Here is a 54,042-nt window from a genome sequence, read left to right as displayed (position 1 = left end):
TGGTGCTTGGAGCCCTTCTTCCCTCTGTCCGTCGGATTCTTTCCGGTTTCGGGCCCCCCTTTTGAGCCCGCACGCTGGCGGAGTCGAAGGAGACACGACTCCAGTCGATGCGTCCTCTCATGCCCAGCTCGTCGAGCAGTTTCTGCTGCAGCTTGCGAAAGACGCCCGCCTTGGCCCACTGGTTGAGTCGGCGCCAGCAGGTGATGCCGCTCACCCCGAAGACTTCTGCCGGCAGGTCCTCCCACCCGATGCCCGTCCTGAGCACGAAGAGGATGCCTCGCAGGGCCGCTCGGTCATCTGCGTACGGGCGGCCTCCCTTGCGGTGACGACACCTCCGCGGCAGCAGGGGCTCGACCCGCTGCCACAGCGCTTCTGAAACCAACTCGCGCCTCATGCCCCGAAGATGCGCATCGGCTCCATCAGTCGCAGGCCCACCCTGGCCGTGGCGGGGTTATGAAAGGAAGTCTTAGGGTTTTGCTTCCGCCTTGATGCGGCTTCGATTCCCGCCGCCTCCACTGAGCCTCGTGGCGCCAGTGCCTGGAGGTCAGTGCCAACGGCGCTCAGGCTCCGAAGGCCTGCGTGAGGCGCGCAATGGCTCCGGGCAGGCCGCGCACGCGGAGCTTGCGCCCGCGCTCATCGAAGGCCTCGGAGAGCACCGTCGTGTGCTCGTACACCTCGCTGATGCGCGACTGGGAGGCGTAGGGGATCACCAGGTCCGCATCGACCATGGAGGCCGCGAAGGTGTGCAGGATGCGCTCGCGCAGGAGCCCCACGTCCTCCGGCCGGTGCGCGGAGAGCAGCATCGCCTCCGGGTGGCGCGAGCGCAGCGCCTCGTGTGCCGCCGCATCCAGCCGGTCCACCTTGTTGAAGAGCAGCTGGCTCGGGACGGCGTCCGCTCCGATCTCCCGCAGCACCGTGCGGGTGACCTCCAGCTGGGTGTTCCAGGTGGGGTCGGACGCATCCACCACGTACAGCAGCAGCGAGGCCTCGAGCGCCTCGTCGAGCGTGGAGCGGAAGGAGGCGACGAGATCATGCGGCAGCTTCTGGATGAAGCCCACCGTGTCCGAGACGAGCACGCGCGGACGGCTCTCTGGCTGCAGGGCCCGCACCGTGGTGTCGAGGGTGGCGAAGAGCTGGTCGGCCACCAGCACCTCACTGCCGGTCAGGGCGCGCATCAGCGAGGACTTGCCTGCGTTGGTGTAGCCGACCAGCGCCACGCGCAGCTGGTCGCGGCGCGCGTAGCGGCGCTGGTCCTGGTCCTTCTGGATGGCGGCGAGCCCCGCGCGCAGCTCGGCGAGGCGGTCGCGAATCTTTCGGCGGTCGAGCTCCACGGCGGAGTCCCCGGCGCCGCGGCCCTGCTGCCGCTCCCTTCCTCCGGTGGACTCGCGCAGGCGGGGCGCGAGGTAGTTAAGCCGGGCGATCTCCACCTGCATGCGCGCCTCGTGGCTGCGCGCGTGCCGGTGGAAGATGTCTACGATGACGCCTGTGCGATCCAGCACCTGCGCCCCGGTGGCCTTCTCCAGGTTGCGCAGCTGGCTCGGGGAGAGCTCGTGGTCCACGACTACAATCGTGGGGCGCTGCGCCACCTCGCCCGGGGCGTCCGCCGCGGGCGGTGCGGCCTCCTCGTCTCCGGGCTCCTCGAGTGCCGCGTCCGCGGACTCCCAGCGCTCGCGCGCCTTCGATGTCCGCTCCTGCGCGCCGGATGCGACGACGCCGCTGCCGCCGGTGAGCTGCGCCAGCTCCTTGAGCTTGCCGGTGCCCAGCACCGTCCCGGAAGCCAGCCCCTCGCGGCGCTGGCTCACGGTGGCCACCGCGTCGTAGCCCAGGGTCTTTACCAGCCGGGCGAGCTCCGCGAGGTCTGCAGCGTGCTCCGCGTCCGAGACGCCGGGGAGTTGCACGCCGACGAGGACGGCAAGAGGACGGGCAGGGTGGGTCTTCAGCATGCAACTGCTCATACCATGCCGTTCCGCGTCAACGTGGAGGCGTCCGCCTCTAGCGAGCCCTCGCCTGCCCCACCGCTTGCGCGGGCACAGCCCACCCGTCCGTGGCTATCTAAACGGTGTCATGGATGATGGCGCACCCGAATCTCCGCTTTCGCTTCTCTGCCGCGGCTGCGGCCTGTGCTGCGATGGCAGCCTCTTCAGCCATGTCGGGCTAGAGCCCGAGGAAGTCGGCCAGCTCCACGCACTGGGAATTCCCACGCGGACCCTTCGCAGCGGTACGGAGGTGCTTCCGCAGAGGTGCTCCGCGCTCAAGGGCCGCGACTGTGGGATCTACGCAGCCCGTCCGGCGAGCTGCGCTGCGTATCAATGCGTGCTCGCTGCATCTCTCCTCGAGGACCGGGTCACCCTGGAGGAGGCACAGGCCGTCGTGAAGAAGGCGCAGCGCCTGATTGCTGACGGTCACGCCCGAAGGTTTCTGCGACAGCAGTTCCGCGGCCGCAAAGGGCTCGACTGATCCTGACCCGCATGTGCCCCCAGTGTGACCCTCCAGCGCGGAATCAGACGGGACGAGACGGGATGGAGCGGGAGAACGAGCCGACGAGAGCTCAAGGCGTTAGCCGGTAACAGCGCGACCTGCATAGGGTTTTGCTCTCGCCTTGCTGTGGGTTCGACACCCGCCGCCTCTATCGGGAGAGGTCTACCGATAGTCCAGGGGTGTCAACGTGGGCGGAGACTTGCTCCCGATCAGATCTCCACACGGCAGGTCCGTGCGCAGGCCCTAGGGGTCCACTGCTGACCAGTCAGTACCGGGGCCACTACTGACTGGTCAGTAGCGGCGCGCCCCCCGGTTCGCGAGGGGAGCCTGCCGCGCAAGTGCCTGTGTTTACAGGAAAGCACTCGTTGGCCCGCCCTGTGCTCTAGGCCCTCTCACGGCCGACGCAGCAATCGGCCGGGGGGAGGCACCCCGCCTCCCCGAGGGGGAACCCACGATGTTCACGCTGTTCCAGACGAAGCCGAAGTCAGTCGCCAACCCCGTGCAGGCCACCTTCCCGCAGGACATGACGCTCGACCAGGTGCGCGCCGCCATGATCCAGCTCATGGGCGAGGAGAGCATCAACCACCACCGCATGGGCCAGCTGTACAACTACGTGGTGGACAAGAAGCTGGCAGAGCTGGCCGGCTTCAAGGATGCCCGCGACTGGGTCCGCCAGAAGCTGGGCGACATCTCCCAGCCGACCTTGACCACCTACGGCGCGGTGGCCGGCAAGTTCAGCGAGGAGATCGCCGTCCGCTTCGGCGTCACGTGCCTGTCGCTGCTGCTCACCTACAAGGAGCTGGCGGGTATCAAGGTGGACCACGCCACGCCGGGCCCGACGCTCATCGACGTGCCAGACGCCAAGGGGGGGTGACGTCCAAGCCCTTCTCCGCGTGCAGCGTGGCGGAGATGCGCCGGGCGCTGCAGGCCAAGCGCAAGCCCACCTCCAGCAAGCCCTTGCCCCCGGAGGCCGTGGCGCGTGTCGATCAGATCACCCAGGTGGTGATGAGCTGCTTCCAGAAGGGCGATCCGGTGCGGGTGCAGCTGCGCAACCACCAGGGTGAGGCGGTGGTGGATGTGAAGGGCATTCCGCTGGAGAAGTGGGACACGCTGGTGGAGACGCTGAAGGCGGAGAAGGACAAGGAGCCCCAGGCGTAAACCCTGCGGCTTGAACGGCGGCGCCGCGCTCCCGAGGCCCAGGAGCGCGGCGCCGCTTTTTTTCTGCGGGCCGCGGCCGGCGGGGGAAGATTCTGATGCAGAGAATCCACGGAAGCGGTGCGACTACGCGCGGGCGAAGGCACTCCTGCCGCATCACGGCGGGACGTTGCGGAGCGCCTTAGAAGTGCCCCCACCGACTTCCATGTCCCTGGGATCTCCCCCGAGCCTTGCCGCCGCGGCCAGCGCCTCGGGCGCATTCATTCGCGGAACAAGGGTTGGATCATCGCCCCTGTCCCAGGCTGAGTACAGGCGGTTGATCTGTGTGGCGTAGGAGACCTGGAGCTGGCTGCGGTTCCTCTGGACCTTGCCCTGCCCCACCGGCCGGAGTACGGCCTCGCAGAACGGCTTCGCGAAGAGCGCAAAGCGGACGATTTGCTCAACGGTCTCGAGGCCTGTGTTCAGCGAAGCGAGCTCGGCACGGACCTGGAGGTAGAGCCCGGGGTACTCGCTCGGATCAAGGTAGCCGTCGGCCTCCTGTACCGGTATCGGGTCGGAGACGACAACCAGCGCCGACAGGTACGGGCGCTGATCCCCGACGAGCATTGCCTGGTGGACCCAGGGAAGCCCCTCGAGCATCTCCTCGATACGGACCGGGTAGATGTTGCAGCCCTCGGGCGTGTTGAAGACGTCCCGCTTCCGCCCGTGCAGCCGCAGCCAGCCGTCGGGTGCGAGCGCTCCAAGATCCCCTGTCTTGAAGAAGCCCTCTTCGGTGTACGCCGCCTGCGTCAGCACCTCTTGTCCCAGGTAGCCCGGCATCTGCGCTGGCGAGCGCACGAGCACCTCCCCATCCGCCGCGATCCGCAACTCCACGTCCCCGGCCACGCGGCCGGTATGCCCTTCACGCCACTGGCCCCTCGGGGTGATGGAGACGAGTGAGAGCTCACTCGAGGCGTAGTACTCGATCACGTCGACCCCCGAGCTGGCGATCGGGCGCAGCATCGCGGGGTCCGGCTTGGCCCCGCCCACCAGCAGCACGCGGGCGCTTGGGCCCAGCGGCGGTCCCACGGGATCCCGGTGGTACTGCGCCATCAACGAGCGCAGAACGCGCGGCGCCATCACCAGATACGTCGGCTGGAACCGCCGGAGCTCCTCAATCGGCATCGCGGTGTCGAGCCGCGTGGGGATGCAGAGCTCCGCCGCGACGAGCATTCCCGTGCAGAGCGCGTGGACCCCCATGCTGTGCAAGAGCGCCGGGGCCATGAGGAATCGCTGCGGAGGGGCCTCGTCCGCGCGGAGATCCAGGCTGCGCTGGCGCGCATCCCGGAGCCAGGTGCGATGTTGGCGTGGCACGAGCTTCGGCTCGCCCGTGGAGCCCGACGTCGGCAGGATGAGGAAGACGTCCTCTCCTTGGATCGGCTCTGCGCACTCGCGGAGGAAGCACAGCGAGGACTCGAGGGACTCCTCGGGCGGAGCGTCCAGGCACTCCCCTGGCCCTGCGTGCCCAGGGATGCCGAACGCAAGCGGGCGAAGGCCAGCGCCAGAGACCGCTGGCACCGCCTCGGCGGCGCAGAACGCGCGAGAAGCCCCCACCCGTCGAGCGATCTGAGAGAGGTAGCTGGCCGAGAAGAGCGGAGAGAGGGGGATGGGCTGAACCCCCGAGAACGCACATGCCAGGTAGAAGAGGATGTTCCGGCGCGTCTCATCCGAGTAGCTCACCACGCGCTCGCGCCGGTGAAGGCCGAGCTGGCGAAGGCGCCCGATGCTGGACGCGACGCGCCGGGCCACTTCACCGTAGCTCAGCCGCTCCTCGCCCGCGGCCGTCAGCACGCGCAGGAAGATTCGCTCGGGGAAACGCTCGGCGGCCCTGAGAAAGAGCTCGCAGACGGTCTCTGCCATGAGTCCTCCCGCGCGGTCTCAGGGCAGCCGGAGCGCTGCTTTCATCGCATTGAACCAGTCGTGGCGCAGTGCCATGTACGCAGTCGTCCCTTGCAGGATCCGGGCGCGATCGGTGGCGCTCCAGGCGTCGGACTCGAGGATCTCCAGCCACTCCTTGGCGTGGTCCTCGTCTGCCTCGACGTGCACGGTGAAGATCTCCATGGCCTGCGCATCGAACCGCCGCCGCCTCAGCGCGGAGACCAGCCGCACGCACACCCTATGGAATGCCGCCTCCATGGCGAAGAAGACGCCGAGCGCCCAGGTGGGGTGGGCGTTCGCCACGAGCGCGCTGCGGAAGTTGAGCAACGTGAGCGAGGAGATCAACAGCTCTGGATCGCTCCTCCGCCCAGCCTGGTAGGTCGAGATTCCGCGCACCTCGTCGTAGCTCATGCCGAGCTGCGCGAAGAACCGGGCGCGCATCCGCTCATGCGTCTGCCCCGAGACCTCGTCGCTGACGTTCCCGAGGATCATCCCGCGCGTGGCCCCGGTCGTCCGCTGCGCGAGCGCGAGCAGGTTGCTGGTGAAGCCCTGAGTGCTCGCGAGCCAGTTCTTCGCATAGAGGACCAGCCCGGCTTCAGTCGGCAGCTCGCAGATGGCGTCGAGGAAGGGGTGGTCCACCTGCTCGGCGCGAGCGATCAGCGCCTCGAGCGCCGCGCGCATTCGCGGCTGGTCGATCTCCGCCGGGGCGTCGCCCTTGGGCAGGCTGCCGCGGACCAGCGCCTGGCTCAGCACCGCCCACACCGCGGAGGCGATCGGATGCACCGGCACACCGAAGGCATTGGAGACGTTGAGGTAGTGCAGCAACCGCTCGGCCCGCTCGAGCGCCTCGGGAGTCCGGCGCTCGAAGGCCTCCACCGCCAGGGCGGAGGCCTGGCGCGCTGCCTCCTGAAGGGGCTCGGGGGATTGTGTTCCTTCCCAGGGGAGCGTGGCCTGTAGCTGCTCCAGGGATTGAATATCCAAAGCTCTCGATGCGCTCATGATCACTCCTGGGGGAACCTGGCCTGAATGATGGCTTTGGGCCGCATCAGCTCTTGAAACAGGTGCATGCCCTGATGCGGGCTGAAGAGATCAGCATGGCTCGTCGGGAGGTTCTGGAGAACCTTGTAGGCGTTGAGCCTCTGGGCTCCGTGGCGGAACGCGGCCTGATCCTGGGTGAAGATCGAGATCACGAGCGCTCGCCGGGTAGGAGCCTGCCGGACGGACTGGTTGGCGAGCTCGAAGGGATCCTCGCCGTCGTCATAGTAGCGGATCCCGAGTGCGGGATAGGGCATCTCCTCCGTGATGAGCGGAGAGAGGTCCGTGCAACGCGCGATGAGCAGCTCCCGATCGTAGAGGATCTGCGAGCCCGCCGCCCCGCGCTCGGCGATCTGCCGCGCGTGCTCATCCAGCACTCCCAGCTCGGTCCGCTCGTCCGCCGCCTCCCCGCGGTGAAGCCGCGACGCGCTCTCGATCAACAGCCGCTCGAGATCGCCCGCGAAGCCGCGCGGCGCGTAGACCCGCTTGGTCGAGTCGCAGCGGTTGCCTCGATCCATCGTCATGCCCGCGATGAGGTCCCTCGCGGCGGCGGCGAGATCCGCATCGGGGAGGATGATCGCGCCCGAGCGCCCACTCCAATAGGGGATCGCCTTGTGGTTCGGGCGGAACGCCAGCGGGCCGTAGATGGCCTGGACGGTCGCGTCCTCTCCAAAGACGACGGACTGCTCCGTGCTGGAGACCAGCCGCTGCATGGCCGCGCGATCTTCCTCGCTGGAGCTGTCGAGGTAGAGGAGGTTCGGTCCTCCCTTGAGCCCCTGCTCGAGGAGCGCCCGCACGAAGAGGAAGGCGCTCAGCGGCTCGGCGTTGCTGGGCTTGGCGATGACCCGCGCGCCAGCCAGGACGGCGTGGGCCAGGGCCCATGGGGCCAGCGTCACCTCGTCCCCGGCGAGCACGAGCATGGAGGTGAGTCCGCCGCAGTACGTCACCCCGCCCATGGTGAGCTCGCCGCCGGACCAGCGCCCTACCCGGTCCAGGTACGCGTCAATCCTCCCGAGCCACTCGTTGAAGCGCGCCACCGACGCGCGCACGTAGCGCAGCGGGCTGCCCGTCGCCGCGGAGATCTCCCGCATCTGGGCGGCGGTGATCCATAGGCCCTCCCGCCCGATCGCGCGGAGCAAGGGGACCGGATCGCGGGGCTCAGGTGAGGGGGCGCTGTGCGCGCACTTGAGGGCGAAGCCCACGTCGCTGGGAGCTGTTCGAGGGATCGCCCATGCGCCGGCCTTCCGTGAGCCTTCCGCGGCCACGAACCGCCCATTGAGGATGTTCGAGATCAAGATCTCTCCCGGGGATCGGAGTCAACCTGCCGCACAGCCCTGCCGGATGCGCTCGCGATCCAGAACGCGTGCCATGCCGCGAAACTTCGGAGTGGGCGCGCCGCAGGGGCACGGGCGAGCGTCGAAGGTCACCTCATCTCCCACGAGGTAACGGACGTACCGGCTGCCTTGGTGGAGGCCGGTAACGCAGACCAGCCCCCGCTCCCCATCCGCGACGTGACGGCCGGTCGCTGGATCGATCACCTCGATGAAGACCAGCCCCGGACGGAGGTGCAGGCCGTCATTGTGCTCGCACTCCGCGGCGATCAAGCCCACCTCGGCGGCTCCATAGAATTCAAAGAGGATCGTCTTCCCTGCGCGCGCAAGCTCATTGGCCTCCCAGACCCGTTGCTTCAGCCGATGCTCGGGATTGTCGCGGGGAGCCCCCGTGGTGAGGATCACCCGGATGCGGCTGCCGATGTAGTTCTCCTGATCGAGATCGAGCAGATCCGAGAGGGTGATGCCCTTGGCGACTGCCCCCTTGGGGAGACTGGGCGGCAGGCACAGGAAGTTGAAGCCGCCCACCTCGCGCAGCCCCGAGGTGAGTTGGTGGAGCACCTGCTCGGGGGTTGTCGCCGAGAAGTGCCGGTTCTCGACAGTGAAGCCGTGACTGTTCCAGCAGTCCTCGGTGAACTTGCCCGCGATGTGGCCCGGGTTGAAGGCGTTGAAGCACCGGGTCATCCACTCACGAGGGATGTGCGTCGCCACGCGAGGGAAGGCCGCCGCGTGCAGCCTCCAGTCCTGCGCCGTGTAATAGACGGCCTTGGGCTTCCCCGTGGACCCTGAGGTCGTGAACTTCTTCGCGAGCCGCGAGTCCGGCGGCAAGGCGTTCAGCCCGTCGCGGCCGCGGAGGCCAGCGGGATAATGATCTGGGAGCAGGTGGAGATCGCCGATGCTCGCTTCGTCAGGCCCCATCCGTGGCAGCTTCTCGAAGTCTTCGAGCGAGGAGATACGCCCATCCTGGAGGCCCGCACGCTTCCAGCGCTCGCGGTGGAAGGTGCACGCGTTGAAGGTGTCCTGGATGAAGGCGCGAAGCAGCGGGAAGATCCGCTCGTTCGTGAGGCCAGGATCCGTGACGTCAAGCTCGGTGTCCCCGAAGCGCTGGGTGCGGTTCAATATCCCGGCCTCCGAAATTCTTGGAATCCGAGTAATACGCTATTTCCACCAAGAGATCCACTGAGGCCAAGAAGCTGCGCCCTCACCGCGAGGAAGAAGCCGGTGAGCAGCGGAGCGGAGCAGGGACCGATCCGAAGCGTGGTGACGTGTCCCAGCAACTCCTGGATGACCTCAGTGAGGTGGACCCCAATGGCTGGGGCAGTCTCATGGATTCTTCAGGGGACCGGAGGTGGGGGGATGCTTACGGCCGGGAGGCATGAAGGGCATGTAGCAGGTCCCCTTGTACATCTGGCCGCCGAGCTCCTGGCACTTCTCCATCTCCCACGCCGCCTCCGCCCAGCACGCTCCGTTGAGGGCGACCAGCCACTTGCGCGGGCAACGACCCTTCCCATCGGGCCGCACCTGCTCTGGCTCCGGCTCGGGTAGGGTGTCCTCGCTCATCCCCTCCGCCATGGAACCAGAGGGCGGCTTGTCCTGGACTGCGACCGTTGCGGCATCACCGAGTCCCGCTGTCCCTGCATCCGGGGAGTCCGGCTTCACGGGCTCCGCGCGTGCCACGGAGGGCCGTTCTGGGGGCAGCTCATACGAAGCGCTCCTCCCCTCCCACACCGCCAGGGCCAGCCCCGCCGCTGCCGCCGGCACCCAGAGCCACGCGTGTCTCCGAGGCGTTCGAGTCCGAATGAGCGGACGCAGAGAGGGCTCCAGGATGAGGTTGTTCCGCAGCGTGCGCGGCAGCCGCACCCCCTTCAGGTGGAGACAATCTTGAGGAAGCGCGGCGTAGCAATCGCGGCGACGGAGATCGCTGGAGCCTGAGGCCCGTGTTTTCTGAGGATCGTTTCCACTCCAGGGTGACGCTGCGCGGGCCTTCGGCCTACGTGACATGGCGTGGACGTGGGCTGATCCGCGCTGGTAGCGTCACTGGTCCGCCCTGGAGGAACGCATGCGGTGGCACTACCTAGCGGCAGGAATCCTTTCAGCGCTGGCGCTGACCGGCTGTCCCTCGGAGTTTGGCAAGGTCTGCGGGCATGGCCAGCAACACTCGCAGGCGTGTCTTGAGTGCGGAGGGCCGCCCTAGGTGCGGACGGACGGTTTGCGCAAGCGGGTGGCCACCCTCGTAGGGCTGCTGTTGCCAGTGCCGGTGCTGGTGCTGCTGTGGGGGTTGCTGCGGCCAGAGGTACCTACGGACATGCCACCCGGGGCACACGTCAGCCCTCTGCTCACCCATGACCAGCGCATGCGTTTGATGACATATGGGCGGCACTGCGAATCGAGCAAAGAGTGTGAATCGCCGCTGGGCTGCTTGTTTGATGGCCGGTACCCGCGCTCCACTTGCGCGGACAGCGAGTGCCTGACGGATAAACAATGTCTAGAAGGCGCTGTCTGCAGACGCCTTGCCACCTTGGGAGGTGGACCGCAGGTTCGTCGCTGCGTCCCCGTGGGTCCACGCCAGGAAGGTGAAGGCTGCGTCGCCCTTCCGCGCGACAAACGGAACGCCTGCGCGGCCCAATGGCTGTGCGGTGGCCGAGAGAACACCTGGTGCGCCCGGCCTTGCCAGCTGGGTAAACCCCAAGGTTGTACCGAGGGCTTCTTCTGCGCAGACACCATTCCCCAGCCTCTGTGCCTACCCACCTGTGCCAACGGGCAATGCCCCGCGGGGCAGCAGTGCATCCCGTTCGCGGAGGGCGCCTCGGTATGCGCGCAGGTGTATGGCCCCCAGTGCCAGCAGAGCTCTTGCCCTGATGGCCGCAAGTGCCATGTGGAGTACGAGCCCGCGTACCCGGGCAAGGTGTGGATGGAATGTATCGAGGAGTGTGGCGACGGCCTCCCGGCCTGCGGTGCAGGCAAGGCCTGTGACGGCTGGCATTGCCTGCCGTCCTGTAATCCCAACGGCCCGCCCGATGCTTGTGGCGAGGGCTATCATTGCAGCCGCAGCTTGGAGCAAGGTCCTTTCACATGCCAGCCGCTGTACTGGGATTGGACCATGGGAATCTGACTCATGGATTCTTCAGGGGACCGGAGGTGGGGGGACGCTTACGGCCGGGAGGGATGAAGGGCACGTAGCAGGTCCCCTTGAACATCTGGCCGCCGTGCTCCTGGCATTGCTCCGGCTCCCACGAGGTTTCTTCCCAGCACGCTCCGTTGAGGACAACCAGCCACCTGCCAGGGCAACGTCCCTTCTCATCGGGTCGTATTTGCCCTGGCTGCGGCTCGGGCAGAGTGTCCTCGATCATCCCCTCCGCCGTGGAGCCCGAGGGCGGCTTGTCCTGGACTGCGACCGTTGCGGCATCACCGAGTCCCGCTGTCCCTGCATCCGGGGAGTCCGGCTTCACGGGCTCCGCGCGTGCCACGGAGGGCGGCTCTGGGGGCTGCTCATACGAAGCGCTCCTCCCCTCCCACACGGCCAGGGCCAGCCCCGCCGCTGCCGTCGGCAGCCAGAGCCACGCGTGTCTCCGAGGCGCTCGAGTCCCGAGGGGCCGCTGGGAAGGCCTCACCGGTGAGACAGGCTCCAACTCCTGCGCCAGCTGCGCCGCCGTGCCGCGCTGCTCAGGGTGCACCGAGAGCAGTCGCAGAATGAGCGGACGCAGAGAGGGCTCCAGGATGAGGTTGTTCCGCAGCGTGCGCGGCAGCCGCACTCCCTTCAGGCGCCAGGTGCCGTGCTCATCCCGGAACGGCTCCCACAGCTCGGGGTACTCGCCCGTCAGCAGCCGGCACGCCGTGACTCCCAGCGAGTACAGGTCATCGGCCGCGGAGGGGCGGTAGAGCGCGCTGGTATCTCCGTGGAATTGAATCTCGAAGAGCCAGGACTCCGGAGAGCGGTACAGCGGTGTGCCCGGAAATCCCATCGCAGGCGTGAGCGCGGCCGCACCTGGGTACAGGCCGGTGCCGAAGTCCATCAGCATCACTCGCTCATCCTCGCGGCGGACCAGCACATTGTCCCCCTTGAGGTCTCGGTGCACCGCCCCTTGTGCATGGAGCACCGCCAGCGCCTGCGCCAGTTGCGCCAGCCACTGCCTCACCCGCGCGGGAGCTGGCGGATGATGCCGGGCCTGTTCATACAACGGCTCGCCCTCCACCCAATCCATGACGAGGAAAGGGTGGAGCGTGCCGGAAGCGGACTGCCAGCTGCCATGATCCACCAGGCGAGGAATGCTGGGGTGCTCGCTTCGGGAGAGCAGCACCACCTCACGGGCGAAGCGAGGGTCATCCGGGTGCAGTGCCAGCTTCAGGGCCACCGGGGAGGAGTGCTCGTTGTGCCTGAGCACGGCTCGGTAGACGGCGCCGTGGGCTCCTTGGCCCGCCAAGGCCTGCACGCGCCAAGCCCCCACCCTGGTGCCCGGAGGCAACAGCGCGGGATGGAGGGCGAGGGAGGACAGGCTGTCCATGGCGTACCTGGGGAAGAGGGAGGCACCAGTGCGGTCTCCCCTGCGTAGCCTACCTCAGGCGTAGGGATACCCGCGATACGGCCCGGACTCCTATCTGAGACAGAAAGGCGCCGGAGCATCGTTGTCCAGCACCTCCACCGAGATGTCCAGCGAGGGCCTACAGCCGTGCAGCTGCTGGTCGCACTGGTAGGGCTCGGGGCGCTGACAGTCGGCCGTCTCCGAGCACCCCTGAATCCAGTACTGCGGCGCCTCCGGGTCCATGACACGCATCAACACCGAGCCCCGCTGGCGGCAGCCATGGGGCGGTGGCTCCGGGATGGCGCAGGCTCCACCGGGCCAGGGGCCCGCCGCATTGCGCAAGCAGACCCCGCCTCCACAGTCCGCATCGGTCTTGCACTCGATGCCCAGCGGCACCCCACAGTCCCCGTCGGCCACGGGCGGCGTGAACACCGGTGGAAGAGAAGGGCACATCAGCGGCGTGGAGACGATGTGCCAACCGGCGGCCAGCGGGGCCCCGGTGGGCGAGTCCTCGGCCGAGAGCGGCTGGGGCGCGCGGATCAGGCTGGTCTGATGCTCGCTGCCCAGGAAGGGCTCTGACTCGTCCTTGCGCCCGTTGTGGTTCTCATCCCGGTAGGCAGCGAAGCGCGCGATGCCATAGCGCGCGCCAGAAGGGGCGGTGGCCAGCAGCCCATCCCCCGGCTCGTCGAACAGATTCACCTCGAAGGCCCGGAAGTACTCCGCGCCATGCGCCGTCCCCGGCTGTTCGGCCAGCACGCTCATGCCCGCCGCGCCGCCGGGGTTCCAGAACAGCGCGAGGGTGACCTGGGGCTGCTTCTCGTTCACGGAGGAAGAGGTGCTCACCACCTTGCCCTCCACCGTGTAGAGCGGCGGGCCCGAGTACAGCCCATCGACGAGCGAGTCCCCACACGCCACCGCCGTGCCCGCGAGCACCCCGACGAGCGCCCGGAGCCACGGGGAGCTGTCCCCGCGCTTCCCCTTCACCAGCGCCATACGAGTCCTCCCGAGCCCCACCAGGTCAGGGGGGACGCCAGCTCCTGGCCCCGCGCCACGCCGTCCTGGCTCGTGGTGTGTCCGAAGAGTCCCGTCACCGGCCCTCCCTCCAGCCGCAGGGCCGCGCCCCCGCCCAGGTGCCGCTCCACGGCCAGGATGCTGCCAATGGCCACGCCCAGGGCCCGCCGGTCCTCGACGGCCCGCTGCGTGTCGAAGGTCTGCCGGTGGAGCACGCTCTCGGCGAACAGCCCGAAGGCCACGCTCGCCCAGCTCAAGTCCACGAAGCGCTGGAGGCTCACCCCCAGGCCGAGCTCGTCATGGCGATGCCGCAGCCCCCCATCCAACGCCGCGCCCTGCGAGGTGGCGCCGCGCAGCCGCAGCCCGAGCGAGCCCCAGTCGAAGTCCAGCCCGTAGCCCACGCTCAGCTGCGGCGAGGCCCTCTCGCCCAGGAGCATGGCCCCCCGGGCCCCGCCAAGCAGGGAGACGCTCTGGACGAAGCGCTTGTCGCCGCCGCGCCGGCGCACGAGCCTGTCGTAGCGCACCGTCTCGAAGGGCAGCGCGGCCAGCTCCACCAGCGCCCCCGCGGCGAGCGTCACCTGGTATTCGCGGTACTCGTCCCGCTCGCGCTGCTGCACGAAGTACTGGCCCGCGGGCAGGGACAGCTCGCGCAGCTGGCGCTCGGGCGCCACCTCCGCCACCACCGCCCCACCCCGCCGCCCATCCCTGAGCAGGTAGAGCGCCGGAGCCCCCAGCCGCAACCGGCCCAGCCGTCCCTGGGCATCCTGGAGGTTCGACAGCACCAGATCGCCCCGCCCCTTCACGTCCCAGGAGTAGGTGGGGTGCTGCAACGCCACCGTCTGGCCGCTCGAGCGCAGCGTCTGGGTATAGGCGTAGCTGTAAGCCTCCGTCAGCGTCACCTTGCCGTCGTCATCCTGGTCGGCCGCTCCGCGCAGCGCGTTCACCAGGTGGTGGGTGAAGAACGAGCCGCGCAGCTCATCGGACTCCTGGCTCGACTCACCCGCGGCGCTCGAGGTGAGGATGGCGAGGCCCTCGCTGGTGAGCTCGTCCCAGAGGGAGATGCGAAAGGACTCGGCGGCGGTGACGCCCTTGACGCGGGTGACAGCGCCCGAGCGGCATGCGTCCAGCACGAGCAGCCGCACCCCCGCGGGCGAGCCCTCCACGAGCGTCTTGAGCTCCTCGAAGGGCAGCTCCGTGCCCCCGAGGTGGAGCGCCGTCGCATCGGCATGCCCCGAGTAGAAGACCACGAGCGCGGTGGGGTGGCCCTCCCCCGCCTGAGCGCGGATGGTGGCGTTGATCTCCTGGAGCGTGCGCCGCACCGAGGCCGCGTCCTCCCCGAGCACCAGCACCGTGCGCTGAGAGGAGACGCGCCCCTGCTGGCGCAGCACCTCGGCGAAGGCCCGCGCATCCGACTCCGCGTACAGCAGGCCCACCTCGCCGCGAGCCCCCTGATCATGGCCAATGGCCACCAGCCAGGTGCGCTCGGGGAGCGCCCGGGCCGTGAGGGGCAGCAGGAGCAGCGCGAGCAGCAGCCCCCCGGAGAGCGGGAGCGAGGCCCTCATGGGCCCTTCCTCAGGACGAAGGGCGTCAGCGTGCACGGCTCGGGACACACGGGCCGGGCCTCTGGCCCCGTGGAGGTGCAGGCAGGCGGCCCCACCGCGAGCGGACAGTGGACCAGGTAGAGCGTCTCGCGGCCCGGCTGGGCGTCGAGTGCCACCGCGCCGGGCAGCTCGATGCCGTGGCCCGCCGCCATGCGCGTCTGGACGCCGGAGTCCAGGGGCCACGCGGTGTACAGCGCCCCCGAGGCCTCCACCCCGAGGACCTTCACGTACCCTTCCGAGCCCAGGTCCACCGTGAAGCGCAGCCGATCACCCGGCGCGAACGGCTCCCCGCTCAGCACCTCCTCGGCGTGGTCTCCCCGGAGCCGGAACACATGCAGCGTGGGCGAGCCCTTGAGGCGCGTGCCCGGCGCCGCCGGCTCCTCACCGGGACGCACCAGCAGCAGGACAATGGCCGCGGCGGCCACCGCCGTCAGGGGAAGGCTCAGGCGGCGCAGCAGGCCCCACAGGCGCTCGGGGAGCGGCGCGGGCTTGTCGAGCCCGCTGCGGATGCGCCCCAACATCACCCGGGCGTCCACGCCGTCGAGGGCGTCGAAGCCCGCCCGGCGCTCGGCCATGCGTGCCTGACATCCGGCGCAGCCCGCCACGTGCTCGGTGGTGCGCTGAGCCAGCTCGCGCGAAAGCTCGCCCGCGTGGAGGCGGTCGAGCGTGAGCTCAGACGGGCACCCGGGGCCACCGGCGCGAAGGGAGAGAAAATCAGGAGGGCTCATGAGTCGGTCCCCGCGCCCGGAGCAGCCGTGCTCCGGGGCTCAATCTGTTCTTGGGCCCAGGCCTGGAAGCGCTCGAGCAGGTTGCCCACCGTGCGCTTGGACACCCCGAGCAGCTCGGCGGCCTCCTCGTGCGACATGCCATCGAGGAACACGTACACGGCGGCGGCGGCCTGGCGCTCGTCGGCGGTCACCAGCAGCCTGCGCAGCAGCACCAGATCCTCGGGCCGGGTGGGATCACTCCGGGAGGACTCGTCCGCCAGGGGCCCGACGTGGGCCTGGTGGAGCTCGGCGCGGCGAGAGCGGTCGCGGATGAGGTTGAGGCAGTAGTTGGTGGTGATTTGATACAGCCAGGTCGTCAGCTGGCTCTGCTCCCGGAAGCCGCCGACGGAGCGGAAGACGCGGATGAAGATCTCCTGCGTGGCCTCCTCGGCGTCCCCGGGGTTGCCCAGCAGGCGCAAGGCGCGCCGGTAGACCCGAGGGCCGTGCCGCTCGAAGAGCTGAGCGATGTGTCGCGAATCGGAGCTGCTCACCATGTGCAAGGATATCCCCATCATGGTCGATTCGGACCGGCTCATGGCTCCCCCCACCCTTTGGACCCGTGGCGCATTTTTTCGGGCAACGCGCCGCCACCGGGCGGAGGTCCGCCCGGCGCGGGTCTGGACACGTGGCTCAGGGGCCGTTGGCGCAGACGTTGTGCTGCGCGTCGAAATGCTGACCCGGGGGGCAGAAGCAGTGGTAGTTCGAGTCGTTGCCCAGGGCGCACGTGGAGCCACCGGCGCACTGCAGGGGCGGGGTGCCGAACTCACACACGTAGGGGCTGGAGTTCCCGCAGTACACGTCATCCCAGTAGCCGGTGGTGTACATACGAGCGCAGTTCTGCCAGCCGTCCTCGACGCCGTCCATGTCGTTGGGCTCACCCGAGTTCCAGTTGAAGTAGCTGGCGGCGTAGCCCTCGGGGGTCTGCCAGCCCGCGGACGTGGACGACTGCCCGCTGGCCTGATTAATGCCGATGTACGTCAGGTCGGTGATGATGGAGGTGATGGCGGCATTGGCCCCGGAGTTGGCGGGGGTCGCGAGCCGGCCGCCCATGGCCGTGCAGTCCGCCTTGGCATCCGCCCACGTCTTGCCGCTCGAGTAGAGGTGGTACAGCAGGCCGCCGTAGGTGGTGTGGTTGGCGGGCACCGGAGCGCACTGGTCGGGCAGCAGCGCCGCCTGCTGCACCTGGAGATCGGAGACAGAGCCCGTGTTCGCCTCGTCCGTGGCGACGCCACAGCCCCCGAAGAGGAGCGCCGCGAGACCCAGCAGCATCGGACGAGACACAGCAGACAACGTGCGGACATTGCGCATGACAGACACTCCTTGCGGTAGGGGTAGGGCCGCTCCCCGGAGGAAAGGGGATGCCGGGAGCCGCCGTGCCCGCCTCTCACCGGGGTGAGCTGAGCGGGAGCACGTCTATTCAGACCCGCGAGGGGAAAATCCGGGCAACGGGTATTTTCCTTCGAATTTTCCCCGAACCGCCCTACGCCGGAGTGCCTCAGGCCGCGGTGATGAAGGCGTCGTGCACGGCGGTCAGCCCGGCCACGGCCTGCTCCTCCTTGACCACGCAGCTGATGTTCATCTCGGACGCGCCCTGGCTGATCATCTCGACGTTCACCCCGGCGGTCCCGAGCGTGGAGAACATCTTGCCGGCGGTGCCGGTGGAGAACTTCATCCCCTCGCCGACAATGGCGAGGATCGCACGCCCGGGCGTCACCTCGACCGCGCCGAACTGCTCGAGCGCCGCGCGGACCCTCTCCGGATCCTCGAGCCGCTCGACGGTGCACGAGATGCTGACCTCGCTGGTCGAGACGAGATCGACCACCACGCCGTGCTCCGCCAGGGTGCCGAACACGCGCGCCAGGAAGCCGTAGGCGTGGTACATGCGGTTGGAGGTGATGGTGAGCACGGTGATGCCCCGCTTCACCGTCGCCGCGGTGACGCGGTTGGCCCGCTCGGCCGGCAGCGCGGCAATCACCGTGCCCTCGGCGTCGGGCCGGAAGCTGTTCTTGATCCGGATCGGCACGTTGGCCGAGACGACGCGCTCCATGGTGAACGGGTGGAGCACCTCGGAGCCGAAGTAGGTCAGCTCGGCGGCCTCGGCGGGCGAGATGCTCGAGAGCACGCGCGCGCTCGGCACCTTGCGCGGATCGGCGGTGAAGATGCCGTCGACCTCCTTCCACACCTGCAGCTCGTCGACCTGAGCGCGGCCGAGGCCCGCAGCGATCATCGCGGTGGTGAAGTCGGTGTAGCCGCGGCCCACGGCGCCGAGCAGCCCGCCGGGCACCATGCCGAAGAAGCCGGTGACCACCGGCACCTCGCCAGCGCGCGGCCGGCACCGCTCGCCCAGCAGGCCTTGCAGCCGGCGGAAGAAGGCCGGGTTCACGCTCGCCTCGTCGTCGGGGACGGCGTGCGCCAGATCAGTGAACACGGCCTTGAGGCCCCGGTCATTCAGCACCGCGGTGAGGATGCGCGCCGAGAGCTTCTCGCCCACCGCGAGCACGTTGTCCTGGGAGCGCGGCGACAGCTCGCGGATGACGGAGATCGCGTCGAGGAAGCTCTTCAGCCGGGCGAGCTCGTCGATGACGAACTGCTTCGCCTCGTCTCGGACGGCGCCTTCGCGGACGCTGTCGCCGAGCGCCTTGAGGTGGTTCTGCTCCATCAGCTCGAGCTCGCGAGCGAAGGCAGCGCCCTTGCGCGCGGCGTCCGAGGCGGCGAGCAGCAGGCTGGTGGTGCCCTCGCTCTTGGTGGTGCCGCTCATGGCCGAGACCACGGCGATGACCGGCTGCCTGGCCAGCGTACGCTCGATGATTCCGGCGACGTTCTTCATCCGCTCGCCATTGCCAACGCTGGTGCCGCCGAACTTCTGAACGATGATCCCCATGCTCGAGCCGTGCCCTTCCTTGTGGGAGTCCCTCTACACCAACGGCCAGGGTAGGGGGAGTACGGGGAAAGTTTCCAATGGCTCGGGAGGAAAGGAGGATTTCTTCCATTCCGAGCCAACGTTTCCAGTCGAAAGTCGAGCGCCACTTCCCGTCAACGGGAAGTGAGCGCCGGTTCCCGTCAACGGGAAGTGAGCGCCACTTCTCGTCAACGGGAAGTCATGAGTTCTCCAGAACCTGTCGGACAGCCCTACAGGTTCGCGCCATGCGCCATCCGCCGAGGCGCATCCTCCTGGGTAGATCGCGAGCAACGTCAGATGCATCGGGGGCAGGCCACGTGCCGTGCAGCAGCGGGACTGGCATGAGGTGCAGCGGCACCCTTCAGCAGGGGACTTCTCGCAGCGAATCCACATAAAGTGCGGGAGAGCCACGGAACTGGGGCAGTCTCAGTGACGAGCGTCCAGGCGTCAGCGTCGGGCGCGAGGCCGCCCCCGCAGGGGGGCCGGAGGCGAAGCACGGGCGTCACCCGGCGGCTCCTCCCCTTGCCCTTGGCAGCCCTCTAACCTGATCCCCTCCTCGCAAGAAGGGGGTGGCACATGAACCTGTGGCGTCTTCTGTGGGAGGCCGAAGCACTCTTCCCCGGGTTGCTCGTCGCCAGCGCCGGAGGAGCGGCCCTCGAAGGGCTTGCCGCATGAGGAGCCCGGGAGCGCGCCGGTCCTCGCGGTTCCTTGCGGCTGTCTGCCTCTTGCTGCTGGCTGTCTTCATCGCGCCAGGGGCGCACGCGTCTGACGAGACGGGCCAGGTGCGGACCGTTGTGGGGGCGGGTATTTCTCAGGGTACCGCGCTGGGTAGCGCGTGGGCGCCGCGCACCTCGTACAGCGTGAGCCTGTGGGGCCTGTCGGAAGCAGGCCAGGGCGTGGGGGCGCGCTTGAGCTTGCTGCCCCCGGCCACCTCCGCCGGGGCATGGGAGCTGTCCACCGACGCGGTGGCGCGCTTCACGGGGGAGGGGCCGCTGTACTTCAAGGTCCTCGGTGGAGCGGCGCTTACCCCCCGCTCCTTGTGGCCTCCCCGGCTGCGCGCTGGCGGCGAATCCGGAGTGCACGCAATCCGTGGCGGCATCGGGCTGGAGGTGGGCCTTTCGGGCGTGTACGCGTTCCCGCCCTCCAGGCTCTCGCAAGGCGAAGGGGTGCTCTCCCTCGGGGTGGGTATCCTCTTCGGCTTCGGCACACCGTCCCGCACGCCTGCCCTCGCCCCGCCTCAGCGCCAATGGGCGCAGCAGTCCGCCCAGAGTCCACAAGGCGCCTTGCCGCCACGTGGCCCAGGCCCCTCCTCCGCGGCGGAGGCGAGGACGGCGGGGCGTGCGCCCGCTGCTTCGGAGGTGGCGCTCACCCCCTTCGGAGAGCGGGACGTGATTCAGCAGATTCTGCTGCTCCAGACACCCGGGGCCGTCCAGTCCTGGTGGAACTCGGGCCCCTGGGAGGACATACAGCACTGGAGCCACCCGCTGTCCGAGTGGGAACTCAAATACGCCGAGGACATGAGTGCGGAGACGGTGCCCGAGGCCCTCCGCATGTGGCCGCTGGTGACGCCCGAGCGCCTCACCCCCGAGCAGCTCGAGGACATGGAGCGACGCCTGGGCACGGGAGCCGCCGCCGCCGAGGGGTATGCCCACTGGGAGAACCGGCGGCGCATCGTCAAGCACTACTTCATGACTCACCCAGCCACCCTTCAGCAGTTGCTGGGGCTGTATGGGTTGGCGAGGGATGTCAACCCACTGCACTTCGCGCTGGAGCGCGGGTGGCAGATGGGCAGTGGCCAGGAGATGTTCACCGAGCAGGGGGTGTCCCAGCTCGGCGCGGCCCAGGAGTTCTTCAAGGCGCTGGCGGTGGGAGTGGCCGCTGGCAAGTTGATGACCGCCACGCGGCCCGTGCCCGGGTGGGGTGTTCCGGAGCCTGTGGAGCCGGTAGGCCCTGGCAGGGTAGAGACTCCACCCGCTCCGCCGAGAGCCGTGGAGCGTGCTCCAGAGCCCGCTCCGGCGCCCGCACCGCCCCCTCCGGGACAGCTCGAGCCCTCTCCGGAACTGGTCCAAGCGCTCACGGGCAAGAACCCAACGCCCCAGGTGCCCGTCGGCCCGCGTCTGCGTCAGGACGTCATCGTCAAGCCGGAGGTACCCAGATTGTTGCCACTGGAACGACCCATTAGCCCCAGCCCCAGGCAAAATGCGCAAATCCAGAGGGACATCAAATATCTGCGGGACGAGCTAGGCGCTGAGAACATTCGAGTGAACCAGCAGCAGCTCAACCAGGAGAACAAGGCGCGCGTGGGAATCAATCGGCCGGATCTGCAATTCGACTACAACGGCCAGCGCTATCATGTGGAGTACGATTCACCTACTTCGGGCCGTGGCCCTGGCCACCAGTCGCGCCTCACCGCCAACGACCCGGAAGCCATCATCATCCGGATCATCATCCCCGAGGAATGAGGCGGGCCTGAATGACGCAAGAGATGAAGGGACTGCTGCTGGAGGACCGTTGGGCGCCTGTCACCTCAGAGATGGGCTTTCTGGAGCTGGGGGCAGAGCAGGCGGCGCAAGCCTTCGCCACGTGGCAGAGAGGGCTGCCGACGTCCCGTGACAGCACCATCGAGGTGATCCCCGTCTCGGGCACCTTCGAGCAAGCCCTCTCCCGCCTGCTGCCCCTGACCAGTGGGGAGAGGCAGCGGCGGTACCTGTTCATCCCGACGCGCAGCGCCTGGACAGCCTACGTCAACAGCGTGTGGACCGGGACGGATGCCGCCAGCCCCATGGGCACCATGGCCCGGAGGTTGAGCATCCGGTGCCTGCGGGTGGTCGCCGTGCCCCACACGCTACGCGGGGATAAAGGCCGCTATGGTGGGGTGATGCTGGATGTGTTCGGCCCGGACCAGCCGGAGAAGATCCTCAACTATGTGCGCAGCATTTATGCCGCGAATGATGGAGGACGCTGGGTCTTCGGTCACTCCGGTGAGCCCTTCCCCTTCGAGCAGGTGGAGCAGTACCAAGCACGCCGGGTGAGGGACCGGTTCACCTTTGAGATGCTCAAGGACTACCTGCGCCACCTGGGGCTGGCTCCCTTCGAGGAGGACTTCTACCTGCCTCCGGGCTCCCGCGCGTGGCTCATCCAGAAGACAGGCCCCTTCACCACCGTCGGGCGGGAGTACACGCTGGAGGAGGCCCGCGCCGCCCGCGTGTTGTGACGCACCCCAGGCGGAGGACGGTCTGGTTCCCGTCAACGGAAAGTGAGCGCAGGCTTCGACAAGCGCAGCCCGGACGAAGTAGTGAGGAGTCATGACGACCCTTCACCAAGCCTTCGCCCAGCTCCACGTTCCCGGAGACCCACTGATCCTCTTCAACGCCTGGGACCCGGGCAGCGCCGCCGCGGTCGCGCGCGCGGGCGCCAGGGCGATTGCCACCGGCAGCTTTTCGGTCGCCGCGGCTCACGGGTTTGCCGACGGGGAGGCGCTGCCGCTCGAGCTCGCACTGGCCAATGCCACGCGCATCGTGAAGGCGGTCGAGCTGCCGGTGACGATCGACTTCGAGGGCGGCTATGCGGCCGATCCTGCGGGCTGCGCGGCCCACCATGCACAGCTGGCGGCGACCGGGGCGGTGGGCTGCAACTTCGAGGACCGTGTCATCGGCGGCGAGGGGCTGCACGAGACGGCGGCCCAGGCCGCCCGCATCGCCGCGGTGCGCAAGTCGGTGGGTGCTGGCTTCTTCATCAACGCGCGCACCGACATCTTCCTTCAGAACAAGCCTGACACCCATGACGAGGCCAAGGCCAAGGCCGCCATTGCCCGGGCCATCACTTATGCCGAGGCCGGAGCGAGCGGCTTCTTCATTCCGGGGTTGAGGGATCTCGCGCTGATCCAGCGCATCTGCCGCGAGTCACCGCTGCCGGTGAACGTTCTGGCATTCCCCGGGGGTCCTTCCACAGTGGACTTCGCGCGCGCGGGTGTTGCCCGGATCAGCCACGGCCCCCATCCCTACCGGCTCATGTTGAAGGCGCTCGAGGATGCGGCGCGCACGGCGCACCTGCGTTCCTGAGAAGCCATGCCGTCCACTTGAAGGCCGAGGCCCCCTCGAAGCGTGGCCTCTCCTGCCCCGACGCATTGCGTTGCCCCGAGGTGGCGCCTCGTCTATGTGGGGGCCATGGCCTCCCCTGCTCTGCACCAACTCCTCGAAGGCAAGCGCATTGGGCTCGTGCTGTCGGCGGGCTTCTTCGGTTTCTACGGGCACACCGGCTTCCTCAAGGGGCTGACGGCCGCGGGGATCCAACCGGCTGCCTATGCGGGCACCTCCGCGGGAGGCATGGTGGCGGCGTTCGCCGCGTCGGGCATGCCGCTGCGCACGCTGGAGGAGCTGCTGCTGAAGCAGACGCGGAAGAACTTCTGGGATCCGGATCCGATCGGCGCGGTGAGGGAGGTACGGCGCGGCCACGGCTTCACGGGCCTGCTCAAGGGCGCGCTCTTCCGCAGGCTGCTGGAGGATCACCTGCCGGTGCGCACCTTCGAGGAGCTGCCGCACCCGCTGCTGCTGGTGGCGGCGAACCTCACCGAGGGCACGCACGAGGTGTTCACCTCGGGAGAGCTGGCGCCGCGCGTCCACGCCACGTGCGCGTACCCGGGCCTGTTCCGCTCGGTGCCCATCGACAGCAGCTACTACTGGGACGGCGGGCTGGTGGACAAGGCACCGGCGCTGGCGCTGAGCGAGAGCGCGCTCGGCAAGGAGCTGGATGCGATCCTGGTGCACTACCTGCCCAGCCGCACGCGCAAGGTGCTGGGCGGGCCGCTCGTCTATGCGCAGGGGCTGGCCACGGCCTCCGCGGCGCTGCGGCATGATCACTTCCGCCTGCAGCTCACCATCCTGGAGTCCCGGAAGGTGCCCGTGTACGTCGTCACCTCGAACCTGCCGCCGGTGACGCCCACCACGCTGGAGCGCGGCTTCGACGCGCTCGATCAGGCGCGGCTCTCGGCGGAGCGCGCGCTGGCACGCCCCCCCCAGCCCTTCGAGGAGGGGTGACCCCCCTCACCTGCCTCACCGGACGAGGGAGCGAAGCCGTTGGGCCGCCTCGGCCCCCACCGCTGGCACCCGCGCGCCATCCAGCAATCCGGCCTGCACCAGCACGGAGGCCTGATCCCAGTACAGGTGCTCGAAGTCGACCTTCCCCTCCTTGAAGCCGACGACCACCACCATGACCACCTCCACCTTGCGGCCGGTGGGCGCAACTCCGGGGAGGATCCAATCCATCTGGATGCTATGGGTGAACGAGAGCACCATCTCGTCCACCAGCGAGGTGGCGCCCAGGGTCCGGGACAGAGGAGTGACTCGAATGTCCGGAGGGAGCTGCGACAGGAACGTCTTGGCGTAGAAGGTCCGGGCCTGCTCGCGTCCTTCGCCGCCCACGAGCGTGGGGGCAAAGAGGATGTGAGGGCTCTCCGTCATCGTCTCGAGCGCCTGGTCGGCGTTGCGGGCTCTGAACTCGGCGGCCATGTGCTGGCCGAAGACATCGGCGTGGTGCTTCTGCTGGGCTTCAGGAGAGGTGGGCTCGCTCATGGGCTCTTGGCATCCGGCAGAGGGTGGGAAAGAGAGGGCAGCATAGGAGGCTCACGGCCCCGGCACGCTGGGAATTCTTCGCACTGGCTCCACCGGCCGGCTGTAGTCGACGCCCTCCATGGCGAACCCGTGAATCCGCAGGAACTCGTTGTAGAAGGCCTCCCGGTCCCCGAGCCGCGGCAGGTTCTCCGTCGTCACCTGCTCCCACCGGCGCGCCACCTCCTCCTGTACGTCGCCGCGCAGCTCCAGATCATCCAGGCGGATGCGCCCCTCCTCGTCCACCGCCACCGGCGAAGCCCCATAGAGCCGCTCCGAGAACAGCCGGTACGCCTGCTCGATGGGCCCTTCGTGGAGCCCCTTCTCCTTCATCACCCGGAACAAGAGGATGGTGTAGAGCGAGCTCATCGGCAGCACGGCGCTGGACTGGGTGACCAGGGCCTTCATCACCGCGATGTACGCCCTGCCCTCCAGGCGGCGCAGGCGCGCGTCGAGGATCTTCGCCGTGGCCTCGAGGTGATCCTTCGCCTTGCCAATCGTGCCGCCCCGGTAGGTGGGCTTCAGGCGCTCGCCGCCGAGATAGGAGTAGGCCACGGTCACCGCGCCCCGCTCGAGCACGTCCGCCTCCTCCAAGGCCTTCATCCACAGCTCCCAGTCCTCGCCCCCCATCACCGCCACCGTCTGGCGGATGCCGTCCTCGGTGGCCGGCTCGATCGTCATCCGGCTCACCTCGCCCGTCTTGAAGTCCACCGCCTTCTCCGTGAAGGGCGGCCCCACTGTCTTCAGCGTGGAGGTGTAGACCTGCCCCGTCACCGGATCGGTCCGCCGGGGCGACGCCAGGCTGTAGACGACCAGCTCCACCTTGCCCAGCTTCTCGCGGATCAGCTCGACGGTCTGCCGCTTCACCTGCTCGGAGTAGGCATCCCCCACGAGGGTGTACGCGGAGAGCCCCGCGGCCTGGGCCGCCTCCTCGAACGCCGCGGCCTTGTACCAGCCGGCCGTCCCGAGCCGTCCCGGCTGCCCAGGCCGCTCGTGGCAGATGCCCACCGTGCTCGCCCTGGCGCCGAAGGCGGCCGTGATGCGCGAGGCCAGCCCCAGGCCGCTGGAGCAGCCAATGACGAGCACCCGCGAGGGCTTGGAGAGGGCGGGCTTGCCCCGGACGTACTGGACTTGCTCCTCCACGTTGCGGACGCAGCCCTCGGGGTGGCTGGTGGCGCAGAGGCTCCCGCGGATGACTGGCTCCACGATCATGGTTCTTCTCACACGGGTTGCGGCGAGCGCGGCCTAGGGGCGCTCGCCCATGGATTGAAGCAGCACCTCACGGCTCCGGATCAGCTTCCCTGTCGCTGTCCGTGGCAGGGCCTGGGAGATGAAGAAGCGCTTGGGAATCTTGTAATTGGCCAGCCTCTCCTTGCACCACTGCAGCAGCTCTCCCGCCTTGAGCCCCGCCTTGGAGCCGACGTAGGCCTCGATACCGTCCCCCTGGAGGACGACCACCTCGTCCACGCCCTCCCGCCCTCTCAGGGCCGTCTCGATCTCGGCCAGATCGACCTTGAGCCCGCCGATGATGGCCAGCGAGTCAGAGCGCCCCAGGATCGTCACCACCTGGCTCGCCTCATCCAGCACGGCCCGATCCCGAGTCCGCAGCCAACCCTCCTGGAAGCCCGCCGGATCATCCGCCTGCAGGTAGGGAGACTGCCCCAGGTGGACGAAGAGCTCCCCCTCGCGCAGCTCGAGCCGGATGCCCGGAGCCGCCTTCCCGGCCGCGGGGAAACACTGGCCGCTCAGGTCCACCGCGATGATGCCCACCTCGGACATCCCATAGGCCTCGCCAATCCCTACCCCGTACCTGTGCTGGAACTGCTGGTGCACCTCCGCGCGCAGCTTCTCCCCTCCGGAGATGGCCAGCCGCAGGTGCTTCAAGGGGCCGCCTTCGCGGGCTGTCGCCAGCAGCTCGTAGTGGAACGGCGCCCCCATGAGCACGGTGATCTCCGCCTCGGCGAGCGCCCTCAGCAGGTCCGAGGCCTGAACCCTCTGCGGGAAGACGATGGTGGCCCCGACATAAAAGGAGTGCAGCAGGCCGGCCGCCACTCCCAGCGAGTGCGTGATCGAGCTCAGCAACAGGAGGCGGTCCGTGGCCTGGATGGTGCCCTCCAGCGCGTCCCAGCGCTTCACCTCGGCCAACAGGGACTCGCCCGTCCGCCCGATGATCTTCGGCCGGCCGGTGGAGCCCGAGGTGAACTGGACCAGGCTGTGCTCCGTCTTGGCGGCGAGGCCCTGAGCGTGGGCCTCCACGATGACGTCCCGCTGCTCCTTGAAGGAGGCGAGCAGCCCCCCCATCTCCCGGGCCTGGATGGAATACTCGGGCTGGCACAGCTTCTTGTACTCGGCGACCTCCGCGGGCTTGAGCCGGTAGTCGAAGAGGAAGACCTGGGCTCCACTGCGCCAGAGCGCCAGCAGCAGGTGGATATAGGTGAAGCTGGGCGGCACCTGCAGCGCGACCGTGCTCCCCGGGCGGATGCCTTCGGCCCGCAGGCGCTCCACCCACTCCTGAACCCCGCTCCTCAGCTCCCGGTAGGTGTGGCGGCTCTGGGCCTGGAGACAGACGGCGTCATCCCGGCCCTTCTCCAGGAGGGTGTCGATCCAGGCGCTCTCGGGACGGGTAGCGGCGAGCATGCGGCGCTACTTCTCCTGCTCGGCGGAGGGCTTCGCTTCCGCCTTGGGACCGAACCCCTCGAGCCGGGTGACGAAGGTGCAGGCCGAGCCGCCCTCCCGCAGGCATTGTTTGACTTCATGCTCGACTGGCTTCAGGCCGAGGCCCTCGAACCAGCCCTCACGCATCGCCAGGCACGGGCACTTGTAGTCGGCCAGGGTGCCCGCGCGCTGCAGCATCTGCAGCGCGAAGTTCCGCACGACGTTGAGCTCGAACGAGCCAGGCCCCGTCAGGTCGACTTTGAACTCGATCATCTCGGGCGGCCACATGAGCTTGGAGCACATGGTGAAAGCGGAGACCGCCTCGGCCAGCTCCATCTCCTGGACGGGCCGGCCCAGGCTCTTGGCGTAGCCGCGCGCCACGCGGCTCGCCACGAACTTCAGCGCCTCCCGGTTGATCTCATTGGCCGCATCGAAGCCAAACCGCTTGGCCACCTCTTGGTACCACCGCCCATCGTGCATCCACCACCACTGGTAGATCTGGTTCAGGCTGGGCTCAGGCTTCGTCGTCATGAAGGCTCCTCCGCTCAAGAATACTTGCGGAATATCAAGCTGGCGTTGTGGCCGCCAAACGCAAAGGAGTTGGACAGGGCGGTACGCACCGGCATCTTCCGGGCGGACCCTGGCACATAGTCGAGATCGCACTCCGGATCCGGATTCTCGAGGTTGATGGTGGGAGGCACCATGTCACGGTGCACGCTCAGCACGGAGATGATGGCCTCCACGGCGCCCGCGGCGCCCAGCATGTGGCCTGTCATCGACTTGGTGGAGCTGATCGCGAGCTTGCGCGCGTGCTCTCCGAAGGCCGTCTTGATGCCCCGGGTCTCGCTGATGTCTCCCAGCTTCGTCGAGGTGCCGTGGGTGTTGATGTAGTCGATGTCCTCCGGCTGGAAGCCTCCATCGTCCAGCGCCCGCTTCATGCACTTGGCGGCGCCCATGCCCTGAGGGGAGGGCATGGTCACGTGGTAGCCGTCCGTGTTCGTCCCATACCCGGCGAGCTCCGCGTAGATCCTCGCGTTGCGCGCGAGCGCATGGTCCAGGGACTCCAGCACGAGCACTCCCGCCCCCTCGGCCAGGACGAAGCCCGTCCTGTCGCGGTCGAACGGGCGGCTGGCCCGGGTGGGCTCCTCGTTGCGGGTGGACAGCGCCCGCATCGCCGCGAAGCCGGCCACGCCGAGCGGGAAGAGGGGGGCCTCCGTCCCGCCGCAGAGCATCACATCCGTCTCATCGTGCTGGATGGACCGGTACGCCTCGCCAATGGAGTTGGCTCCGGCGGAGCACGCCGTGGCGAAGGCCATGACCGGCCCTCGGGCGCCCGTGCGCATCGCCACCGTGGCCGGGGCGATGTTGATGAGCATCATCGGGACGTAATACGGGTTGAGCTCGCGCACGCCACCGCGCTGCAGACAGAGGGCTTGCGCCTCCACCATGGCCTGGCCGCCCGTCCCCGAGCCGATGACGACGCCCATGCGCTCGCTCTCCGGCTCCTTCGCCGGTGAGAGCTTCGCATCCGCGAGCGCCCGGTGGCTGGCCACCACCGCGAACTGCGTGAAGCGCTCCATCAGGCGCGACTCCTTGCGCTCGATGAACTCATCCGGGCTGAAGTCCTTCACCACGCCGCCAATGTGTATGGCCAGATCCTGGACCTTGTACGGCTCGAAGGCCGAGATGCCAGAGCGGCCCGCGGTGAGGTTGCTCCAGAACGTCTCGATCTGCTGGCCCAGGGACGACACCACGCCCAGGCCCGTGACGACCACTCTTCGCTTCATGGTTCGGCTCCTCGTGCTCAGGCGGTGGCTGCGACTGCGGGGCGCGTGGGCGGGCGGGCTCGGGCCAGGAACTCCTGGCAGCGCGCTCGCAGCTCGCGCTTCTTGACCTTGCCTGTCACTCCCACTGGCAACTCGCCCTTGTGGACCTGGATCACCTTCGCCAGCGGCAGCAGCTTGCGCTGGCTCAACGTCCCATTCACGCGGCGCAACCACTCCGCGGGATCAACGGCGTCCTCCGTCCTCATCTGAAGGAAGGCGTAGGCCTCGGTGCGCGCCTTGTCCTCCGAGGGCACACCAATCACCGTGCAGTCGACGAGCTCCGGATGGGCCGCCATCAGCAGCTCCTCCACCTGCAGGCTGTACACCATGCCGGCCTCGGTCTGGATGGCGTCGGTGAGCCGGTCCACGTGGTAGAACCAGCCCTCCTCATCGCGGTAGACCAGATCGCCCGTCAGCCAGTAGCCGGCCAGGTGCGAGCGCCACGTCAGCAGCGAGTCATTCCAGTAGCCCGAGGTGATCGTCGGAGACTTCACCCCCAGCCGCCCCACCTGCAAGGGGGGCAGCGGCTGCCCCTCCTCGGAGAGCACGACGGCCTCGACGAACTTGAAGGGCTGCCCCACGCACCGGCCGAAGCGCGCCGTCTCCGTGCGGTGGACATTGTAGAAGAGCGAGTGTCCCATCTCCGAGGAGCCCAGGCCGTCCGTGAAGGCCGAGCCGGGCACCAGCCTCGTGCCTTCGCGGTCCACCGTGGGGTGGCTGCCTACCGCCAGCAGCTTGCGGATGTAGCTCTCGTGGGCCGCGTCGCCGCTGTTCCACCACATCCGCATGGAGCTGAGATCATACGCGCTCAGCTCCTTCTCGCTCAGATCGGCGAACGTCTTCGAGAAGCCAGCCACCAGGCTGGGCTTGAACGTCTCGATCTCCCGCAGCACGGCGTCCGCGTGCTGGGTCGACATCAGCTTGATGGGAATCCCATGCAGCAGGGCGAACATGCACATGGTGATGGCGGAGTTGTGCGAGCCCGGCAGCGACGAGAGGATGCGCTCGCTGCCATAGGGCACCGGCATGCCGAGCCGGTAGCGCACGGCGTGGAAGAAGTTCCCGTGCTGCATCAACACGGCCTTGGGAACGCCGGTGGTGCCCGAGGAGTGGGTAATGAGGACGGGATCCTTCTCGGTGTGCACATAGGGGTAGCCGCGGGGCGGCTCGCCTCCCTCGTGCGCTGGCAGGGGGTGGATGCTCCGGAGGAAGAAGCCGTCCTTCTCCACCAGGGGGCGGATGGCGTCGTAGCGCTCCCCGTCCGTGACGAAGCCTGTCACCCCGATGCGCCGCACGTAGTCGGCGACAATCTCGGGAGGGAGAGAGCCGTTGATCAGCACGGCGATGGCGCCGAGCCCGGTCAGCGCCACGTAGCTGGCCAGCAGATCCACCGCCGAGTGGGTGAAGACGGCAACGGGATCCCGGGGCCGCACGCCCAGGCGGGAGTACCAGCCGGCGTACCAGTCCGAGACGCGCTTCAGCTCGAGCAAGCTGAACTGCTCGTACGTGTCACCCCAGGGGCTGTGCCAGGGGCGATCCGTCCAGACAATGGGCTGATCCACCACCCGGTCGGGCGAGGTGGCGATCCGGTGGAAGAAGTTCCCGGCCCCCAGGGTGGGGTCCGCCACGAGCTCCGCGCGGTGCTTGCCCGAGATCAGCGTTGATGCACTCCGTTGCCTGACCGTCATGGTGACACGATCCTAGTTCCCTGGCTCTTGGGAGCTGAGCGCCAGGCGGGCCTGGGGCTCCAGGGTAGTAGCCAGGACACAGCCGGCCCCGACGAGGAAGCACAAGCCCGCCGCGGCGCCGAGCAGGCCGGCCGAGCCGTGCTGGAGGGTCAGCCCTCCCAGCGTGGCCCCCAGGCTGATCCCGACGAACGAGGCCGGGCTGGCCCAGGACACGGCGGCGGCGGGAGCCGTGGGAGCCAGCTCCACCAGGCGGCTGAACTGCATGGAGTAGAAGGCCCAGGCGCCGCCGCCCCAGAGCACCACCAGCAGCAGCACCAGCGCGGTGGAGACCGGCGACGGGGGCCACAGGAAGAGCACCGAGATGCCGATCAACGCCAGCCCGGCCAGCACCAGCCCGCCCAGCATGACGCGCGTGCTGCTCAGGCGCCCACCGGCCCAGCCTGCCAGAGCGTTGCCTGCCATCCCCGCCACCCCGTAGGTGGCGAACACGGAGCTGCTCGCGGTGGGCCCCAGGGTGGTGATCTGCGCGAGCACCGGCCGCAGGAAGGTGAGCAGGACGAAGATGCCGCAGAGCGAGGCGGCATTCGAGACCAGGACGAGCAGAACCTTGCGATTCTTGAGCACGGAGAGCTGCTGGCCCAGCGTCGCCTTGGAGGTGGAGGGCATGCTGGGGATGAACACGAAGACCCCAATCAGCGCCAGGAGAGAGACGCCAGCGGCACCGGCAAAGGCCACCCGCCAGCCGTAGTCCCCCGCCACCCAGAGCCCCACCGGAGCGCCCACCACCAGCGCGGCGCTCTGGCCCGCGGTGGCAATGGCAATGGCTCGCGTCTGCATGCCCTTGGGAGCCAACCCTCCCGCCGCGGCCGTGCGGATGGGCCCCAGCACGGCGCCCGCCAGCGCGGCGAGCACGCGCGTCAGGGCGAACCCCGCCGCCCCGGGAATGAGCGCGACGAGCAGGTTGGTGAGCACCAGGGCCGAGATGCTGATGATGAGCAGCGTGCGCCGGTTGGCCTGGCGGAACATCACGACGAGCACGGGGGCCGCCACCGCCGAGATGGCCGCATAGAGCGTCAGCATCTGCCCGGCCGTGGTGAGCTGAATCTGCAGCTCCTTGGCCAGGCTCGGCAGCAGGGCCGGCAACATGTACAGGTCAGCCCCGAGGGTGAACCCCGCGATGGCCATGACCACCACTCCCCACCAGCGGTGGGAATGACTGTCGGCCTTGGGTTGGCTGCTAGGTGCTTCGTTCGACATCCTCATCCCTCCTCAAGAGTGCTCATAAGCCAGACATAGCGTTATCAGATCCCTGAGCGCGCTCCAGTTTCGCGGGAACGCTGGCAGGCCGGCAACCGCGGTGGCCTCCTGGAGCGCCTCCAGCTTCGCCCCGCCGTGCGGAGCCGGCGCTCGGCGCAAGAGCAGTCCCACCGCGACATCCCCCTCCAGCCCACCGCCCTCCTGGCCCTGCAGCTCGCGGACGCGCGCTGTCCGGGGGTTGAGCTGGAGCTCCAGGCCCAGCAGCAGCACCTGGTGGAGGCTCTCGTCCTCGAGCAGGAGATCCGCCATCTCCAGCATGCTCGGGCCCAGCTCGCCACCCGCGACACACGACAGGGGTCCGGTGATGCCGAACTCGCGGGTGACATAGCCCAGGATGGAGGTGGGGACGGACTGATAGAACAACAAAGGATTGTGCACGTTCCCCTTCGCCACGTTCTGGCTGGCGACATCCGCCGTGGTCGTGTCCCCCAGGCCGCTGCCCAGCACGATGGCCGTGCCAGCTCCTTCTTCGGGACTCCATGAACCCAGGCACTGCTTCACCACGGCATAGACGAGGGGGTTGAACTGCGACTCGATGAACCCAGGCACGGGAGGAGGCCGCCGGACCTCGCGCGCACCCGCCGGCCCCGCTGACAGCCAGCTCCGCAGCTCCCCGGCCGTGGAGCCCCACGGGCCCACGCACCCCGTGGAGGCGACCCATCTCGAGCTGCGCGGCGCGGTCGCGTTCATGCGTTCCCCAGCACAAGGGCCGTGTTCACGCCGCCGAAGGCCGCATTGATGCTCATTACATGCTGGAGCCTCGCGGCTCGCGGCTCATTCGGTACGTAGTCCAGATCGCACCCCGGGTCGGGCTGGGTGTAGCCCGCGGTTGGCGGAATGCACCCGTCCTGGAGCGCGATCAGCGAGATGACCGCCTCCAAGGCCCCAGAGGCCTCCAGGGTGTGTCCCGTCATCGTCTTGGTGGAGCTCACTGGGACGTGGCGGGCCTGCTCGCCAAGCGCCTGCTTGAGGGCATTCGTCTCGGCCGCGTCGTTGAGCTTCGTGCCTGTTCCGTGGGCGTTGACGTAGCCCAGCTCCGCGGGGCTCAGCGCCGCGCGCTTCAAGGCCTTGCGGATGGCATTGGCCAGGCCGGTGCCCTCCGGGTGTGGCTGACACACATGAAAGGCATCACTGGCCATGCCCCAACCGGCGACCCGTGCCAGCGGCCGGGCTCCTCGCCTCAGGGCCCGCTCCTTCTCCTCGAGGACGAGCACCGCGGCGCCATCGCCGAGCAGCAGCCCGCTCCGGTCCGCCGAGAACGCCCGCAGCCGCCCATCCCTGGCGAAGGCCCTGCCCGAGTCGAACTTGGCGAAGAACTCCTCATCCACCAGATAGCACCCGCCCGCGAGGACCAGCTCCTCCCGGCCCGTCGCGATCAGCTCGCTGCCATGGAGGATCGCGTTGCTGGCGGCCACGCACCCGTTGGTGAAGGCGATGCGCCGGCCCTGCACCTGGAGCTCCCGGCCAATGGCCTCGGGGTGGAACGCCGCGACGCTCTCGGCCAGCGTGTCCTCGCTGGCCTGTGGCTCCTCCTGGCGCTGCCGTGCCTGCCAGAACCTGTGGAGCCCCGTGAAGTCTCCCTGCGTCCCCATCAACACGGACCCGCTCAGCGGTCCCGACAGGCCCGCCATTCCCAGCGCCGTGCGGGCGCACTCCAGGAAGACATCCCTCTGGCGCGGGGCGCAGCCCGACTCCGCCGCCACGGCGGAGCGGTAGGGGCGGGCGTCGAACCTCGACACGGGGCGAAAGCCTGGGATCCCCGCGAAGACATTCTTGCGCAGGGCCTCCGCGCCAAAGCCAAACGCGCTCAGCACCCCAAAGCCTGTGATGACGACTTCGCGCCCCATCCCGCTGCTCCTCTAGCCGGCCCTGGACAGCCGCCCCTCGATGTACCGGTGGATGCTATTGATGGAGGTGAACTGGCTGATGTCACTGTCCTCGGGCGCCAGCTGGATGCCGTACTCCTGCTCGAGGCCATGCAGGAACCAGATGAGCGACATCGAGTCCAACGCGATCTCCGCGTCGAAGTCGAGATCGCCCGAGACCGTCGCATAGAGCTTCCGCTCCAGCAGCAGCCGCTTGATGTCCTCCCGCGTGATCACTCGAGCCTAGCCTCCGGCAGCGGCTTTCTTGCCCGACTCCTGCTTCTTGAGCACCGCCTGGGCGAACTGGCCCAGGTTGTACCGCGCGATCGTCTCGAACTCCGCGTCCGAGAACTTCACGCCGAACTCATGCTCCACATGAACGGAGAGCTCCACGAACTCGAGCGACTCCAGGTTCAGCCCGTCCGGCCCGAGCGACGACGCCCCCGAGGCGGTGTCGGGGATGGAGAGGTTCATCTTCTCCTTGAGAGTCTTCAGGACGAAACCAATCACTTGCTCTTCCATGCGCCAATCCTCCGGGGCTTCCAACAGGTTGAGACTCACGAGGCGACGTACAGAACCTCTCCGACCAGCGCCGGCTTGTCGGAGCCCTGCACCTGCAGCTCGCCTCCCAGCTTGTAGAGCACATCCTTGCCATGCCGGCGGCTGAAGATGAGCCGCGCCTTGAGCCGGACCTGCGACCCGGCCGGGATGGGCGCGGTGAACCGCAGCCGGTCAATTCCATAATTGATCCCCGCCCGCGCATCCGTGAGCTGGAGGATCTCCGAGAGGAGCATGGGGAACAGGGACAGGCTCAGGTAGCCATGCGCCACCGTGGTGCCGAAGGGGCTGTCCGCCGCCCGCTTCGGGTCCACATGGATCCACTGCCGGTCGCCCGTCGCCTCCGCGAAGGCGTTGATCATCTTCTGATCGACGGTGTGCCACTCGCTGGTGCCGAGCTCGCGCTCCCCCACCGCCACCAACTCCTCCAGCGTGAGCTGTATCACCGTGCGCCTCCGTCATTCGCCCGCCTGAAGCGGGGATACCTGCTTAAAACATCAATCCACACTAAACATGTTTTTTCTGTAAATCAACACTGCCTCAACGCACGGCGGCGACCGCGGCGCGCTGCTCCCGGGGGAGCTCCGCGAGCTCCTGCCCCAGCTCGAAGGCCTCATGCAGCAGGTTCATGGCCCGGTCCGCCTGCCGCTCGTGCACCAGGCAGCTCACCCGGAGCTCGCTCGCGGTGACGGCCACGGGGACAATGCCCTCCCGGCCCAGCGCCCGCACCGCCATCGCGCAGACCTGAGGATCCGAGCGGATGCCGATGCCCACCAGCGAGACCTTGGCCAGACTGCCCTCGATCAGGAGCTGCCGCGCCTTCACCTCGGTCCCCAGCTGCTCCAGCCGCGGCTGTGCGCGGGCCAGCTCTCCGCTGGGCATGCAGAAGGTGACGCTCGCCCGCTCTGGCTCGTGGGGCGGCACCGAGTGCGACACCATGTCCCCGCTCACGCCCAGCTCGGCCAGCAGCTCCAGCACGTCCCCCAGCAACTCGGGCCGGTTCTCGGCGGCGACGAGCTGGACTTGAGTCTGGCGCCGCTCACAGGCGAGCCCCGTCACCCGCCGGGACTCCATTCCCTTCTTCTTGTCGAGGACCCACGTCCCTGGCCTGCCAGAGAACGTGCTGAGGACATGCAGGGGGACCTTGTATCGCATAGCGAGCTCCACACTCCTGGGTTGCAAGACCTTGGCGCCGAGCGCGGCCAGCTCCAGCATCTCCTCGTATCCGAGGGATTCGATCTGGCGGGCAGCCGGGCAGGTGTTGGGATCGGCGGTGAAGACACCATCCACGTCCGTGTAGATCTCGCACGCGTCAGCGCCCAGCGCCGCGGCCAGCGCCACCGCCGTCGTGTCCGAGCCTCCACGCCCCAGCGTGGTGATGTTGTTCTGGGCGTCCACGCCCTGGAAGCCCGCCACGACGGGGATCACCCCCTGGGCAAGCGCCTCCAGGAGCGCCTCGTGCTCGATGGAGTGGATACGGGCCTTGGTGAAGGCATCATCGGTGAGGATGCGGACCTGGTGGCCGAGGAAGGATCTCCCCTGCCCGCCGTGCTGGTGGATGGACAGCGCCGCCAGCGCCGCGGACACCTGCTCTCCCGTCGCCGCGATGACGTCCAGCTCCCGGGTGTCCGGCACGGGCAGCACCTGGTGCGCCAGCGCCAGCAGCCGGTTCGTCTCTCCGCTCATCGCGCTCACCACCAGCAGCACCTCATTGCCCGCCTGCTGGCTCTCGAGCGCCATCCGCGCCACGTGGCTGATGCGCTCCAGGTTCGCCACGGACGTGCCGCCAAACTTCATGACGACCCGTGGGCGGCGCGAGGCGGAGGCAGCCTCCAGGCCGGAGGCCCCCTTCTGCGTGATGTCGTTCACGGGAGCGTTCATGGCGAGAAGGCCGCTTCAGCGCGTCAGTCGTTGGCCACGCGCAGCGCCAGCCGGCCGGGCTGCTGCCCTGGATCGGTGAAGGGACTTCGGGAGGGCGGCAGGCCGCTGTCCTCCAGGACGGCCTGCTGCAACCGGTTGAGGATGGCGGCGGCGTTCTCCCGCTGGAAGACATTGCGCCCGACACAGAGCCCGGAGGCTCCGTAGAGCGCCACCGAGCGTGCCAGCTCCAGCAGCTCCTCGTCCTCGCACTTCTCGCCGCCCGCGAAGAACACCGCGGTGTGCTCCTGCACCCCGTCCAGCAGCGCCGGGATGAGCGAGAGCTCCTCGGGCGCGCCCAGCTTGAGGGCATCCGTCCCCAGCTCGACGCTGGCGCGCACCAGGTGCCGCAGCCGGCGCAGGCTCTGCTCCGGCTGGCTGCTCTTGACCTTGTCATAGAGCATGGTCAGCACCGGCAGGCCGAAGCGATCCGCCTCGTCCGCCACGGCACCGAGCAGCCTCAGGTTGTGAGCGTCGTTCTTCCCGTCGAAGTTGATCTGCAGGGAGATGGCATCCACGCCCAGCCGGACGGCGCGCTCCACCGACGTCAGCAGCTCCTTGCTGTCCGGCGCCGGCGCCAACGTGGTCATCCCGTTGACGTGGAGCATGATGCCCTGGCCCCGCAGCAGCCCCCGGGCGCCCAGCCGCTCCACCATGCCCTTGTGGGCGATGACGCCCGTGATGCCGGGGTGGAGGATCCACGACTCGATCCGGCTGAGGCTGTCCAGCCCCGGGATGGGGCCCATGGTGAGCCCGTGATCGATGGGGACGATGAGCCCCCGGCCCGACTGCCGGTTCAGGAAGCGCGACCAGCGGATCTTCTTCGCAACGCTGTTCATGACGGAGTCCTCCCTGCTCAGCTCTCCATGATGTGTTCGTCGACCTTGATGCCAACGTGCCGCCCGGGCTGGGCCAGATGGCCCAGCACCTTGTCGCCGGGCCGCAGCTCCGTGATGTTCAGCGGCTTGGCATCCGCCGAGAAGATCCGGACGTGCCAGTCGTCCTGCATGATCGTGTTGATCCGCTCGCCGCTGGCGAACTCCGCCTCGATGAGGCGAAGCGGGCGGACCTCGGTCTTCATCCGGCCCACGCCCCCCCGCCGCGCGGCGCCCGTGCGATCGACGATCATCACCGGCGAGCCGGCGCGCAGCTCGCTCATGTAGTCGGTGCGATCGTTGAAGTTATAGACGTAGCTGTGCACGGCCCCCGCGTTCACCCGGAAGGGGCGCAGCTCCATGTAGGGCAGGAAGAAGACCTCGGCGCAGCACAGCAGCCCGCCCTGCGAGGTCGATCCCACCAGGATGCCCTCGGTCTCGGAGAAGATCGTGGTGGTGTCGATGCAGCTGCGGTAGCCCATCCCCATGGGCGCCGTGCGGATGATCGTCGCGGTGTCCAGCTTCACCGCCGTGCGCCCGAGCCGCTCCAGCCGTCCCAGGAAGTCATCCATCACCGGGTGAGCGTTGGGCGAGAACATGATCCCGTCCGCGCCCACCTCCATCACCCCCAGCGTGACCAGGGCATCATCCACGTCCGTGGGGTTGTCGAGCTCCTTCAGCAGCACGGTGTGCGTGGCTTGCAGCGAGGCGATCACCAGCTCCAGGGGGATGTTGGTCGGATCCCGGAAGCGGATCATCAGGAAGGCATGCTGCCGCCCATCCTGGATGGCGCGGTGCAGGCTGTCGGCGTCATCCACGTACGCCCGGAAGCAGGTGCGCAGCCCTTGCGCCGCGGCCTGGGCCAGGACCTGCGCCTCGGCGCTGGCCACCACCAGCCCCTCCCTCACCTGAGGCGCCAGCTCCTTGAGCAGCTCCAGCTCCGCGGCCGTGTTGGCGTGGAGCACCCGCGTCATCCGCGAGGGGACGGCGCGCACCAGGGCCTGGAAGTTGTCCGGGTACAGCACGATGCCCGCGTAGGCCGACTGGAGCACCCGCTGGAGCATCCCCTGCGCCTCATCGGGCCGGGACAGGCCTTGCGTGTTGAACCAGACCACCCGGGCAGAGGCCTCCTGCACCCGGTTCCGATCACCACCGGCACGCTCGAGCTGGATGCGCTCCCGCTTGAGCATGGGAACTTCATCCGGAAGCGGAGACGCACGCGTACTCATGTCAGGTTCTCTCCCAGCTGGGGCTGTGTTGGGAAAAGGACCTTACTCCTAAAGTCGCAAAACAGGCAATAGCCCCAAGACGGGCAAGAGGTTTTTTTTGTGCTTATGCAGTATTGTCTACTTAACAGTAAAGGGCGTATAAAGCCCCTATCCCCACATGCACAGGTAGGACATGGACACCGTCTTGAGCCACCTGGTTGACGCCCCCCTCTCCGCCGAGGAGTTCGTCCTGGCGCTCCAGGCCCAGGCGGCGCAGTCTCGCGCGGTGAACCACCCGCTGCTGCTCGCGCTCGCGCAGCGGGAGTTCTCGCGGCCGGATGAGGCCCTCAAGGACTTCTTCAGCCAGTACTTCTTCTACAGCTACCGCTTCACCCAGTACCTGTGCGCGGTCATCTCCCGGCTGGAGTCACCGCAGCACCGGGCCGTGCTCGCGGGCAACCTGGCGGAGGAGACGGGGCATGTGGATCCGGAGCACGAGGCGGCCCTGCGAGGCGTGGGCATCGATCCGGAGCTGGTCCGCCACCCCCACCCGGTGCTGTTCCGCCGGTTCCTGGAGGCCATCGGGCTGAACGTGCCGCACCTGCTGAGCCAGGCGCCGGATGTGGCGACGGTGGCCTGGGTCGAGACGTTCCAGGATCTCTGCCGCAGCCCGGAGCAGTCGCAGGGCGTCGGAGCGCTCGGCATCGCGACGGAGGCCGTCGTCCGCTTCATGTACGCCCACCTGCTCACGGCCATTCACCACGCCTGGCCCCAGCTCTCGCTGCGTGACCGCGTCTTCTTCGATCTGCACGCCGCGGTGGATGATGATCACGCCGAGGTGCTGAGGGGGATCGCGGTGAGCCTGGCCCAGTCGCCCTCGGGACGCATGGGGCTGGCGGTGGGTATGCTCCGGGCGCTTGACGCACGCGCGAACTTCTTCGATCACATGTTGAATCGGCTACGCCAGCACGACACGGCCGCACCAGCGGTAGGACTCGATGGACTCGGGAAGGACAGGAAGCATGGCTGAGGCGAAGGACTTGGAACGGGGCTCCGGCTCCGGCTCGTTCACGGATGTGGCGAGCAACCGCAACTCGCTCACGGTCGTCCCCTCGCGCGCGCCAGATGCTTCGTGCCTGCACCGTGACATCGTGGGCTCGTCCCAGGCGCTGGCGTTCTCAGCGCAGCGCGGTCACCCGGTGTTCCCCATCAAGGTGCCCAGCAAGTCGGTGAGCATGAGCATTGGCGAGCTGGCGCCCGGAGCGGCGACGTCGAACCACCGGCATGGCTACGAGGCCCTGATGTACGTCATCCGGGGCCAGGGCTACTCGATCATCGAGGGGCAGCGGTTCGACTGGAAGGAGGGGGATGCCCTCTATACGCCGCCCTGGTGCTGGCATCAGCACTTCGCACAGGAGGGGCACGCCGTGCAGTACATCACCACGACCAACATGCCGCTCCTGTCCTCCATGGGCCAGACTGTCATCCGCGAGGAAGAGGGCTGATTACAGCTGGGCGGCCAGGCCCTGGTTCTCCTCGGCCATCAGCTCGGCGAGGGCGGTCTTGAGCTTGTCCTTGGCGCGGATCTCCAGCTGACGGGCGCGCTCGCGCGAGAAGCCGAAGTGCTCGCCCAGCTCGCTCAGCGTCATCTCCGAGTCGCCCATGATGCGCTGCTCGATGATGAAGCGCTCGCGCGGATCCAGCCGCTGCATCGCCCGGCGGACGCGGGCGCGGGTCATGTCGGCCTCCTGGCGATCAGCCACCTCATCCGCCTGGGAGATGGTCTCGGACTCGACGAAGTCCATGTGCGTGGAGTCCCCGTCCTCGCTGATGGGCGCGTCCAGGGACAAGTCCCGGCCGCCCATGCGCTGCTCCATCTCGCGCACGTCCGAGGCCTTCACATTCAGCTTGCGGGCAATCTCCTCCGCGTCGACGATGTTGCCCTCGCCGCCAAGCTTCTCCAGCTCACGGCGGGTGCGCGCCAGGGCGAAGAACAGCTTGCGCTGGGCCTGGGTCGTGCCGAGCTTCACCAGCGACCAGGACTTGAGGATGTAGTTCTGGATGTACGCGCGGATCCACCACACCGCGTAGGAGATGAGGCGGATGCCCTTGTCCGGATCGAACTTCTGCACGGCCTTCATCAGCCCGATGTTGGCCTCCTGGATGAGATCACTCACCCGGATGCCGTAGGAGCGGTACTCGTAGGAGACCTTCACGGCGAAGCGCAGGTTGGCCGTCACCAGCTGGTGCCCGGCCTGGTAGTCGCCCTGGCGGAAGCGCCGCGCCAGCTCCTGCTCCTGAGGCTGGGTGAGCAGCGGGTACTTGCTGATCTCGGAGAGGTAGGTGGAGAGCGAATCAGGAGAGGACAGGGAGTTGGAGGCCAGCATGGTGTTCCTCGGGGGCAAGGACGGAAGGGGCAACTGCTTCGTGACCGCGTGCCCATTGCCTTAAGCAAGGGGGAAGCCAACGCCCGAGTGGTGCTAAGTTCTAGGAATTACAGCCACTTGCCAGATCACGGGGGCATGATTAGGCCAGAAAGAGGGTAACTTTTTCAGGCTCGCCCCCTAGCCCTTGTTGCACGAATTCCGGTGGGGTGATGTCGGAGGATCAGCGCAAGGCTGAAATCCGAGCTGCTCCGGACACCCCCTTGGGTGGCTTCCCCGTCGCGGCTCACCCGGCGTCGATCCAGGCCAGCGCCAGCTCCTTCTCACCCGGCTCGAGGTAGACGACGGTGCCATCGGTGGCGACGGCCAGATCATCCACCGGCGCGTAGGCACCGCGAGCGCCGTCGGGCAGCGCCACCACCTGCCCAGGGCGGCGCAGGGTGCGCTCCACACGGACGTGCCCATTCGAATCGGTGGCGGCGATCACCAGCTCGATCCACTTGCCCATCGGCTGAGCCGAGATGCGGACCTTCTCGGGAACGACGAGGCTCTCCCCTCCCAGCCGCATGAGCTGCCCGCCCGGGACGTGCTCCTTCAAGGCCAGCAGTTGCTCCTTCGAGAGCTCCACGCCGCGCTGCGGGGGCAGGAGCTTGCCCCCAGCCAGCTCGGCGACGGCCCGGCGCTGCCCCTCCCTCGTGGTGACGTATATCACCCCATTCTCGAGGGAAATCGCTCCCAGCGGGCCGTCGCGAGGAATGTCGATCTTGTGCTGGAGCTCGCCACTGGGCCGATAGATGCGGAGCTGATGCAGGGAGCTGTCGATGACGAGCAGCTCGCCCTGGGGGGTGAAGCTCAAGCCATCGACCTGGCCGGCCTCGAAGGAGCCCGGCGCACCGTCGCGAGCGAGCACCAGCACCCGGCCACGGACTCGATCATAAAGCGCAGCCACACCCTTGGGGCCAACGGCCAGGTGATCGGGCCCCAGGGCTTGCTCATCCACGGAAGCAGGCTGGAAGCCCACGTCTACGCCATACTTGAGCGAGCGCCGGACCACGCCCGGGGCCGACACTTTGGCGGCAGCAGAGGAAGCAGCCGAGGCCGCTGCCGGCGCACTGGAAGACGAAGCGACCGCCGGGACCGCCGCCGAGGCATTGGAGGAAGCGGAAGCGGAGGCCGGGACCACTGCCGCGGACGTACTGGAGGCAGGGGACGTGGACGCCACGGCGGCGGGCTGCTCGAGGCCCGGGTAGCGAACGGGCTGATAGCCATTGAGATAGGACCAGCTCGGGGTGGCCATCCGCACCCGCGAGGCACTTCCGGAGGCCTCATAGATGATGGGCTTACCCTCCGAGGTGGTGCCCGCGAAGAGGACCACGTGCTTGCCCGGCTTGTTGAGCGCGTCACCGGGGCGCAGCTCGTCCAGGGAGATGGGCTGGGTCAGGCTCCCCAGGCTCGAGGTGGAGGGGCGCTGCTTGAGCTGCCACACCTGCGAGATGAAGCCCGAGCAGTCCACTCCCGCGACGCAAGACAGGATCCCATCGCTGCTGTGGCTGCCCGCGCCCTGGCCCTCGGAGATGCGCCGGTCGAACTCGGCGAGGCCCATCGAGCCTCCCCAGGCATAGGGGACGCCGGTCTGCTTTCCGAGCGGGTGATCACTCTTGTATGTCCCCTCGCAAGTCCCCTTCTGGTTGGCGGCGCGCATCTCCCAGGCGTGCTCGGCGTACTGGGCGGCCTTGGCCATCACGTCATCGCGGCGCAGGGCCTGCGCAGCCACGGGTGAAGGAGCCATCCACCCCATGAGCAGAAGCAGGGGCAGCGACGCATGACGGCAGAGACGGATCTTCAATGAGGGCACGACTCTTCTCCTGGTGAGGGTGAGCGAGCGTGCGGGGCTGCAAGAATCGCCGCGCCCTCCCTTCAGGGAGACCGTCACCTCAAAGGAGCGTGAAACCGCGGGGCTGGCCGCGGCGCGCCACCCGTGCCGACGATCTCCCACTCCGAGCTCACGCTTCTAGGTTGAACGCGGCTGCTTCCAGTCTCAACGCGCCTGTCACAAGCGCCTTGGGATGAAAGTGCGGATCCGGTGGTGTTTAGCTGCGGATTCCGCAGCCCCACTGCGGATTCCGCACAGCACAGGAGCGATTTCGCCCAAGAGCGCCCTTGAGACCCGGAAAGGGCGTGTCCCACGACGTGACGTCCCCCATGGCACGCGCGTTGCTCAACATCCCTGGCCTCGATTCGCCACACCCCGACCGAAGGTGACGACATGAGTACCCTGCTCCCATGTGCCAATGATCTCGCGAAGAACCCTCCGGTGGACATCTACCAAGTCTTGATGAATTGGTGGGCCAAAGACTTGGGGAAGGACAACCCCGGTGTGGAGAAGAACTGGGCCAACCAGTGCAAGCTCGAAGGGGGTGAAAAGGCGGCGACGTTCTCCGTCGAGGCCACCTGCGACATGGCGGCCATGTGCATCGTGATGGCCGCCGCGGGAGTCACCCGGATCGAAGCCATGAAGGGTGCCATCCGTGCCGCCGTGAAGAAGGAAATAAAAAACCAGGTGTTCGCGGACAACGCTACCGGCGACCAGGTCTATCTTTTCAAAGAGAAGAAGAACGCCAAGGAATTCGCAAAGCTTTTTGAGAGGTGGTGCGGGCTGGAGGGCAACGGCGTCGTTCAACTCAAGTTCAAAGCCAAATACGACTGGCACACCTTCGCCGTGGAGCGGGTATGGGACAAAGACAAGGATAAGATCCCCCTGTTCCTCGTCTATCAAGCCTACCAGAACGTCTACCGCCTGACGGATTTCCTGGGCTGGGGAAACAACAAAGAGCAGGCGGACCACCTGGCGCTGGTGTGGAAGTACATGAAGGAGAAGGATCAATCGGAATTCAAGGGTATGGATGGCTTCATCGAGCCCATCCTTGAAAGAACGGTGGCCACGGCGAAGACCATCGGCAGCGGGAAGCCGCTCGATGTGGTGAGCCTGACCAAGTATGTGCTCGACCCGCTGACCAACATGCTGGCTGGGGGGGTCAGCAACAAAGACTATGTCCTCATGACGGCCTCGGGCGCGACAGACAATACACTGAGTACGGACACCATGGCCGTGTTGATGTGTGACCACGTCTCTCCCGGCGAATACAAGAAGAACTACTTGGCGCTCCGCGAGCTCCCCAAGGAGCTGACCATGTATCCGGAGTGTGATTGAGGCCTCAGGGCCGGCCGGGTAGTCCCTCCGTTTCAACTGAACGAGCCGTTTGACGAGAAGGTGTCGACATGGACTTTGCATCGCTCCAACAATCTCTCACTCCCACCGGGTCTACTGTCGCGATCTCGACCGACACGCTGCCGCGGCCATTCTCAGACTTCCTTGAGAGCTACTATTTCAAGCAAGGCAAGCAACTCGTCATCAGCAACGCCCAGCTGAACGCGGACTCCCAGCGCGGCGTGCTCACCCTCACCGGGCGCGCGAACATGCTGAGCGCCGCCAACCTGGCGGTGACGGCGAGCTTCTCGCTGGACTCAGCGGGCAACGTCCAGGCCGTACTCCAGTACTCGCTGCTCGACATGAGCGGCTCGGCGAGCAACTGGAAGTTCTCGAACCTCCTGCCCGAGCTGCCCAAAGAGATGAGCCCGCAAGCTCGCTCCTACGCAATGGCAACAGGGCGGACCTCGCTGCAGGCGCGCCAGCTGGGCCTCGCCATCGCCGACACGCCGGCGCTGCTTGACCAGCTCTCCTTCCTCAGCGCCTCCCTCGTGGTGACGACTGGCGCCTATACCGACCCTGACACCCAGGTCCATTTCGATGGGGGGGGCATCCACTTCCTCGGCCAGCTCCGGCCCGCGAGCCTGCTCGGTCCGCTCGGAGCCGCGATGGAGCCTATGCGCGCGGTCACTGTCTTCGGTGAGATTTGCGTGCTCAAGGACGCGACCCAGCTCGTGCTCCCCAACCTGCTGCGCGACCCGGCCGCGCAGACGGTCTATCCCTGGGAGCTCCAGCCCACGCTCCCTGGCGTCCACCTGCAGGCGGCGCTCGGCCTGAACACCAAGCTCGGAAAGCTGGAGCTGCGGGATACCGCGCTGCGCATCTTCAGCCCCCTGTCAGAAGAGTGGCTGTCCGACGAGGACCCACTCCGGCCGCTCGTCGCGGTCACCGGCCGCTTCAGCATCCCCAGCGCGAACATCGAGCTCGACGCGATTGTCCGGATGACGCGCGGGGGCGCGACGGCGAATGCGCCCACGGACGTGTTGATCGAGACCCGGTGCCAGGGGCTGTCCATTGGGAACCTGGCGCACATGGCCGATCTCGTCGGCTCCAGCGATTCGATCTCGGCGCTGCCCAAGTCTCTCGCGCGCGTCGTTCAGGGCCTGGACAAGCTCGCGCTCACGGACATCGCGCTGATGGTCTCCGCCGGTACCAGCGGCATGAACCTCTCCTGGGCGAGCTTTACGATCGGCGCTCCGGGCTGCCGCTGGCCAGTGTGGAAGGACGCGCTCGTGGCCGAGAACCTCGGGCTTCGGGTCAATGTCATCGACCCGCTCGGAGTGACCGGGAATCGCATGACGGACGCGACCATCTGGGGGACGACCCTCGTCGAGGGCGTGCCGATCGAGATTGTCGCATCGACGGACGGCGATGAGTTCTCCCTGTCTGGCACGCTGTTGAGCAAGCAGACGCTCCCGCTGACGAGCCTGATGAAGACCTGGTCGCCCAAGCTGGTGGCCCCCGCGAACCTGACGATCAACCAGCTCCAGATTTCGATTCAGGCGGGCAAGTCGGTCCGGCTGAGCGGCGCGCTGGCGCAGGCGCCGGAGGCCTGGAAGATCCGCGTTGGGCCGGGCCAGTTGGCCATCGAGAACGTCCTGTTCGATCTCACGGTGCCGGCGGCCGGAGATGCCACGGGCCGCTTCCGCGGCGACATCGCGTTCAGCAAGGACGTGATGCTGTCCATGGAGTACACGCTGCCGGGGGCCTTCGCGATCCGCGCCAACTGCGACAAGGTGTCGCTGCGGGGGCTGGCCTCCACGCTGAGCAACCAGAAGCTCTGGCTGCCGGAGGGGTTCGACATCACCTTGCTCGACTCGAGCATCCTGCTCACCGGGAGCAGCGGGCCCCAGGGCTCGCTGGTGTTCCAGCTCGCCACCCAGGTTGAGGGGATGGGCCTCTTCGCCTTCGAGGCGCGTGAGCTCAGCGCGGGCTCGTGGGGGTTCGCCGCGGGCGTGGATCTCGGCGCGAGCAAGCCGTCCGCGCTGCCCGGCCTGTCGGGGCTGGCCGCCTTCGAGCGCATGCTGCACCTGCAGAAGCTCATGCTGGTCGTCTCCACCTACGACAACGCCCAGTTCCAGTTCCCTGACACGGCGCAGTTCCAGAACCCGCGGCTGGGCTCGGGGAAGGTCACGCTTCCGGGCAAGGGAGGGCTGGTCGCCGGGCTCAACCTGTTCGCGGAGTGGAACCTCGACAGCTCGGACAAGGTCCAGAACATGCTGTCCAAGCTGTTGGGGACCTCCTCGACGCTGGGCGTGACGCTGCAGCTCTCCGAGACGGAGAGCCGGCTGTTCTTCCGGTACGACTCCAAGCTCATGGGCCAGCCGATGTCCGGCACGTGTGGCGTGGTGGCGATAGGCGCGCTCGGCTCGGCTCCGCAGCTGAGCTGGTTCCTGGCGGGCACCATGACGTTGAAGATCCAGGGGCAGCCGCAGACCTTCGACATCACGATGGCGATCGTCCCGGGCGGGGCCTTCCTGGCGGGGACCATGAAGGGCTCGACGAGCGTCAACTGCGGGCCCTTCAAGCTGAGCAACCTGGCGCTGGAGATCGGCGTGGACTGGGGTGGCATCCCCAGCCTGGGCATCGCCGCGACGATCGACGTCAAGAACTTCGAGTCTTCGCTGGCGGTGTTCTTCGACTCGGCCGATCCCTCGCGCAGCCTGGTGGCGGGCTCCATCAGCAGCCTGAACGCCAAGGATGTGATGGACACGCTGGTGGGCGGCAACCTCAAGACGCCCATCGACGACGTGCTCAAGGGGATCGCCATCAAGGGCACACACGACTTCACGCTCTCGGGCTCGGGGGCGGATGATGTCACCAGCGCGCTCGATGGCCTGGACTTCGCCAAGGTCTCCACCGCGTTCGCGGGGGCGAAGCTCACCATCCCATCCTCGGCGTCACAGCTGCTCCTGGTGGTGAACAAGAAGGGCGCGGTGTGGCACCTGACCGATCTCACCACCATGCGGCACTACGAGCTCAAGAAGAGCGGCGACAAGATCAAGGGCTCGATCGCGCCGCAGTTCTACTTCGCGCCGCAGAAGACGTTCATTGGCACGATCTCCTACCCGCAGGCCTACTACCTGAATGCCGCCATCTCGTTCGCGGGCTTCGATGCCTCGGCCACCGTCGACATTGCTCAGAGCAAGGGGTTCTCCGTCGACGCGCAGATGGACAAGATCTCCATCGTCGACGAGAAGCTGTTCTCGATCTCGGCGCTGCAGGGCGGCGGTGGGCCGAAGATCTCCATCTCGACGTTCGCCCAGCCGGACAACCCGGTGGCGCAGTTCCGGCAGCCGCACTTCTACATCAACGGCGCCATGACGATTCTCGGCGTCAAGCAGGGCCTCTACGCCACGGTGTCGACGCAGGGGATCGACTTCGAGCTCGTGGGGAACCTCGTGCCGGGCGTGAAGTTCGATCTGGACGCGCGCTTCGGCAAGAGCGGCATTGGCGCCAACGGGACGGTCAAGGTGGGCGTCGGCACGATTGATCTCGGCGCGCTGGGCAAGGCGAAGATCAACACCGAGCTCGAGGTCGCGGTGGATGTCGACATCAACAACGAGGCTCGGGACGTCACCCTCACCCCGGGCCCGTCCTACTCCGTCAATACGACGGTGCTGTCCAACGAGATCCTCTCGCTCGTGTTCCAGCCTGATGGAAACCTGGTGCTCTACGACATCACCGGCACGAGTCAGCAGGTGGCGTGGGCATCCAACACCAACGGCCGGGGCGGCACCCGGCTGGCCTTCCAGGGCGACGGGAACCTGGTGATCTACACCAGCGCGAACAAGCCGATCTGGGCCAGCAACACCAACGGGCAGAGCATCGCGAGGCTCACGCTGCAGAAAGACGGCAACCTCGTCATCTACGACAACGCGGGCCACGCGAAGTGGGCGAGCGGCACGAACAAGGCGAGCGGGCCCTCCATCGAGATGGAGTCCAGCTTCGAGTTCGCGGGCCAGCACGTGAACATCGCCCGGTTCCGGCTCCAGGCCCAGGCCGACACGTTCACGAAGCTGCCGGACATCGTGTCCAAGAAGGTCGAGGAGGCGCTGCGCGAGGTGTTCAAGGACGCGACCAAGTGGGCCAACGCCGTGAGCAATGGCGTGATGGACGGCGTCAACGACACCTCCAAGGTCTTCACGAGCGTCTACGGCAAGAGCGAGAAGGAGGCGAAGGATCTCGCCAACAGCATGAGCAAGGGCGCGAACCAGGCGACCAGCGCTGTCACGAACACCGCCAAGGACGTGGGCAAGACCGCCGAGAAGACCACCAAGAAGGTGATCAAGAAGGCGAAGTTCTGGTAGCGCGGCGCCAGGGTTCAGCGCGTTGGCTCAAGGTACTGGGACACGCCGGAGCCAATATCCCGGGCGGCGACGCACATGCGCCACCGCCAGGATCACCACCCGCTCCTCGAGCACGAGGTAGGGCAGTGCGAAGGGAAATCGGCTCATGAGGAAGCGGCGTACGCCCAGTGCTTCGGTGCGCACGCCCGGACGTTCAACGCCGCCTCAACCGAGCGCTGAGGCGCGCCTCGACCTTGGACCACGGCACCGTCTCCTCCTCTTCATCGAGGCTGAGAAGCAGCTTGTGCGCGAACTCCGCGCGCTCCTCAGGGGGGAGCTTCAGCACATCCGAGAGCAGTTCGTCCTTCGTGGCCATCGGTCGAAGTCTATCGCTTCTGGGCGCACGTTGAGCCCGGGCGCTCACCCCAGGATGGAGTAGCGCCGGTGCTCCACCATCAGGCACCGGTCCTGCACCACCTGGATGCCCGCCTTCGCCAGCTTCTCGGCCGCCGCGTCGTTGCGGATGCCCGACTGGAACCACACCGCCTTCGGCTTCTTGGCGATGATGTCCTCCAGGTGCTGGTCGATGTCCTGGGGCCGCCGGAACACGTCCACCAGATCAACCTCCCCCGGGATATCCACCAGCCGCCGGTACACCGGCTTGCCCAGGATGTGCGTCACGTCCGGGTAGTAGACGGGCACCGGCACCACCTCCACCCCCGCCCGCGACAGGTACTCCGCCACGTAGAAGGCCGGCTGCCCCGGCTGCTGCTCCGTCTTGATACCCAGCACCGCCACCCGCTTCGAGCCCTTCACCAGCCGCTCGACGCCCCGCTCGTTCTCGATGAGGTTGTCCTGGAAGTTCATCGTCGCGTCTCCTCCAGCATCTCCAGCTTCGTCTGTGTCGCGAGCGTCCATGTAGCGTCCCCCACCTTCGCGTGCACGGTGAGATTGCGCCGCATGGGCACAAAGTAGCCCCGCGCCACCACCTGCTCCCCCTCGCACGTCACCCCCGGCGTCAGCGCCCCGCCCCCCGCATCCTCCAGCACCTCGCGCAGCTCCGCGGGCGCATCCTCGGGCACCGCGTCCAGGCACTTCAGGCCCAGCACCAGCGCGTTGCCCTGGTCCGTCAGCTCCGTCCCCGTCACCGTGCGCTCCAGCACGTACAGCACCTCGCCCTCCCCCGTGGGAAACCCCTCCACCGCCCAGGTGTGCTGGCCCACCGACAGGTTTCGCTGGAACAGCCCGCCGTACTTCGCCTCCCACTCCCGGCGCGTCCGAGCCTCCACGGACTCCGGCGCGAAGAAGGACTCCAGCGCCCCGGCCTGCTGCCCCGCGGGCACCAGCTGGCGCAGGGCCTTCAGCCCCTCGTCCGGGTTGAGCACCTTCACGAAGGCTCCATCCGCCGCCAGCCGCACGCGCAGCGGAGCGCGGGAGAGCACCTCGCCGGCCACCGTCTCCACCGGAGCGCCGCCGCGCATCATCCGCGCCTGCGTCACCGCCTGCGTGAGCTGCCAGCCGTTCTCGGCCGGCGTGAAGCGTGTCACGGTGGTCATCCGCACCTCGTCGGACTGCTTCGCGCCGCCGCGCTCCACCGTCCGCGTGCTCGACACCCGCTCCGTCATCGCCCGATCCACCGGAGGATGGAAGTCCAGCCGCACCGGAGGCGGCGGCCCCGCCGCGGGAACCAACGAAGAGGCGGGCTTCGAGCAGGCAGCCATCACCACGGCACAGCAGAGCCAGGGCAGTCGTCGCAGGCGCATACGGCCGCGAACGCTGGCAGAAAGCGCCAGCGCCCGCGAGCCTCTTCCGCCCTCACCCCTCACGGGTGACGGGTATGCCCCGGAGGTGCGTTCTCCACCATGTCGCGGCCGATGTTGCGCCGATCCCGCACCGCCCCGTCGTCGTCCGGGAACCCACCGCTGGCGAACCGCCGCGCCGCCTCGGCCAGATCGCGCATGACCTCCTCCTTGGACTCGTAGCGTGTGCGCGGCAGGAACTTGAGGACATTGATGATGTCGACGTCCGCACCGTTGTCCTCGGCCGCCCTCACGAGCTGCTCACGCCACACCGGGTACTCCACGGCCTCCAGGTGCGTGGGGATCGACAGTGCCGGGTTCTCCGCCTGTCCGTAAGCCATCGTCTTCTCTGCCTTTCTGCCCAGAGCTCCGATCCGGGCGCTTTTCTTGAAGCTGGGGATGACCCGGGCCTCAGACCACCCGGGGCGGCGCGGCCCGCACCGCCCACAGGCCAGGCAGACAACCGTCCCAGCCCCACTCCGAGGTAGATTGCCCACCTGCCTCCGCTTCCCCTGGAGAGACCCGATGCTCGCCACCTCCCTGCTCCTGGCTCAGCTCACGCTCGCCAGCCCGCCTCCCTCCCAAGCCCCCGCTCCCGCGCCGGCCCCCGTGGCCGCGCCCGTGGCCGCGCCCAGCCAGGCCGAGGCCCCCCGCCCAGCACCCGAGGCGGATGCCGCCAACATCTATGACTGGGATGACGAGGCCTTCACGGCCCAGGCCCAGCGGGACCTGGAGTCCCTCCAGCGCTACGCCACCGGCCTGCGCGGGCTGCAGGAGCAGATCCGCAAGAACCTGGCGCTCTACAACCAGAAGCAGGAGCTCCCCTACTCGCCCGAGCAGAAGCAGACGCTGCTCAGCACGTGGGCGGCCTTCTTCGACTACTTCGCCTCCACCGAGGTCATCCGCCAGCGCTACTGGGACTTCGTGAAGGTGCCCGCCCTCACCCAGCCGAAGAAGCACGCGTGGGGCTTCCTGCTCACGCATGGGGCGCTCACCACCATCCTCGCGCATGGGCTCACCTACGCGGAGCTGACCAACGGGAAGAAGCAGCTCGAGGTGCTGCTGGATGAGCCCTCCTCGGACTACGGCATCCCCGCCCGCGCCTTCTCCCGCTTCAAGGAGAAGACCATCCACGTGGCCACCGCCACCCAGCTCTTCACCGGAGACACCTACCGGGAGCAGATCCGCCCGGTGCTGGCGAAGTCGGGAGCGCTGGACTTCAAGCTGACGCCCTGGGTGCTCCAGGAGATGAAGGAGAACTCCCAGGTGGCCCGCGGCAAGCTGCTCAAGCGCGGCCCGTCCTTCTTCACCACCGCGGCCAAGGACATCGTCGTGGACAGCACCGCGCGTGCCATCTTCCCCGTGCAGAAGGCCGTGGCCGAGTGGATGGGAGACACCCGCGTGCGGCGCATCGGCAAGCCGCTCATTACCCGCGAGCAGGTGGAGAAGGTGCTGGCGAAGATGGAGCCCGGGGACGTCGTCGTGGCGCGCTCCAACTGGTTCCTCTCCAACATCGGCCTGCCGGGCTTCTGGCCGCACGCCGAGCTGTACGTGGGCACGCCGGACATGCTCGCGGCCTCCTTCGATGGAGACGCGGAGGTGAAGGCGTGGCTGGCCACCCTGCCCGGCCAGCCGAAGACGCTCGCCGAGCACCTCTCGCACGCCTTCCCCGAGAAGTGGGCCCAGTACACGGGCAAGGACGAGCACGGAGACGCCATCCGCGTCATCGAGTCCATCAGCGAGGGCGTCTCCTTCACCGGCCCCGAGCACGCCCTGCACCTGGATTACGTGGGCGTCATGCGGCCGCGGCTGTCCAAGAAGGACAAGGCCCAGGCCATCGCCCGGGCGTTCAAGTACCAGGGCCGCCCGTATGACTTCGACTTCGACTTCTTCTCGGACTCGACGCTGGTGTGCACCGAGCTCGTCTACAAGTCCTATGCGCCCTCGAAGGACCTGAAGGGCATCCGGATTGAGCTGGTGGACGTGGCCGGCCGGCGCACGCTGCCCGCCAACGAGATCGTCAAGCTGTTCGACCATGAGTACGACCAGCCGGATCGCCAGCTGGACTTCGTGGCCTTCCTGGACGGGCGCGAGGGGCAGCAGGGCGCTATCGAAGGAGACGTCCTCTCCTTCCGCCAGAGCTACCAGCGGATGAAGTGGGACATCGCCCAGCAGTGAGCCCGCGCACCGAGGCAGGCCCCATGACGGAAGAGAACGCCCAGGAGCTGTTGGAGCTCTCCCACTCGCTCTTCGAGCGGATGATTGCCCAGCAGCAGGCGAAGGTGCTGCGCCTGGCCCGCGAGGCCGTGCCCAACATCGGGCCGGAGGATCTCCGCAACGCGCATGACTTCCCGGAACTCAAGGAACACCCCACCTTCGAGTACGAGGATGGGATCCTCGCGGGGCTCATCTCGGCGCAGATCGCACTGAGAGCGGAAATCAAGAGCCGTCTTCCGCACCGGCCCCCGCCAGCATCCTGACGACCGATCGCCTGCCTTTGCCGTTCGGCCCAGGGTGGGTTAGTCCTTGCAGGGTGAACTTCCCTTCCGGATTCGGCTCCCCGCTTGCTCGGGAGCGGCTCGTGTCGGCGCTCGCCGCGGATCCGCCTCGATTGGATCTGGCGGCGCTGGCCATCGCCACCTTGGCCAACCCCGCCCTGGACGCGCCGGCCTGCCTGCACACGTTGGATGCGCTGGCGGCCCGGGTGCAGGTGGAGGTGGAGCGCCACCTGGAGGAAGGCCCTTCGCTGGCGAGGCTGCGCGCGCTGCGCCACGTGCTGGCGGACATTGAAGGCTTCCGCGGCAACGAGAAGGAGTACTACTCGCCGGAGAACAGCTTCCTGGACTACGTGCTGGAGCACAAGGTGGGGCTGCCCATCACGCTCTCGGTGGTGTACCTGGAGGTGGCTCGGCGCGCGGGGATTCCGCTGTACGGCGTGGCCTTCCCGGGGCACTTCCTGGTGGCGTGCAACGCGGGGAGCCACAAGCTGGTGGTGGATCCGTTCCACAACGGGGACATCCTCACGGAGACGGGCTGCGAGGAGCTGCTCAAGCGCGTGGCGCCGCAGCTGCGCTTCGATCCGGCCAAGCTGACGCCGGCGCCGGTGGAGCTGATCACCTACCGGATGTTGTCCAACCTGAAGCGCGTGTACCTGGAGCGCGAGGACGCGGAGCGGGCGCTGACGGTGGTGGACTTGCTGTTGTTGCTGGCGCCGGACCACCCGGGAGAGCTGCGCACGCGCGCGGTGCTGCAGACGAAGGTGGGCGCGTTCCGCGCGGCGTTGAAGGACGTGGAGCGGTGTCTGGAGCTGTCCCCGGAGGCGCCGGATCGCGAGCGCCTGGAGCTGATGTCCAAGGAGCTGCGCGATCGGCTGGCCCACCTGAACTGACCCTGGAGGCCTTGTGTCCCAGCAGTCCCCCCGTCCCTGGCAGCGGCTGCGCCGGGGGCTCGAGCATGACTACACGATCCTGAAGGTCCGCGAGGACATCTATGCGGATCCGCGCACCACCGAGGAGCACCCGCGCGTGTTCATCGACACGCCCGAGTGGTGCAACATCATCGCGGTGACGGCGGAGGACCAGCTGGTGTTGATCCGCCAGTACCGCTTCGGCATGCAGGGGGTCACTCTGGAGATCCCCGGTGGGCTGGTGGAGCCGGGAGAGGATCCGGCGGTGGCGGCGGCGCGGGAGCTGGAGGAGGAGACGGGCTACGTGGCGGGCCGGGTGGTGCCGCTGGGCTCGGTGCACCCCAACCCGGCGCTGCAAGCCAACCGGTGCCACTCGTTCCTGGCGCTGGACTGCGTGAAGCACCACGAGGGCCGGCAGGACCACGGCGAGGACATCACCGTGGAGCTGTTCCCTCGCGCGGAGGTGCCTCGGCTCATCCTCGAGGGGAAGATCACCCACTCGCTGGTGGTGGTGGCCTTCTTCCTGGAGCGGCTGCGCGCTGAGGCTCCCAAGTAGCTGAGCGTTCCTGCATGCTGGAGGCATGAGCAGAGCTCCTTCGTGGGTGCGCCTGGCCCTACCTTCCCGCAAAGCAGACGGCGACACCCGCCTGCTGAAGAACAAGGCCCA

Annotated in this window: 49 protein-coding genes and 1 pseudogene; 15 read left to right on the top strand and 35 right to left on the bottom strand. The window is 67.9% G+C overall.

Annotation, left to right across the window (positions count from 1 at the left end; genetic code table 11):
* Both ACJ8AT_RS09685 and hflX read right to left on the bottom strand, forming a co-directional pair.
* Positions 1-394: pseudogene (locus ACJ8AT_RS09685) on the bottom strand (IS5 family transposase); the annotation flags it as partial.
* 166 nt (positions 395-560) lie between these two features.
* Positions 561-1,943, bottom strand: coding sequence for a GTPase HflX (hflX, locus tag ACJ8AT_RS09680; protein ID WP_407737370.1), 1,383 nt, complete (start codon positions 1,941-1,943; stop codon positions 561-563).
* A gap of 121 nt (positions 1,944-2,064) precedes the next feature.
* Here hflX and ACJ8AT_RS09675 point away from each other — a divergent pair, with 121 nt between their 5' ends.
* The 3 genes from ACJ8AT_RS09675 to ACJ8AT_RS09665 all read left to right on the top strand — a co-directional run bounded on the left by ACJ8AT_RS09675 (position 2,065) and on the right by ACJ8AT_RS09665 (position 3,636).
* Positions 2,065-2,457 carry a YkgJ family cysteine cluster protein gene (locus ACJ8AT_RS09675; protein ID WP_407737369.1) on the top strand — a complete coding sequence of 131 codons (393 nt, stop codon included), beginning with the start codon at positions 2,065-2,067 and terminating at the stop codon, positions 2,455-2,457.
* Between the two features lie 475 nt (positions 2,458-2,932).
* Positions 2,933-3,352 carry a hypothetical protein gene (locus ACJ8AT_RS09670; protein ID WP_407737368.1) on the top strand — a complete coding sequence of 140 codons (420 nt, stop codon included), beginning with the start codon at positions 2,933-2,935 and terminating at the stop codon, positions 3,350-3,352.
* Positions 3,349-3,636, top strand: coding sequence for a hypothetical protein (locus ACJ8AT_RS09665; protein ID WP_407737367.1), 288 nt, complete (start codon positions 3,349-3,351; stop codon positions 3,634-3,636). The genes ACJ8AT_RS09670 and ACJ8AT_RS09665 overlap by 4 nt, the downstream gene beginning before the upstream one ends.
* A gap of 153 nt (positions 3,637-3,789) precedes the next feature.
* On the opposite strand, the gene ACJ8AT_RS09660 is transcribed toward ACJ8AT_RS09665, so the two are convergent.
* The 12 genes from ACJ8AT_RS09660 to ACJ8AT_RS09605 form a co-directional block, all read right to left on the bottom strand.
* Complete coding sequence (locus ACJ8AT_RS09660) at positions 3,790-5,532, bottom strand: AMP-binding protein (RefSeq protein ID WP_407737366.1); 1,743 nt, start codon at positions 5,530-5,532, stop codon at positions 3,790-3,792.
* 18 nt (positions 5,533-5,550) lie between these two features.
* Positions 5,551-6,549: an iron-containing redox enzyme family protein gene (locus ACJ8AT_RS09655; RefSeq protein ID WP_407737365.1), complete on the bottom strand. Its 999-nt coding sequence runs from the start codon at positions 6,547-6,549 to the stop codon at positions 5,551-5,553.
* Positions 6,550-6,551: 2 nt separating this feature from the next.
* Positions 6,552-7,880 (bottom strand): aldehyde dehydrogenase family protein, encoded by a 1,329-nt coding sequence (locus ACJ8AT_RS09650; protein ID WP_407737364.1) that lies wholly within the window; start codon positions 7,878-7,880, stop codon positions 6,552-6,554.
* A gap of 21 nt (positions 7,881-7,901) precedes the next feature.
* Positions 7,902-9,035, bottom strand: coding sequence for a phenylacetate--CoA ligase family protein (locus tag ACJ8AT_RS09645; RefSeq protein WP_407737363.1), 1,134 nt, complete (start codon positions 9,033-9,035; stop codon positions 7,902-7,904).
* A gap of 204 nt (positions 9,036-9,239) precedes the next feature.
* On the bottom strand, positions 9,240-9,476 hold the full coding sequence (locus ACJ8AT_RS09640) for a hypothetical protein (RefSeq protein ID WP_407737362.1): 237 nt from the start codon (positions 9,474-9,476) through the stop codon (positions 9,240-9,242).
* 1,553 nt (positions 9,477-11,029) lie between these two features.
* Complete coding sequence (locus tag ACJ8AT_RS09635) at positions 11,030-12,418, bottom strand: serine/threonine protein kinase (RefSeq protein WP_407737361.1); 1,389 nt, start codon at positions 12,416-12,418, stop codon at positions 11,030-11,032.
* A gap of 90 nt (positions 12,419-12,508) precedes the next feature.
* A complete protein-coding gene (locus ACJ8AT_RS09630; protein WP_407737360.1) occupies positions 12,509-13,429 on the bottom strand; it encodes a hypothetical protein in 921 nt (306 codons plus the stop codon).
* Positions 13,417-15,009: a caspase domain-containing protein gene (locus ACJ8AT_RS09625; RefSeq protein ID WP_407737359.1), complete on the bottom strand. Its 1,593-nt coding sequence runs from the start codon at positions 15,007-15,009 to the stop codon at positions 13,417-13,419. The genes ACJ8AT_RS09630 and ACJ8AT_RS09625 overlap by 13 nt, the downstream gene beginning before the upstream one ends.
* Positions 15,006-15,776 (bottom strand): hypothetical protein, encoded by a 771-nt coding sequence (locus tag ACJ8AT_RS09620; RefSeq protein ID WP_407737358.1) that lies wholly within the window; start codon positions 15,774-15,776, stop codon positions 15,006-15,008. The genes ACJ8AT_RS09625 and ACJ8AT_RS09620 overlap by 4 nt, the downstream gene beginning before the upstream one ends.
* Positions 15,773-16,309, bottom strand: coding sequence for an RNA polymerase sigma factor (locus tag ACJ8AT_RS09615; protein WP_407737357.1), 537 nt, complete (start codon positions 16,307-16,309; stop codon positions 15,773-15,775). Before ACJ8AT_RS09615 ends, ACJ8AT_RS09620 begins: the two co-directional genes overlap by 4 nt.
* Before the next feature lie 136 nt (positions 16,310-16,445).
* Complete coding sequence (locus ACJ8AT_RS09610) at positions 16,446-17,123, bottom strand: lectin-like protein (protein WP_407737356.1); 678 nt, start codon at positions 17,121-17,123, stop codon at positions 16,446-16,448.
* A gap of 187 nt (positions 17,124-17,310) precedes the next feature.
* Positions 17,311-18,696 carry an aspartate kinase gene (locus tag ACJ8AT_RS09605; RefSeq protein WP_407737355.1) on the bottom strand — a complete coding sequence of 462 codons (1,386 nt, stop codon included), beginning with the start codon at positions 18,694-18,696 and terminating at the stop codon, positions 17,311-17,313.
* A 926-nt stretch (positions 18,697-19,622) separates the two neighbouring features.
* On the opposite strand from ACJ8AT_RS09605, the gene ACJ8AT_RS09600 reads away from it, so the two are divergent.
* From ACJ8AT_RS09600 to ACJ8AT_RS09585, 4 genes are all read left to right on the top strand, one after another.
* Positions 19,623-21,176, top strand: a complete 1,554-nt coding sequence (locus tag ACJ8AT_RS09600) for a hypothetical protein (RefSeq protein ID WP_407737354.1) — start codon at positions 19,623-19,625, stop codon at positions 21,174-21,176.
* A gap of 11 nt (positions 21,177-21,187) precedes the next feature.
* Positions 21,188-21,928, top strand: coding sequence for a hypothetical protein (locus ACJ8AT_RS09595; protein WP_407737353.1), 741 nt, complete (start codon positions 21,188-21,190; stop codon positions 21,926-21,928).
* Between the two features lie 91 nt (positions 21,929-22,019).
* Entirely contained in the window at positions 22,020-22,775 is a 756-nt protein-coding gene (locus tag ACJ8AT_RS09590) for an isocitrate lyase/phosphoenolpyruvate mutase family protein (RefSeq protein WP_407737352.1), read from the top strand.
* 105 nt (positions 22,776-22,880) lie between these two features.
* Positions 22,881-23,750, top strand: a complete 870-nt coding sequence (locus tag ACJ8AT_RS09585; RefSeq protein WP_407737351.1) for a patatin-like phospholipase family protein — start codon at positions 22,881-22,883, stop codon at positions 23,748-23,750.
* A 15-nt stretch (positions 23,751-23,765) separates the two neighbouring features.
* On the opposite strand, the gene ACJ8AT_RS09580 is transcribed toward ACJ8AT_RS09585, so the two are convergent.
* The 15 genes from ACJ8AT_RS09580 to ACJ8AT_RS09510 form a co-directional block, all read right to left on the bottom strand.
* Positions 23,766-24,284: a hypothetical protein gene (locus ACJ8AT_RS09580; RefSeq protein WP_407737350.1), complete on the bottom strand. Its 519-nt coding sequence runs from the start codon at positions 24,282-24,284 to the stop codon at positions 23,766-23,768.
* Positions 24,285-24,335: 51 nt separating this feature from the next.
* Entirely contained in the window at positions 24,336-25,532 is a 1,197-nt protein-coding gene (fabV, locus tag ACJ8AT_RS09575; protein ID WP_407737349.1) for an enoyl-ACP reductase FabV, read from the bottom strand.
* Positions 25,533-25,565: 33 nt separating this feature from the next.
* A complete protein-coding gene (locus ACJ8AT_RS09570) occupies positions 25,566-26,957 on the bottom strand; it encodes a class I adenylate-forming enzyme family protein (RefSeq protein WP_407737348.1) in 1,392 nt (463 codons plus the stop codon).
* Positions 26,958-26,963: 6 nt separating this feature from the next.
* On the bottom strand, positions 26,964-27,506 hold the full coding sequence (locus tag ACJ8AT_RS09565; protein ID WP_407737347.1) for an L-2-amino-thiazoline-4-carboxylic acid hydrolase: 543 nt from the start codon (positions 27,504-27,506) through the stop codon (positions 26,964-26,966).
* A gap of 14 nt (positions 27,507-27,520) precedes the next feature.
* Positions 27,521-28,762, bottom strand: a complete 1,242-nt coding sequence (fabF, locus tag ACJ8AT_RS09560; protein WP_407737346.1) for a beta-ketoacyl-ACP synthase II — start codon at positions 28,760-28,762, stop codon at positions 27,521-27,523.
* A 17-nt stretch (positions 28,763-28,779) separates the two neighbouring features.
* Entirely contained in the window at positions 28,780-30,489 is a 1,710-nt protein-coding gene (locus tag ACJ8AT_RS09555) for a class I adenylate-forming enzyme family protein (protein WP_407737345.1), read from the bottom strand.
* A 12-nt stretch (positions 30,490-30,501) separates the two neighbouring features.
* On the bottom strand, positions 30,502-31,746 hold the full coding sequence (locus ACJ8AT_RS09550; protein WP_407737344.1) for an MFS transporter: 1,245 nt from the start codon (positions 31,744-31,746) through the stop codon (positions 30,502-30,504).
* Between the two features lie 12 nt (positions 31,747-31,758).
* Positions 31,759-32,496, bottom strand: a complete 738-nt coding sequence (locus ACJ8AT_RS09545; protein WP_407737343.1) for a hypothetical protein — start codon at positions 32,494-32,496, stop codon at positions 31,759-31,761.
* Positions 32,493-33,653: a beta-ketoacyl-[acyl-carrier-protein] synthase family protein gene (locus tag ACJ8AT_RS09540; RefSeq protein ID WP_407737342.1), complete on the bottom strand. Its 1,161-nt coding sequence runs from the start codon at positions 33,651-33,653 to the stop codon at positions 32,493-32,495. Before ACJ8AT_RS09540 ends, ACJ8AT_RS09545 begins: the two co-directional genes overlap by 4 nt.
* Before the next feature lie 12 nt (positions 33,654-33,665).
* Positions 33,666-33,908 carry an acyl carrier protein gene (locus ACJ8AT_RS09535; RefSeq protein ID WP_407737341.1) on the bottom strand — a complete coding sequence of 81 codons (243 nt, stop codon included), beginning with the start codon at positions 33,906-33,908 and terminating at the stop codon, positions 33,666-33,668.
* A gap of 6 nt (positions 33,909-33,914) precedes the next feature.
* Positions 33,915-34,193 (bottom strand): acyl carrier protein, encoded by a 279-nt coding sequence (locus tag ACJ8AT_RS09530; RefSeq protein ID WP_407737340.1) that lies wholly within the window; start codon positions 34,191-34,193, stop codon positions 33,915-33,917.
* A 35-nt stretch (positions 34,194-34,228) separates the two neighbouring features.
* Positions 34,229-34,675, bottom strand: a complete 447-nt coding sequence (locus ACJ8AT_RS09525) for a MaoC family dehydratase (RefSeq protein WP_407737339.1) — start codon at positions 34,673-34,675, stop codon at positions 34,229-34,231.
* 94 nt (positions 34,676-34,769) lie between these two features.
* On the bottom strand, positions 34,770-36,098 hold the full coding sequence (locus tag ACJ8AT_RS09520) for an aspartate kinase (protein WP_407737338.1): 1,329 nt from the start codon (positions 36,096-36,098) through the stop codon (positions 34,770-34,772).
* 35 nt (positions 36,099-36,133) lie between these two features.
* The gene (locus ACJ8AT_RS09515; protein WP_407737337.1) at positions 36,134-36,985 is read right to left on the bottom strand and encodes a class I fructose-bisphosphate aldolase; all 852 of its coding nucleotides are present in this window, start codon (positions 36,983-36,985) and stop codon (positions 36,134-36,136) included.
* A 17-nt stretch (positions 36,986-37,002) separates the two neighbouring features.
* Positions 37,003-38,250, bottom strand: a complete 1,248-nt coding sequence (locus tag ACJ8AT_RS09510; protein ID WP_407737336.1) for a 3-dehydroquinate synthase II — start codon at positions 38,248-38,250, stop codon at positions 37,003-37,005.
* Between the two features lie 172 nt (positions 38,251-38,422).
* Between ACJ8AT_RS09510 and ACJ8AT_RS09505 the strand changes: the two genes are divergently transcribed.
* Positions 38,423-39,259, top strand: a complete 837-nt coding sequence (locus tag ACJ8AT_RS09505) for a TenA family transcriptional regulator (protein WP_407737335.1) — start codon at positions 38,423-38,425, stop codon at positions 39,257-39,259.
* A complete protein-coding gene (locus ACJ8AT_RS09500) occupies positions 39,252-39,734 on the top strand; it encodes a cupin domain-containing protein (protein ID WP_407737334.1) in 483 nt (160 codons plus the stop codon). The genes ACJ8AT_RS09505 and ACJ8AT_RS09500 overlap by 8 nt, the downstream gene beginning before the upstream one ends.
* Here ACJ8AT_RS09500 and ACJ8AT_RS09495 read toward each other — a convergent pair whose 3' ends face one another.
* Both ACJ8AT_RS09495 and ACJ8AT_RS09490 read right to left on the bottom strand, forming a co-directional pair.
* Complete coding sequence (locus ACJ8AT_RS09495; protein WP_407737333.1) at positions 39,735-40,616, bottom strand: RNA polymerase factor sigma-32; 882 nt, start codon at positions 40,614-40,616, stop codon at positions 39,735-39,737.
* Positions 40,617-40,899: 283 nt separating this feature from the next.
* Positions 40,900-42,468 (bottom strand): hypothetical protein, encoded by a 1,569-nt coding sequence (locus ACJ8AT_RS09490; RefSeq protein ID WP_407737332.1) that lies wholly within the window; start codon positions 42,466-42,468, stop codon positions 40,900-40,902.
* Positions 42,469-42,879: 411 nt separating this feature from the next.
* On the opposite strand from ACJ8AT_RS09490, the gene ACJ8AT_RS09485 reads away from it, so the two are divergent.
* Both ACJ8AT_RS09485 and ACJ8AT_RS09480 read left to right on the top strand, forming a co-directional pair.
* Positions 42,880-43,824, top strand: a complete 945-nt coding sequence (locus tag ACJ8AT_RS09485) for a hypothetical protein (RefSeq protein WP_407737331.1) — start codon at positions 42,880-42,882, stop codon at positions 43,822-43,824.
* Between the two features lie 68 nt (positions 43,825-43,892).
* Positions 43,893-48,191 carry a hypothetical protein gene (locus tag ACJ8AT_RS09480; protein ID WP_407737330.1) on the top strand — a complete coding sequence of 1,433 codons (4,299 nt, stop codon included), beginning with the start codon at positions 43,893-43,895 and terminating at the stop codon, positions 48,189-48,191.
* Between the two features lie 193 nt (positions 48,192-48,384).
* Here the strand turns inward: ACJ8AT_RS09480 and ACJ8AT_RS09475 are convergent, their stop codons facing one another.
* Genes ACJ8AT_RS09475 through ACJ8AT_RS09460 form a run of 4 tightly spaced genes read right to left on the bottom strand, consistent with a single transcriptional unit; the run spans position 48,385 to position 50,310 of the window.
* Positions 48,385-48,546: a hypothetical protein gene (locus tag ACJ8AT_RS09475; protein WP_407737329.1), complete on the bottom strand. Its 162-nt coding sequence runs from the start codon at positions 48,544-48,546 to the stop codon at positions 48,385-48,387.
* Between the two features lie 44 nt (positions 48,547-48,590).
* A complete protein-coding gene (locus tag ACJ8AT_RS09470; RefSeq protein ID WP_407737328.1) occupies positions 48,591-49,037 on the bottom strand; it encodes a CoA-binding protein in 447 nt (148 codons plus the stop codon).
* Positions 49,034-49,933 (bottom strand): hypothetical protein, encoded by a 900-nt coding sequence (locus ACJ8AT_RS09465; RefSeq protein WP_407737327.1) that lies wholly within the window; start codon positions 49,931-49,933, stop codon positions 49,034-49,036. Before ACJ8AT_RS09465 ends, ACJ8AT_RS09470 begins: the two co-directional genes overlap by 4 nt.
* A 59-nt stretch (positions 49,934-49,992) precedes the next feature.
* The gene (locus tag ACJ8AT_RS09460) at positions 49,993-50,310 is read right to left on the bottom strand and encodes a DUF2795 domain-containing protein (RefSeq protein WP_407737326.1); all 318 of its coding nucleotides are present in this window, start codon (positions 50,308-50,310) and stop codon (positions 49,993-49,995) included.
* A gap of 184 nt (positions 50,311-50,494) precedes the next feature.
* On the opposite strand from ACJ8AT_RS09460, the gene ACJ8AT_RS09455 reads away from it, so the two are divergent.
* The 4 genes from ACJ8AT_RS09455 to ACJ8AT_RS09440 are packed head-to-tail and all read left to right on the top strand — an operon-like array spanning position 50,495 to position 53,931.
* Complete coding sequence (locus ACJ8AT_RS09455; RefSeq protein ID WP_407737325.1) at positions 50,495-52,147, top strand: YiiX/YebB-like N1pC/P60 family cysteine hydrolase; 1,653 nt, start codon at positions 50,495-50,497, stop codon at positions 52,145-52,147.
* 23 nt (positions 52,148-52,170) lie between these two features.
* Positions 52,171-52,449, top strand: coding sequence for a hypothetical protein (locus ACJ8AT_RS09450; protein ID WP_407737324.1), 279 nt, complete (start codon positions 52,171-52,173; stop codon positions 52,447-52,449).
* A gap of 53 nt (positions 52,450-52,502) precedes the next feature.
* On the top strand, positions 52,503-53,357 hold the full coding sequence (locus ACJ8AT_RS09445) for a SirB1 family protein (protein ID WP_407737323.1): 855 nt from the start codon (positions 52,503-52,505) through the stop codon (positions 53,355-53,357).
* 13 nt (positions 53,358-53,370) lie between these two features.
* Entirely contained in the window at positions 53,371-53,931 is a 561-nt protein-coding gene (locus ACJ8AT_RS09440) for an NUDIX hydrolase (RefSeq protein WP_407737322.1), read from the top strand.
* Positions 53,932-54,042: the final 111 nt, after the last annotated feature.

This window comes from Hyalangium sp. (assembly GCF_045802625.1).
Taxonomy (GTDB): Bacteria; Myxococcota; Myxococcia; order Myxococcales; family Myxococcaceae; genus Hyalangium.
The sequence above is the reverse complement of the archived record's forward strand: the minus strand, read 5'-3'. Positions and strand labels throughout refer to the sequence as shown.

Excerpts from the sequence above, each read along its gene's own strand:
- ACJ8AT_RS09515 (WP_407737337.1), bottom strand. The coding sequence starts at position 36,985 with ATGAACAGCGTTGCGAAGAAGATCCGCTGGTCGCGCTTCCTGAACCGG.
- ACJ8AT_RS09675 (WP_407737369.1), top strand. The coding sequence starts at position 2,065 with ATGGATGATGGCGCACCCGAATCTCCGCTTTCGCTTCTCTGCCGCGGC.
- ACJ8AT_RS09475 (WP_407737329.1), bottom strand. The coding sequence starts at position 48,546 with ATGGCCACGAAGGACGAACTGCTCTCGGATGTGCTGAAGCTCCCCCCT.
- ACJ8AT_RS09620 (WP_407737358.1), bottom strand. The coding sequence starts at position 15,776 with ATGAGCCCTCCTGATTTTCTCTCCCTTCGCGCCGGTGGCCCCGGGTGC.
- ACJ8AT_RS09615 (WP_407737357.1), bottom strand. The coding sequence starts at position 16,309 with ATGGTGAGCAGCTCCGATTCGCGACACATCGCTCAGCTCTTCGAGCGG.
- ACJ8AT_RS09625 (WP_407737359.1), bottom strand. The coding sequence starts at position 15,009 with ATGAGGGCCTCGCTCCCGCTCTCCGGGGGGCTGCTGCTCGCGCTGCTC.
- ACJ8AT_RS09465 (WP_407737327.1), bottom strand. The coding sequence starts at position 49,933 with ATGCGCCTGCGACGACTGCCCTGGCTCTGCTGTGCCGTGGTGATGGCT.
- ACJ8AT_RS09550 (WP_407737344.1), bottom strand. The coding sequence starts at position 31,746 with ATGTCGAACGAAGCACCTAGCAGCCAACCCAAGGCCGACAGTCATTCC.
- ACJ8AT_RS09460 (WP_407737326.1), bottom strand. The coding sequence starts at position 50,310 with ATGGCTTACGGACAGGCGGAGAACCCGGCACTGTCGATCCCCACGCAC.
- ACJ8AT_RS09635 (WP_407737361.1), bottom strand. The coding sequence starts at position 12,418 with ATGGACAGCCTGTCCTCCCTCGCCCTCCATCCCGCGCTGTTGCCTCCG.
- ACJ8AT_RS09565 (WP_407737347.1), bottom strand. The coding sequence starts at position 27,506 with ATGACGACGAAGCCTGAGCCCAGCCTGAACCAGATCTACCAGTGGTGG.
- ACJ8AT_RS09580 (WP_407737350.1), bottom strand. The coding sequence starts at position 24,284 with ATGAGCGAGCCCACCTCTCCTGAAGCCCAGCAGAAGCACCACGCCGAT.
- ACJ8AT_RS09505 (WP_407737335.1), top strand. The coding sequence starts at position 38,423 with ATGGACACCGTCTTGAGCCACCTGGTTGACGCCCCCCTCTCCGCCGAG.
- fabF (WP_407737346.1), bottom strand. The coding sequence starts at position 28,762 with ATGAAGCGAAGAGTGGTCGTCACGGGCCTGGGCGTGGTGTCGTCCCTG.
- ACJ8AT_RS09480 (WP_407737330.1), top strand. The coding sequence starts at position 43,893 with ATGGACTTTGCATCGCTCCAACAATCTCTCACTCCCACCGGGTCTACT.
- ACJ8AT_RS09605 (WP_407737355.1), bottom strand. The coding sequence starts at position 18,696 with ATGGGGATCATCGTTCAGAAGTTCGGCGGCACCAGCGTTGGCAATGGC.
- ACJ8AT_RS09510 (WP_407737336.1), bottom strand. The coding sequence starts at position 38,250 with ATGAGTACGCGTGCGTCTCCGCTTCCGGATGAAGTTCCCATGCTCAAG.
- ACJ8AT_RS09660 (WP_407737366.1), bottom strand. The coding sequence starts at position 5,532 with ATGGCAGAGACCGTCTGCGAGCTCTTTCTCAGGGCCGCCGAGCGTTTC.
- ACJ8AT_RS09640 (WP_407737362.1), bottom strand. The coding sequence starts at position 9,476 with ATGAGCGAGGACACCCTACCCGAGCCGGAGCCAGAGCAGGTGCGGCCC.
- ACJ8AT_RS09450 (WP_407737324.1), top strand. The coding sequence starts at position 52,171 with ATGACGGAAGAGAACGCCCAGGAGCTGTTGGAGCTCTCCCACTCGCTC.
- ACJ8AT_RS09495 (WP_407737333.1), bottom strand. The coding sequence starts at position 40,616 with ATGCTGGCCTCCAACTCCCTGTCCTCTCCTGATTCGCTCTCCACCTAC.
- ACJ8AT_RS09570 (WP_407737348.1), bottom strand. The coding sequence starts at position 26,957 with ATGCTCGCCGCTACCCGTCCCGAGAGCGCCTGGATCGACACCCTCCTG.
- ACJ8AT_RS09485 (WP_407737331.1), top strand. The coding sequence starts at position 42,880 with ATGAGTACCCTGCTCCCATGTGCCAATGATCTCGCGAAGAACCCTCCG.
- ACJ8AT_RS09655 (WP_407737365.1), bottom strand. The coding sequence starts at position 6,549 with ATGAGCGCATCGAGAGCTTTGGATATTCAATCCCTGGAGCAGCTACAG.
- ACJ8AT_RS09555 (WP_407737345.1), bottom strand. The coding sequence starts at position 30,489 with ATGACGGTCAGGCAACGGAGTGCATCAACGCTGATCTCGGGCAAGCAC.
- ACJ8AT_RS09595 (WP_407737353.1), top strand. The coding sequence starts at position 21,188 with ATGACGCAAGAGATGAAGGGACTGCTGCTGGAGGACCGTTGGGCGCCT.
- hflX (WP_407737370.1), bottom strand. The coding sequence starts at position 1,943 with ATGCTGAAGACCCACCCTGCCCGTCCTCTTGCCGTCCTCGTCGGCGTG.
- fabV (WP_407737349.1), bottom strand. The coding sequence starts at position 25,532 with ATGATCGTGGAGCCAGTCATCCGCGGGAGCCTCTGCGCCACCAGCCAC.
- ACJ8AT_RS09585 (WP_407737351.1), top strand. The coding sequence starts at position 22,881 with ATGGCCTCCCCTGCTCTGCACCAACTCCTCGAAGGCAAGCGCATTGGG.
- ACJ8AT_RS09500 (WP_407737334.1), top strand. The coding sequence starts at position 39,252 with ATGGCTGAGGCGAAGGACTTGGAACGGGGCTCCGGCTCCGGCTCGTTC.
- ACJ8AT_RS09530 (WP_407737340.1), bottom strand. The coding sequence starts at position 34,193 with ATGGAAGAGCAAGTGATTGGTTTCGTCCTGAAGACTCTCAAGGAGAAG.
- ACJ8AT_RS09545 (WP_407737343.1), bottom strand. The coding sequence starts at position 32,496 with ATGAACGCGACCGCGCCGCGCAGCTCGAGATGGGTCGCCTCCACGGGG.
- ACJ8AT_RS09540 (WP_407737342.1), bottom strand. The coding sequence starts at position 33,653 with ATGGGGCGCGAAGTCGTCATCACAGGCTTTGGGGTGCTGAGCGCGTTT.
- ACJ8AT_RS09590 (WP_407737352.1), top strand. The coding sequence starts at position 22,020 with ATGACGACCCTTCACCAAGCCTTCGCCCAGCTCCACGTTCCCGGAGAC.
- ACJ8AT_RS09670 (WP_407737368.1), top strand. The coding sequence starts at position 2,933 with ATGTTCACGCTGTTCCAGACGAAGCCGAAGTCAGTCGCCAACCCCGTG.
- ACJ8AT_RS09630 (WP_407737360.1), bottom strand. The coding sequence starts at position 13,429 with ATGGCGCTGGTGAAGGGGAAGCGCGGGGACAGCTCCCCGTGGCTCCGG.
- ACJ8AT_RS09455 (WP_407737325.1), top strand. The coding sequence starts at position 50,495 with ATGCTCGCCACCTCCCTGCTCCTGGCTCAGCTCACGCTCGCCAGCCCG.
- ACJ8AT_RS09470 (WP_407737328.1), bottom strand. The coding sequence starts at position 49,037 with ATGAACTTCCAGGACAACCTCATCGAGAACGAGCGGGGCGTCGAGCGG.
- ACJ8AT_RS09610 (WP_407737356.1), bottom strand. The coding sequence starts at position 17,123 with ATGCGCAATGTCCGCACGTTGTCTGCTGTGTCTCGTCCGATGCTGCTG.